Origin of the sequence: Microcoleus sp. S28C3 (genome assembly GCF_036700785.1) — a bacterium.
GTDB lineage: Bacteria > Cyanobacteriota > Cyanobacteriia > Cyanobacteriales > Microcoleaceae > Microcoleus > Microcoleus asticus.
Genome location: NZ_JAUBPO010000027.1, coordinates 1 through 57,671, shown reverse-complemented (window position 1 = coordinate 57,671; position 57,671 = coordinate 1). Strand labels below are relative to the sequence as shown.

The 57,671-nt window shown below is 47.0% G+C and carries 53 protein-coding genes, 1 rRNA gene and 1 pseudogene (1 of these 55 running past the window's edge); 29 read left to right on the top strand and 26 right to left on the bottom strand.

The genetic code is table 11. From position 1 onward, the window contains the following. From QUA13_RS10665 to QUA13_RS10655, 3 genes are all read left to right on the top strand, one after another. Positions 1 to 360 carry the 3' end of an FtsW/RodA/SpoVE family cell cycle protein gene (locus QUA13_RS10665; RefSeq protein ID WP_333184611.1) on the top strand. 861 nt of this gene lie to the left of the window's left edge, so the window shows 360 of its 1,221 coding nt (coding positions 862-1,221); the start codon falls outside the window, past its left edge; the stop codon is at positions 358 to 360. A 442-nt stretch (positions 361 to 802) separates the two neighbouring features. Beyond that, positions 803 to 1,132, top strand: coding sequence for a hypothetical protein (locus QUA13_RS32735; protein WP_445242701.1), 330 nt, complete (start codon positions 803 to 805; stop codon positions 1,130 to 1,132). A 41-nt stretch (positions 1,133 to 1,173) separates the two neighbouring features. Beyond that, on the top strand, positions 1,174 to 3,777 hold the full coding sequence (locus QUA13_RS10655; RefSeq protein WP_333198276.1) for a CHAT domain-containing protein: 2,604 nt from the start codon (positions 1,174 to 1,176) through the stop codon (positions 3,775 to 3,777). An 18-nt stretch (positions 3,778 to 3,795) separates the two neighbouring features. Here the strand turns inward: QUA13_RS10655 and QUA13_RS10650 are convergent, their stop codons facing one another. Further along, positions 3,796 to 4,449, bottom strand: a complete 654-nt coding sequence (locus QUA13_RS10650) for a Crp/Fnr family transcriptional regulator (RefSeq protein WP_333198275.1) — start codon at positions 4,447 to 4,449, stop codon at positions 3,796 to 3,798. Between the two features lie 396 nt (positions 4,450 to 4,845). Between QUA13_RS10650 and hslO the strand changes: the two genes are divergently transcribed. The 3 genes from hslO (at position 4,846) to QUA13_RS10635 (ending at position 8,525) form a co-directional block, all read left to right on the top strand. Then, positions 4,846 to 5,745, top strand: coding sequence for an Hsp33 family molecular chaperone HslO (hslO, locus tag QUA13_RS10645; protein ID WP_333184605.1), 900 nt, complete (start codon positions 4,846 to 4,848; stop codon positions 5,743 to 5,745). Positions 5,746 to 5,991: 246 nt separating this feature from the next. Continuing rightward, complete coding sequence (locus QUA13_RS10640) at positions 5,992 to 8,055, top strand: hypothetical protein (protein WP_333198274.1); 2,064 nt, start codon at positions 5,992 to 5,994, stop codon at positions 8,053 to 8,055. A 59-nt stretch (positions 8,056 to 8,114) separates the two neighbouring features. Continuing rightward, positions 8,115 to 8,525, top strand: a complete 411-nt coding sequence (locus QUA13_RS10635; protein WP_333198273.1) for an ester cyclase — start codon at positions 8,115 to 8,117, stop codon at positions 8,523 to 8,525. A gap of 208 nt (positions 8,526 to 8,733) precedes the next feature. Here the strand turns inward: QUA13_RS10635 and QUA13_RS10630 are convergent, their stop codons facing one another. From QUA13_RS10630 to QUA13_RS10615, 4 genes are all read right to left on the bottom strand, one after another. Beyond that, on the bottom strand, positions 8,734 to 9,489 hold the full coding sequence (locus QUA13_RS10630) for a tRNA(His) guanylyltransferase Thg1 family protein (RefSeq protein ID WP_333198272.1): 756 nt from the start codon (positions 9,487 to 9,489) through the stop codon (positions 8,734 to 8,736). Next, on the bottom strand, positions 9,470 to 9,955 hold the full coding sequence (locus tag QUA13_RS10625) for an AAA family ATPase (RefSeq protein ID WP_333198271.1): 486 nt from the start codon (positions 9,953 to 9,955) through the stop codon (positions 9,470 to 9,472). The genes QUA13_RS10630 and QUA13_RS10625 overlap by 20 nt, the downstream gene beginning before the upstream one ends. 6 nt (positions 9,956 to 9,961) lie before the next feature. Continuing rightward, a complete protein-coding gene (locus QUA13_RS10620) occupies positions 9,962 to 10,435 on the bottom strand; it encodes a TspO/MBR family protein (protein ID WP_333198270.1) in 474 nt (157 codons plus the stop codon). Between the two features lie 450 nt (positions 10,436 to 10,885). Further along, on the bottom strand, positions 10,886 to 11,467 hold the full coding sequence (locus QUA13_RS10615) for a hypothetical protein (RefSeq protein WP_333198269.1): 582 nt from the start codon (positions 11,465 to 11,467) through the stop codon (positions 10,886 to 10,888). A gap of 364 nt (positions 11,468 to 11,831) precedes the next feature. Between QUA13_RS10615 and QUA13_RS10610 the strand changes: the two genes are divergently transcribed. Continuing rightward, a complete protein-coding gene (locus QUA13_RS10610) occupies positions 11,832 to 12,146 on the top strand; it encodes a zinc ribbon domain-containing protein (RefSeq protein ID WP_172189370.1) in 315 nt (104 codons plus the stop codon). Positions 12,147 to 12,309: 163 nt separating this feature from the next. Here QUA13_RS10610 and QUA13_RS10605 read toward each other — a convergent pair whose 3' ends face one another. Next, positions 12,310 to 13,161: a DUF1232 domain-containing protein gene (locus tag QUA13_RS10605; protein WP_333198268.1), complete on the bottom strand. Its 852-nt coding sequence runs from the start codon at positions 13,159 to 13,161 to the stop codon at positions 12,310 to 12,312. 134 nt (positions 13,162 to 13,295) lie between these two features. Between QUA13_RS10605 and QUA13_RS10600 the strand changes: the two genes are divergently transcribed. Next, complete coding sequence (locus tag QUA13_RS10600) at positions 13,296 to 14,120, top strand: NAD-dependent epimerase/dehydratase family protein (RefSeq protein ID WP_333198267.1); 825 nt, start codon at positions 13,296 to 13,298, stop codon at positions 14,118 to 14,120. 171 nt (positions 14,121 to 14,291) lie between these two features. Here QUA13_RS10600 and QUA13_RS10595 read toward each other — a convergent pair. Beyond that, positions 14,292 to 14,720, bottom strand: a pseudogene (locus tag QUA13_RS10595) (aminotransferase class V-fold PLP-dependent enzyme); the annotation flags it as partial. A 250-nt stretch (positions 14,721 to 14,970) separates the two neighbouring features. On the opposite strand from QUA13_RS10595, the gene QUA13_RS10590 reads away from it, so the two are divergent. After that, the gene (locus tag QUA13_RS10590) at positions 14,971 to 15,192 is read left to right on the top strand and encodes a hypothetical protein (RefSeq protein ID WP_333122793.1); all 222 of its coding nucleotides are present in this window, start codon (positions 14,971 to 14,973) and stop codon (positions 15,190 to 15,192) included. Between the two features lie 125 nt (positions 15,193 to 15,317). Here the strand turns inward: QUA13_RS10590 and QUA13_RS10585 are convergent, their stop codons facing one another. From QUA13_RS10585 to sufB, 4 genes are all read right to left on the bottom strand, one after another. After that, on the bottom strand, positions 15,318 to 16,580 hold the full coding sequence (locus QUA13_RS10585) for a SufS family cysteine desulfurase (RefSeq protein WP_333198266.1): 1,263 nt from the start codon (positions 16,578 to 16,580) through the stop codon (positions 15,318 to 15,320). Positions 16,581 to 16,746: 166 nt separating this feature from the next. After that, positions 16,747 to 18,090: a Fe-S cluster assembly protein SufD gene (gene sufD, locus QUA13_RS10580; RefSeq protein ID WP_333198265.1), complete on the bottom strand. Its 1,344-nt coding sequence runs from the start codon at positions 18,088 to 18,090 to the stop codon at positions 16,747 to 16,749. Continuing rightward, positions 18,087 to 18,878, bottom strand: a complete 792-nt coding sequence (gene sufC / locus QUA13_RS10575) for a Fe-S cluster assembly ATPase SufC (protein ID WP_172190153.1) — start codon at positions 18,876 to 18,878, stop codon at positions 18,087 to 18,089. The genes sufD and sufC overlap by 4 nt, the downstream gene beginning before the upstream one ends. Before the next feature lie 232 nt (positions 18,879 to 19,110). Next, positions 19,111 to 20,553, bottom strand: a complete 1,443-nt coding sequence (gene sufB / locus QUA13_RS10570) for a Fe-S cluster assembly protein SufB (RefSeq protein WP_172190154.1) — start codon at positions 20,551 to 20,553, stop codon at positions 19,111 to 19,113. A 188-nt stretch (positions 20,554 to 20,741) separates the two neighbouring features. On the opposite strand from sufB, the gene sufR reads away from it, so the two are divergent. The 4 genes from sufR to rrf all read left to right on the top strand — a co-directional run bounded on the left by sufR (position 20,742) and on the right by rrf (position 22,423). Beyond that, a complete protein-coding gene (sufR, locus tag QUA13_RS10565) occupies positions 20,742 to 21,467 on the top strand; it encodes an iron-sulfur cluster biosynthesis transcriptional regulator SufR (RefSeq protein ID WP_333198264.1) in 726 nt (241 codons plus the stop codon). After that, positions 21,400 to 21,555: a hypothetical protein gene (locus QUA13_RS10560; protein WP_333184574.1), complete on the top strand. Its 156-nt coding sequence runs from the start codon at positions 21,400 to 21,402 to the stop codon at positions 21,553 to 21,555. The genes sufR and QUA13_RS10560 overlap by 68 nt, the downstream gene beginning before the upstream one ends. Before the next feature lie 134 nt (positions 21,556 to 21,689). Next, positions 21,690 to 22,097: a hypothetical protein gene (locus QUA13_RS10555; protein ID WP_333198263.1), complete on the top strand. Its 408-nt coding sequence runs from the start codon at positions 21,690 to 21,692 to the stop codon at positions 22,095 to 22,097. A gap of 209 nt (positions 22,098 to 22,306) precedes the next feature. Further along, positions 22,307 to 22,423 (top strand): 5S ribosomal RNA (gene rrf / locus QUA13_RS10550). Positions 22,424 to 23,039: 616 nt separating this feature from the next. On the opposite strand, the gene QUA13_RS10545 is transcribed toward rrf, so the two are convergent. The 3 genes from QUA13_RS10545 to apcA form a co-directional block, all read right to left on the bottom strand. Continuing rightward, a complete protein-coding gene (locus tag QUA13_RS10545) occupies positions 23,040 to 23,243 on the bottom strand; it encodes a phycobilisome linker polypeptide (RefSeq protein WP_006634929.1) in 204 nt (67 codons plus the stop codon). A gap of 251 nt (positions 23,244 to 23,494) precedes the next feature. Next, the gene (gene apcB / locus QUA13_RS10540) at positions 23,495 to 23,980 is read right to left on the bottom strand and encodes an allophycocyanin subunit beta (RefSeq protein WP_006634930.1); all 486 of its coding nucleotides are present in this window, start codon (positions 23,978 to 23,980) and stop codon (positions 23,495 to 23,497) included. A gap of 176 nt (positions 23,981 to 24,156) precedes the next feature. Then, a complete protein-coding gene (apcA, locus tag QUA13_RS10535; protein WP_172190156.1) occupies positions 24,157 to 24,642 on the bottom strand; it encodes an allophycocyanin subunit alpha in 486 nt (161 codons plus the stop codon). Positions 24,643 to 25,455: 813 nt separating this feature from the next. Here apcA and QUA13_RS10530 point away from each other — a divergent pair. After that, a complete protein-coding gene (locus tag QUA13_RS10530) occupies positions 25,456 to 26,658 on the top strand; it encodes a hypothetical protein (protein WP_333198262.1) in 1,203 nt (400 codons plus the stop codon). 133 nt (positions 26,659 to 26,791) lie between these two features. Here the strand turns inward: QUA13_RS10530 and QUA13_RS10525 are convergent, their stop codons facing one another. Next, positions 26,792 to 27,376 carry an endonuclease dU gene (locus QUA13_RS10525; RefSeq protein WP_333198261.1) on the bottom strand — a complete coding sequence of 195 codons (585 nt, stop codon included), beginning with the start codon at positions 27,374 to 27,376 and terminating at the stop codon, positions 26,792 to 26,794. 100 nt (positions 27,377 to 27,476) lie between these two features. Between QUA13_RS10525 and glpK the strand changes: the two genes are divergently transcribed. The 4 genes from glpK to QUA13_RS10505 all read left to right on the top strand — a co-directional run bounded on the left by glpK (position 27,477) and on the right by QUA13_RS10505 (position 30,661). After that, complete coding sequence (gene glpK, locus QUA13_RS10520; RefSeq protein ID WP_333198260.1) at positions 27,477 to 28,964, top strand: glycerol kinase GlpK; 1,488 nt, start codon at positions 27,477 to 27,479, stop codon at positions 28,962 to 28,964. Between the two features lie 73 nt (positions 28,965 to 29,037). Beyond that, a complete protein-coding gene (locus QUA13_RS10515) occupies positions 29,038 to 29,409 on the top strand; it encodes a c-type cytochrome (protein ID WP_333198259.1) in 372 nt (123 codons plus the stop codon). A gap of 211 nt (positions 29,410 to 29,620) precedes the next feature. Next, positions 29,621 to 30,121 carry a DUF3122 domain-containing protein gene (locus QUA13_RS10510; RefSeq protein WP_333198258.1) on the top strand — a complete coding sequence of 167 codons (501 nt, stop codon included), beginning with the start codon at positions 29,621 to 29,623 and terminating at the stop codon, positions 30,119 to 30,121. A gap of 324 nt (positions 30,122 to 30,445) precedes the next feature. After that, positions 30,446 to 30,661 carry a hypothetical protein gene (locus tag QUA13_RS10505; protein WP_015176895.1) on the top strand — a complete coding sequence of 72 codons (216 nt, stop codon included), beginning with the start codon at positions 30,446 to 30,448 and terminating at the stop codon, positions 30,659 to 30,661. Positions 30,662 to 30,837: 176 nt separating this feature from the next. Here the strand turns inward: QUA13_RS10505 and QUA13_RS10500 are convergent, their stop codons facing one another. From QUA13_RS10500 to QUA13_RS10490, 3 genes are all read right to left on the bottom strand, one after another. Then, positions 30,838 to 31,467: a pyridoxamine 5'-phosphate oxidase family protein gene (locus QUA13_RS10500; RefSeq protein ID WP_333198257.1), complete on the bottom strand. Its 630-nt coding sequence runs from the start codon at positions 31,465 to 31,467 to the stop codon at positions 30,838 to 30,840. A gap of 49 nt (positions 31,468 to 31,516) precedes the next feature. After that, a complete protein-coding gene (locus tag QUA13_RS10495; RefSeq protein WP_333198256.1) occupies positions 31,517 to 31,708 on the bottom strand; it encodes a glutathione S-transferase C-terminal domain-containing protein in 192 nt (63 codons plus the stop codon). Between the two features lie 74 nt (positions 31,709 to 31,782). Next, positions 31,783 to 34,818 (bottom strand): pentapeptide repeat-containing protein, encoded by a 3,036-nt coding sequence (locus QUA13_RS10490; RefSeq protein WP_333198255.1) that lies wholly within the window; start codon positions 34,816 to 34,818, stop codon positions 31,783 to 31,785. Positions 34,819 to 35,115: 297 nt separating this feature from the next. On the opposite strand from QUA13_RS10490, the gene rplU reads away from it, so the two are divergent. Next, positions 35,116 to 35,508, top strand: a complete 393-nt coding sequence (rplU, locus tag QUA13_RS10485) for a 50S ribosomal protein L21 (protein WP_333031963.1) — start codon at positions 35,116 to 35,118, stop codon at positions 35,506 to 35,508. 27 nt (positions 35,509 to 35,535) lie between these two features. Then, positions 35,536 to 35,835 carry a 50S ribosomal protein L27 gene (rpmA, locus tag QUA13_RS10480; protein ID WP_172190165.1) on the top strand — a complete coding sequence of 100 codons (300 nt, stop codon included), beginning with the start codon at positions 35,536 to 35,538 and terminating at the stop codon, positions 35,833 to 35,835. A gap of 186 nt (positions 35,836 to 36,021) precedes the next feature. On the opposite strand, the gene thiS is transcribed toward rpmA, so the two are convergent. Further along, complete coding sequence (gene thiS, locus QUA13_RS10475) at positions 36,022 to 36,234, bottom strand: sulfur carrier protein ThiS (protein WP_333184549.1); 213 nt, start codon at positions 36,232 to 36,234, stop codon at positions 36,022 to 36,024. 93 nt (positions 36,235 to 36,327) lie between these two features. Beyond that, on the bottom strand, positions 36,328 to 37,410 hold the full coding sequence (locus QUA13_RS10470) for a thiamine phosphate synthase (protein ID WP_333198254.1): 1,083 nt from the start codon (positions 37,408 to 37,410) through the stop codon (positions 36,328 to 36,330). A 360-nt stretch (positions 37,411 to 37,770) separates the two neighbouring features. Here QUA13_RS10470 and QUA13_RS10465 point away from each other — a divergent pair, with 360 nt between their 5' ends. Then, positions 37,771 to 39,648 carry a DUF1565 domain-containing protein gene (locus QUA13_RS10465; protein ID WP_333198253.1) on the top strand — a complete coding sequence of 626 codons (1,878 nt, stop codon included), beginning with the start codon at positions 37,771 to 37,773 and terminating at the stop codon, positions 39,646 to 39,648. Positions 39,649 to 40,410: 762 nt separating this feature from the next. Here QUA13_RS10465 and QUA13_RS10460 read toward each other — a convergent pair. Next, complete coding sequence (locus QUA13_RS10460; RefSeq protein ID WP_333198252.1) at positions 40,411 to 41,091, bottom strand: peptidoglycan-binding protein; 681 nt, start codon at positions 41,089 to 41,091, stop codon at positions 40,411 to 40,413. A 196-nt stretch (positions 41,092 to 41,287) separates the two neighbouring features. On the opposite strand from QUA13_RS10460, the gene QUA13_RS10455 reads away from it, so the two are divergent. The 5 genes from QUA13_RS10455 (at position 41,288) to QUA13_RS10435 (ending at position 49,060) form a co-directional block, all read left to right on the top strand. Further along, a complete protein-coding gene (locus QUA13_RS10455; RefSeq protein ID WP_333198251.1) occupies positions 41,288 to 43,303 on the top strand; it encodes an SdrD B-like domain-containing protein in 2,016 nt (671 codons plus the stop codon). Between the two features lie 181 nt (positions 43,304 to 43,484). Then, a complete protein-coding gene (locus QUA13_RS10450; protein ID WP_333198250.1) occupies positions 43,485 to 43,664 on the top strand; it encodes a hypothetical protein in 180 nt (59 codons plus the stop codon). A gap of 297 nt (positions 43,665 to 43,961) precedes the next feature. Then, positions 43,962 to 46,598 (top strand): SdrD B-like domain-containing protein, encoded by a 2,637-nt coding sequence (locus QUA13_RS10445; RefSeq protein ID WP_333198249.1) that lies wholly within the window; start codon positions 43,962 to 43,964, stop codon positions 46,596 to 46,598. Between the two features lie 387 nt (positions 46,599 to 46,985). Next, the gene (locus QUA13_RS10440) at positions 46,986 to 47,846 is read left to right on the top strand and encodes an SDR family oxidoreductase (protein WP_333198248.1); all 861 of its coding nucleotides are present in this window, start codon (positions 46,986 to 46,988) and stop codon (positions 47,844 to 47,846) included. Positions 47,847 to 48,847: 1,001 nt separating this feature from the next. Beyond that, entirely contained in the window at positions 48,848 to 49,060 is a 213-nt protein-coding gene (locus QUA13_RS10435) for a hypothetical protein (protein WP_333198247.1), read from the top strand. Between the two features lie 358 nt (positions 49,061 to 49,418). On the opposite strand, the gene QUA13_RS10430 is transcribed toward QUA13_RS10435, so the two are convergent. From QUA13_RS10430 to QUA13_RS10420, 3 genes are all read right to left on the bottom strand, one after another. Continuing rightward, the gene (locus QUA13_RS10430; protein ID WP_333198246.1) at positions 49,419 to 50,261 is read right to left on the bottom strand and encodes an MBL fold metallo-hydrolase; all 843 of its coding nucleotides are present in this window, start codon (positions 50,259 to 50,261) and stop codon (positions 49,419 to 49,421) included. 105 nt (positions 50,262 to 50,366) lie between these two features. Then, positions 50,367 to 51,170 (bottom strand): SDR family NAD(P)-dependent oxidoreductase, encoded by an 804-nt coding sequence (locus QUA13_RS10425; protein ID WP_333198245.1) that lies wholly within the window; start codon positions 51,168 to 51,170, stop codon positions 50,367 to 50,369. A gap of 579 nt (positions 51,171 to 51,749) precedes the next feature. After that, the gene (locus tag QUA13_RS10420; protein ID WP_333198244.1) at positions 51,750 to 51,959 is read right to left on the bottom strand and encodes a hypothetical protein; all 210 of its coding nucleotides are present in this window, start codon (positions 51,957 to 51,959) and stop codon (positions 51,750 to 51,752) included. Positions 51,960 to 52,040: 81 nt separating this feature from the next. Between QUA13_RS10420 and QUA13_RS10415 the strand changes: the two genes are divergently transcribed. Continuing rightward, positions 52,041 to 52,487 (top strand): BP74-related protein, encoded by a 447-nt coding sequence (locus tag QUA13_RS10415; protein ID WP_333198243.1) that lies wholly within the window; start codon positions 52,041 to 52,043, stop codon positions 52,485 to 52,487. 368 nt (positions 52,488 to 52,855) lie between these two features. On the opposite strand, the gene QUA13_RS10410 is transcribed toward QUA13_RS10415, so the two are convergent. Both QUA13_RS10410 and QUA13_RS10405 read right to left on the bottom strand, forming a co-directional pair. Beyond that, positions 52,856 to 53,125, bottom strand: a complete 270-nt coding sequence (locus QUA13_RS10410; RefSeq protein ID WP_333198242.1) for a hypothetical protein — start codon at positions 53,123 to 53,125, stop codon at positions 52,856 to 52,858. Between the two features lie 246 nt (positions 53,126 to 53,371). Further along, on the bottom strand, positions 53,372 to 54,400 hold the full coding sequence (locus QUA13_RS10405; RefSeq protein ID WP_333198241.1) for a hemerythrin domain-containing protein: 1,029 nt from the start codon (positions 54,398 to 54,400) through the stop codon (positions 53,372 to 53,374). A gap of 436 nt (positions 54,401 to 54,836) precedes the next feature. Here QUA13_RS10405 and QUA13_RS10400 point away from each other — a divergent pair, with 436 nt between their 5' ends. Then, positions 54,837 to 56,102: a pitrilysin family protein gene (locus QUA13_RS10400; RefSeq protein ID WP_333198240.1), complete on the top strand. Its 1,266-nt coding sequence runs from the start codon at positions 54,837 to 54,839 to the stop codon at positions 56,100 to 56,102. 708 nt (positions 56,103 to 56,810) lie between these two features. Then, positions 56,811 to 57,623: a reverse transcriptase N-terminal domain-containing protein gene (locus QUA13_RS10395; protein WP_333198286.1), complete on the top strand. Its 813-nt coding sequence runs from the start codon at positions 56,811 to 56,813 to the stop codon at positions 57,621 to 57,623. Positions 57,624 to 57,671: the final 48 nt, after the last annotated feature.

The window sequence follows — 57,671 nt, the reverse complement described above, 5'->3', positions numbered from 1 at the left end:
GTGGGAGGTTTCTCGCTGTTGCTGATGTTAGCGGCTTACTCTACTGTGGCTTTGAGGGTAGCGATGAAGGCTCGAAATATTGAGTCTCAGTTGGTGGCGATTGGGGTGATGGTGGTGATGGTGGGACAGTCGCTGCTGAATATTGGGGTGGCGACGGGGGTTTTGCCGACTACGGGTTTGCCGCTGCCGTTTTTTAGTTACGGGGGTTCTTCGATGTTGGCGAGTTTGTTGTTGTCGGGGTTGCTGATTCGGGTGGCTAGGGAGAGTTCTGAGGCTGATGTGGTTTCTTTAAACGGCCTCCGTGGAAAGTCTGGAAAGCCGAAGTTGCGATCGAACAACGGCACTGCACAAACCGAATAATTTGTCAATAGCAAACAAACCCGGTTTTTGGCAAAAATCGGGTTTGTTTATTACCTAAAAACTACTGGCAGAATACCAATTTATAGGAACCGGTATTGTAGGGAAGAACACTGATTTTGAGAAAAAAAGAAGTCGGCGATCTTAAGGCAATTCGAGATTTATATCGTCACAGATCAATGTCGATCGACTATTTCCGCCCGTCACCCTTATTTGGCGGTTCTTCTTGTTGTTCTTGAGGTTTAGCTTTGATGTTAGCTAATTCTTTTTTGTCTGGTTGCGGTGTTTCTGGAGTTGAGTTAGCCATGGAGTTTTTTCCTAAATAGATGCACCGCTTCATGATATCTTTTCTGGCTACAAATGTATTGCTGTAGATAGGGGGAGGAAAATCAAGACAGACAATTCGATTTGGGCTTTAATATTAGACAGCATTATGTAGATGCAAATGGCTGTCGCTTGCTATACTGCTGGAGGGTTGCAGCCAAACAAATCGGAGGCGGACGCAAAAACACCTTTGTTAAGAATTAAATGCCGAGAAGGCGAGCTCGAACGATTAACCCTTGCTGCTGCAATTTTCCCAGCATTCGCGTTACTGTTACCAGAAAGAATTGGTTTAAAGCCCCAAGCCCGATCGGGAGAAATTAAAAGAAGACTATTTATTAGTCCAATCCTCTTCCTTCCAGTTAGAGGTCGCTATCTTGCAGTCAACAGTCAACAGTCAACAGTCAACAGTCAACAGAACCGCGTCGTGCAAATCGCATTAGCAATATCTTGATGTGTCAAGCGGATGCTCAAACCAGAGGCCTGTCAAAAGTTATGAAACTGCAAAAAATTGGATTTTCGGCACTGATCTCAATCTTAGCGGGGCTGACTGTAGGCGAGTTTCGGTTTATCCCTAATTCTCAATTTAAAATCATCAATTCTCAGGCCTTGGCTCAAACCCAAGCTCAGCAAGCCGAAGCAGACCGACTGTTAAAGGAAGGGATTCAGCAGTATGATATTAGTCAATTTCAAGCTGCATTGCAGTCTTGGCAACAGGCACTAATAATTTATCTAGAAATTAAAGACCGCCAAGGCGAAGGGTGGGCTCGGGGAAGTCTGGGAATTGCTTACGATTCCCTCGGCGACTACGCCAAAGCCATCGAGTACGCTCAGCATTCGTTGGCGATCGCCCGAGAAATTAAAGACCGCGAAAGCGAGGGGTGGGCTCTGGGAAGTCTGGGAATTGCTTACGATTCCCTCGGCGACTACGCCAAAGCGATCGACTACGCTCAGCAGTGGTTGGCGATCGCCCGAGAAATTAAAGACCGCGAAAGTGAGGGGACAGCTCTGGGAAATCTGGGAAATGCTTACCGCAACCTCGGCGACTACGCCAAAGCCATCGAGTACGCTCAGCAGCAGTTGGCGATCGGCCGAGAAATTAAAGACCGCTACAGCGAGGGGACAGCTCTGGGAAATCTGGGAAATGCTTACCGTAACCTTGGCGACTACGCCAAAGCCATCGAGTACGCTCAGCAGTGGTTGGCGATCGCCCAAGAAATTAAAGACCGCCGAAGCGAGGGGGGGGCTCTGGGAAATCTGGGACTTGCTTACCTTTCCCTCGGCGACTACGCCAAAGTCATCGAGTACGCTCAGCAGCAGTTGGCGATCGCCCGAGAAATTAAAGACCGCCAAAGCGAGGGGGCTGCTCTGGGAATTCTGGGAATTGCTTACTTTTCCCTCGGCGACTACGCCAAAGCGATCGAGTACCAACAGCAGTCGTTGGCGATCGCGCGAGAAATTAAAGACCGCGAAAGCGAGGGGAAAGCTCTCGGAAGTCTGGGAATTGCTTACCTTTCCCTCGGCGACTACCCCAAAGCGATCGACTACGCTCAGCAGTGGTTGGCGATCGCCCGAGAAATTAAAGACCGCCAAAGCGAGGAGACGGCTCTCAACAATCTAGGATTCGCTCTCTCCAAATCTGGCAATCTCCCAGCAGCAGAGAAAACCCTACTTGATAGTATTAAAGTTTCGGAATCTCTCCGTGCTGGATTAGGCGATGTCAATAAAGTGTCAATCTTTGAAACTCAAACTAACCCCTACCTCACTTTACAAGAAGTCTTCATTGCTCAGAAAAAAACTAATGACGCTTTAGAAATTGCCGAACGGGGTAGGGCCCGAGCTTTTGTGGAGTTATTGGCATCTCGCCAAGCCCCATCTGCATCTGTCCCAACTACTATCAACCCCCCCAATATCCAGCAAATTCAACAAATAGCTAAAGAGCAAAACGCTACCCTCGTCGAGTATTCCATTATTAGGAATGAAGCCCTCTATATTTGGGTCATCAAGCCGACTGGTGAAATTACCTTTCGCTCCGTTGACCTCAAATCTCTCGACATCAATCTACCCGAAGCCAGCGAAGAGACAAGAGTGTCTGCTGCTACCGGGAGGAGAGGATTAAACGAGCAAGATACCGCCTTAGCTGAGATGATTCGCGGCACTCGCGATGCTCTCGGTGTATTGGGGGACACTGCCAATACACAAACAGCTAATTCCCCTGCTTCTACCACTGCTAATTCTCGGATAATCTACCCCAAATTACAGCAAAGTTATCAACTACTCATTCAACCCATTGCCGATATTTTACCTACTGACCCGAATGCTCCTATCATCTTCATTCCCCATCAATCCCTGTTTTTAGTTCCCTTTGTCGCTTTACAAGATCCGACAGGTCAATATTTGATTGAAAAACATACCATCCTCACTGCTCCCGCCATTCAAATTTTGCAGTTCACCCGCCACTCACGGCAAAAAAACCGACAACTTTCTCTCCAAAATAACCTCGTCGTCGGCAATCCAATTATGCCCAAAATAGGCATCCCGCCGCGCCAATTAGATCCCTTACCGGGCAGCGAACGGGAAGCAATTACAATTGCCCAACTTCTGAATACTAAACCGATTACAGGCTCTCAAGCGACTAAAGCATCGATTACTCAACAGATGCTAAAAGCCCGGATTATTCATCTGGCAACTCACGGATTACTCAATGAAGTGAAGAGCGGAGATTTACCGGGAGCGATCGCCCTAGCTCCATCAGGAAATGATGACGGATTGCTGACTTCGAGCGAAATCTTGGATTTAAAATTAAATGCTGAATTAGTGGTATTAAGTGCTTGCAATACTGGCAGAGGAAAACTCACAGGCGATGGCGTGGTTGGGTTATCTCGTGCTTTAATTAGTGCTGGAGTTCCTAGTATTCTGGTTTCTCTGTGGTCAGTACCAGATGATTCGACAGCGGAATTAATGGCAGGATTCTATCGCCAGTTACAGCAAAACCCGAATAAAGCTCAAGCTTTGCGGCAAGCAATGCTGATGACAATGAAGATGCACCCAAATCCTCAAGATTGGGGGGCGTTTACGCTGATTGGCGAAGCAGAATAAGATTTTTTTCGGCGCTTGCTACACTGCTTGAGGGTTGCAGCCAAACAAATCAGACGATGTGGCAAAAACATCTTTGTTAAGTATTAAATGCCGATCGCCATCTCGACTGATTAACCCTTGCTGCTGCAATTTTCCCAACATTCGAGTTACTGTTACCCGCGTCGTGCAAATCGCATTAGCAATATCTTGATGTGTCAAGCGGATATTCAAGCGAGTGCCTTCAACTACAGGCTGACCGAAGTCCTGTTGCAATAATAGCAGTAGCTGATACAAACGGTCATCTACTCGCCGCTGTCCGGCGATCGCTAAAATTGCTTCCATTTGCCGCAGCCGCCGTACCATTTGAGGCAGCAACTCGTGAGACAATTGAGGAGAAGCTTCGATTTCCACCATAGAATACCACATCAAATAAACATCTGATGTCGCCGCAGCTCGGTAAGTCTGCAAGTTTGTCAACCACAAACCGAAGCACATCGAAGGCCCAACCCAACCCAAAAGTCCTTCTTCTCCAGTTGGATAAAGGGTACTCAGTTGTACTAAACCTTGACAAACTCGCCATATACCTTGCGACATCATAGGAATGGTTTCGCCCTTGGCATAAAAATGCAAGTTCCGAGTCGCTCCGCTGTCATGCTGGATTTCCGCTAAAAGTGCTTTGGATGTTGGTGGCATATCCCTTATTTCCAGCTAAAAAAACATTGGTCTGAAACCTACATTGCTCACTCTAGCCGACAAAGGTAAAGGTTTGGTAATCGTCTGGTTAGCGGCAAGATAAGCTTTAGTCGTTAGTTGTTAGTTGTTATAAAATGACTGAGAAAAAGCTGGCTTGTGTAAAAAATTGCACTCGTTATTCGGGGCAGATTAAATAAATATTTAAATTAAAAAAGTCCGCAGAATATTAGTTAAGAAATAGTCAGTTAATCGAAGTTAAATAGAAAACAGAGGCGAGTTCTGAAGTTCGATCGCACTTCCAGGCCTGCAGAGTCAACTGCTGCTATCTGCTGCCACAATTTTCAAGAACTTCTAAAATAGTTCAAGAAGGTATCAAAAGACAAAGTAAGGTTTTTCATGGCCGATCAATTAATTCGCGCTACAGCCGCAGAGGGCGGAATTCGCGCTGTAGGCGTCATTTCCACCCGCCTCACCGAAGAAGCAAGACGGCGGCACAAGCTCTCCTACGTGGCTACAGCCGCCCTCGGCCGCACGATGTCGGCGGGGCTGTTACTCGCCTCCAGCATGAAGCGACCCGAATCGAGAGTCAATATTCGCATCAAAGGAGATGGGCCGCTGGGCGGACTTCTGATTGATGCGGGACTGGATGGAACGGTTCGAGGTTATGTGGACAATCCCGGAGTGGAATTGCCGCCGAATGCTAAAGGCAAACTCGATGTCGGCGGGGCAATAGGTGACGGTTATTTGTACGTGGTGCGGGACGTTGGATACGGCTTCCCTTACTCAAGTACGGTAGAATTGGTTTCCGGCGAAATAGGCGACGATCTGACTCACTATTTGGCAACCTCGGAGCAGACGCCTTCGGCTCTGGTTTTGGGGGTGTTTGTGGGGGCGGACGGGGTACAAGCGTCTGGGGGTGTGCTGTTGCAGGTTCTGCCGAAGGCGGCAACGGACGAAAACCTCGTGCAAACTTTAGAATCTAGAGTTGCTGCACTGTCGGGCTTTACGCCGCTGCTGCGATCGGGCAAAACGCTGCACGAGATTCTTGAAGAGTTATTGGGAGATATGGGCCTGGAAATTTTCCCGGAAACTCAAATGGTGCGCTTTCACTGTGGCTGTTCGTTCGATCGAGTTTTGGGAGCTTTGAAAATGTTGGGCGAAGCGGAACTGCAAGACATGATTGAAAAAGATGGCGGGGCTGAGGCTACGTGCCATTTCTGCAACGAGGTTTACCAAGCTAGCAGCGATCAGCTTGCGGAACTGATTGGCGATTTGCGATCGAACTCCGGTTCTTGAGATAATAATTGGTAATTGGCAATCATGAGTGCGAGTTAGGGATAAAGGCCTTGACCAATTGCCAATTACCCCTTATCAATTACCTAATCACAAAATTTTGATTTTTGCGGTTTGGCGATCGCCTCTTGTAGTCTTTCGCCTGCAGGAGTATTGAAAAGTGATGAATACATTCTATAGAGCAGTCAATAGCAGCGATCGCTGTTTTGAAATAATTAAGACAGGCTGGTTGTTGTTTGTGGTGAGGATATGAGTCAAGAGCGCAAAACACCAGGCCGTTGGTCTGCATCAGAATCCTTGGAGTCAACAAAGGATTCTTCGTCGCTGGTGCGGGTACCAGCAAGGAAAAACCGGGCTGAACGACTTAAAGAGCTCCGAGAGTTGGTTACTTCGGGAAAACTGCCGGGAGGGCATTTGGAACTACCGCCGAATTTGTCTGGGGAAAACTCGCAGCCGCTGGGGGAACCCAATCAGTTGTGGCGGAGGTGGTCGAATAAGTGGCAGTTTTGGCTGGCTGTGAGTTCGATCGTGTCGGTGGGTATGGGATTTGTGGCACTTGCGTCTTTGCTCAACCTGACCTCGCAGTCGAATTGCTCAAAGATTTTTTGGCCGACGGCTTCTGCTAACGATCGCTTTTTTTGCGCTCAAGAAGCAGCAAGCAAGCGGACGGCGGATGATTTGCTGTTAGCGATCGAATTAGTGAATGCTTTGCCACAAGACCATCCGCTGCGGCCGAGAATTAACGGTCAAATCGATCGGTGGTCAGAGGATATTGTCAGGCTGGGAAATGTTAGTTTCCAAGAAGGAAAGCTGGAGGAGGCGATTGCGATCGCTCGCAAGGTTCCTAAAGACGTTCCCGCTTACCCGACGGTGGAAAAGCAGATTGAAAAGTGGCAGTCGATATGGAGCGATGCAGAGAAAATTTACGGCACAGCCCAAGACCACTTGCGTAAGGAAGAGTGGGCGCTGGCTTTCCGCCAAGCTACTTTGCTTTTGGATTTGGGAAATACTTTCTGGGAATCAGCTAAGTACGAGGAATTGACTCAGCTAATTCAGACGACTCGGGCTGAGGGCAATAAGCTGGTAAAAGCCCGGAATACAGCCTCGGAGGGAGGTCTCGACAATCTGGTGACGGCGATTAAGCTGGCTCAGGGAATTGGTGAAAACAGTTATTTGTATCAAGCTGCCAATAAGGCGATCGCGGAATTTAGCAAGAAAATTATGGAGATCGCCCAAAAACGCTTGCAGGCAGGCGATTGGCAGCAGGCGACCGCGATCGCTAGCAAGATTCCCGACGCTGCAAATTTAAGGGGACAAGTTGAGGATTTTAACCAGTTGGCGAATGCTACTGCTCAGGCTTCAACTGGCTCTGTTGAGGGTTTCTCAAAGGCGATCGAGATTGCTCAAAATTTGAATTCGGGCCGCCCTTTGCACAAACAAGCTCAAGATTTAGTCGGCCGCTGGCAGCAAGAAATGGCTGATGTGAAAGTTTTGGATTTGGCAAGCAGGCTGGCGGCGCCGGGAGGGGTCAAGGATTTGAGGGCTGCGATCGCGCAATTGCAAACAGTCCCGCAATCAAATCCCCGCTCTGAGGAAGCTCGCAGTCAAATTAGCAGCTTGAGCCGTCAAATCGAGCTGCTGGAAGACAGTCCGTATTTGCAAAGGGCGAACGATTTGGCGAGTACGGGCGATCCGAATGCTCTGGAAGCGGCCGTTGCTCAAGCTTCTCGGATCGCTAGAGGTAGGGCGCTTTACGTGGAAGCTCAAACCAAAATTCAAGCTTGGATCGAGAGGAGACAGCGGCTTGTTGACCAGCCGTTTTTGGATAGAGCTCAGCAGCTAGCGGCGGGCGGCAATTTGGCGGGGGCAATTGAGATGGCCCGCCGGATTCGATCGGGACGGGTGCTTTATGAGGAAGCTCGATCGAACATTCGGACTTGGGAGGCTCAATTTCAGGGCGAGCAAGGTTTGCAGAACGCCCGTCAGGCCGCCCGAGCGGGGACTGCGGAGGCTCTGCAAACGGCTATTGCGCTGGCCCTTGAGGTGCCCGAGTCGAGTTCGCTCCGGTGGCAGGCGAGTGAGGCGATTGATGAGTGGAGCCAGCGGATTTTGGCACTTGGTGTGGAACAGTCGTCGTCGGATCTGGCTGGGGCGATCGCGACTTTGAAGAAAATTCCCTCGGGCACTCGGGCTTTTGAGCAAGCTCGATCGCAAATCGAAGTTTGGGAGGAGTCGCTGAATCCTCCGGATGCTGAATCTCCCCCTCCCGAACCCCCGGAAACCGAGCCTCCGAGCAGCCCTCCGAGTCGGTAAATTTGAGGGTGAGAAGCTGGTAACTAATATCTTTACTTATCTGTATCAGGGAACCAAAAATGAAAACGCCCAAGCAAGTGATCCAAGACTGGGTTTCTGCTTATAACGCTCGTGACCCTCACGCCCTGATCGAGCTTTATCACGACGATGCAGAGAACCATCAAGTTGCCTTTGGCGATCCTCTAAACGGGCGTGAGGCATTGCTTGAGAGTTTTGTTAGCTTCTTCCAAGCTTTTCCAGACAATTACACGCACGTTGAGAATTTGTTTGAGGATGGCGAGTGGGCGATCGTCGAGTGGACTGGTGGTGGCACATTTCTAGGTGAGTTTGGTGGCAACCTACCAACTGGCAAAAGTTTTACGCTGCAAGGCTGTGGCTTCTTTCATGTTGTTGATGGCAAAATCCATTTTCAACGCGGTTACATAGACAAGCACACTTGGTTCATGCAGGTTGGGTTACCGATATCATAAGCTTCCAGTTGTGCAACTGTACAATTATTTCGCATCAAGTCTTTGCTGACTAAAACCTGCGTTGCAGCTAGATACTACCGAAAATAGGCTAACTCGCTTGCTCAACATTGGGCGGGGAGTTTAAACCCCCGTCTCACAGCTTGCATTCGGTTAAAACCGGCTAAGAATTCATCAATTGCCACCGGATTTGACAAGATATCCTTAATGGTTAATCGCCAACATTTAAAAATTGGTAAATAAATTCTTTGTATTCCTCTTTCACGGGCAGCTCTTCATCGACTTTGAGTCGCCGCCGCACTGCCATAACTTCTTTGCCTTCGATCGGGTTATAACCTGGTTTATCGTATTTTTCCCAATACAATCCCGTTCCCCGGCGCTGCCAAGCCGGCAGTTCGTTAAAGTTAATTCCGTTTTGAAACAGCAATTCGTTTTTGAAAGCCACTGATTGTTTCTCTAATATAACTGCTGCATTTTCACCCGTTTCGCCATTTTTTCGCAGCATCCAATAACTCCAGCCATTCAAAGCGCAGCGCGCTGCATCTGCTTGGCGCCATAGAAAATAATCTACTACTTGCGATTTGTTGGCTGCGGAACAAATGCGGCTGTCAAAATTGACTGCTGTTTGGGCGGCGCGAGTGAAAGTTGCACTGGCAATACTGGCAGAAATAGAGACAATTTTTTCTAAGCTGCGGTCAAATAAATCCCAATCTGGAGGAAACAAAACTGAGATTTCGTCACTTTCGGTATAAGCGTAAAGGCCGTCTAGTTCTGACAGGAGTGCTTTGGCAGTTTCCACCATTAATTCGTGGAATTTTAAGTCGAAAGGCTTATCAAAACTTGAGGAAGTAAATTTGGAAAAACTGCGACCGTCGGCGCGAATTACTGTGTGAGTTCCCGGCAATAAACGCAGGCTGTGAAAATATTCAAGCTCGCGCATTTTTTTTTCAAATGTCTGATTGTCCATGAATAACTTCCTCTGCGGGCCAGGTTTTTACTTCAAAGGTAAAGTTTTCTGCTATGCGAGCGGAAAACAGCCGTTCAAACCCTTCGGCGTAACTGGGCAATACCATTTTTTTTAGAGTAGCATAAATTGCTATGTCTGGAACTTGAGATTTGCCTGATCGCTTGTGATTTCGAGCTAAACATTCGCTGACTATTGATTCAAAGTAGTAACCGATGATTTGGGCATTATAGGTGCGACCGATATCAATTAGCGGCCTGCGATCGAGAACTTCGGGATTGGTGTTGTCAACTGCGACTGAATGACCTGCTTGCAGTGCATTTTCAATTAATTGAATTTGTCGGCGCGATTTATTTCTATTGTTTCGCATTAAATCTTTGCTGACCAAAACGTGCGTGGCAGCTAAATAGTCGCGGAAAAATGTGCTTTTTCCCGATGCTTGCAATCCCATTAAAATGACTAATTCCATGAGAGGCTAAACATCCGCCGGATTCAGGTGCATCATTACCCAAGTGGTGTAAGTGCCGATCGGACTCCAAAGTATGTAAGGCAGCAATAACAGGGCTGCAGGCTCCGAAACTTGCAACACACTTAAAGCTAGTATTACGCTTAAAATAGCGCCCGTTCCGCCGATTATTGTGCCGACTTTTAGGCTACGCAATTTGCACATAACGGGCGTGTAAGAAATAGTCACTATTTCTAAAAGCAGGTACAAACCCATTCTCAGCCAAGTCTCCTGAGTTCCGGGTTCTTTTTCCCAAACAATCACTGCTGACCAAGCTGCACAAATAAAAATTACTGTCCAAATTAGGGGAATTGCTTTTTCAAATACTAGCCATCTCGGACGCTGCAAGCGGTTGAACCATTGGATGTCGCTGGGCGCGATTATGTTAGCGGCTAAAGCTACTACAAAGGCGACGCCTCCGATTACCATCCAGGATTTAATCATTTCTTTACCTTGGGCGAGGTTGACAGGTTCAATTCAGCAGATATTATCTCTAATTTGGGCGAGCGCGCCATCTGTCCCTAGTTATATTAAGTTGGGATCAGTCGCGAAACCCAACATCAGTTGAAAAGTAATTTAGACTTCTGGGAAACCTCAATTTATTTTCTTCAATTCCACTTCATAATATAAAAAATGTGACCGAAAGCATCCAGGATACAAGCCCCCGGATTCATCCGTGGAGAAAGAAAAAACCTGTATCCGATAAACAAGCAGCCGAATTTATCCGTGGGGTCAATGCTTCAATTCTTTAATCTAAAATCTAAAATCTAAAATCTAAAATCGATTGACTCTTGCTCCCTCCCCTTGACAAGGGGAGGGTTCGGGCAGGATTTTCAGTAAATTTGACCAGTAATTTTGACAAAAAGTTTCTTAGTCTTTCAAAACAATCGGCTACTAGCCGAGCCGATGATGCTGCTCTAATTCTAAACTAGAGTCATCCTCTTTTTTGGGAACCAAAAGCGTACTTTCGCTGCTCGGTTGCAACACGGCTTTAATCACTTGGAGAAAACGGTTAGGCTTTTTAGTTTGACCGTTGAGAGTGCGGCGGTCTTGCACTTTTTTAGAAAGGTGCCGCATCACAGATAAATCGAGTTCATCTATGAAATGGTCTGCTATACGTTCTCCCATTAAATCAATAGCTTCAGCATACTGCTCGGTCAGGGTTTCTATGGCATCGTATGCTTCGTCAGCAACTTGACTTGCTACTGTTTTATTTTGGTCGCCTGATGTCTGGGAATTGGTGCGGCGCCGGTCTAAAAGACTTTGGTAGTCAGCAATGCTCATTCCCAAATTGTAAATATGGTGGTGAGCGTGATCCATCAAATCTACTTCGCTGGGATAGAAGAAACCGCGAGTGCTGTTGATGCCGTGCAGTTTGGCCCAACGTCGCAGATTTGTTTCATCTTGCAGTTGGTATCGCTCCAACATTTGAGCTGTGTTCAGCTCTACTTCTGGCGTAACTTTGAAATCGCTCATCGGTAAATCCTCGCTGGTGAGTAAATAAATAAAATTGAAACTTAGAATCTGTGATTTGCGTACAGTCTGAAAATGACGATCGATCCTTTGACGGCATTCACGGAAGTCTTGCGGGCATTTGCTAGCCGTCGATCGTGCGATCGTTAGATGGAGTCAGAGGATTTCAGGGTACTTTTGGGCTTTGTCTCGATCGCATCCGGGAGCAAGCACACAGGGTTAATAATATAGCTGATTTAAGGTTTTAACAACCGTTAAAAATAGTAAAGTTTGATTTTTTAGCTGGAAATTTTAGTAATGTTGAGCTATAATATTCTCAATTACCGTGCAATTAGTAATTTTAGTAGTTGCAAACGAGATTCTTAGTATGCCTGTATACGATTATTTTTGTCCCAAAAACAACCAGAAGTTAGAAGTTTCGCACAGCATGAACCTGGAAGTTTCGACTTGGGGTCAACTGTGCGAGTTGGCTAAGTGCGAACCCGGGGAGACTCCCGCAGATGCTCCGGTACGCCGGCTGCTGAGCGCTCCGAGGTTGATGAAGCCGACATCCGACACCGATTATAAAAATTCGGGTTTCAGCAAGTACGTGAAGCGGGATGAAGGGGTTTATGAAAATGTCACGGCTAAGGACGGTGAAAGCCGTATAGTCAATCGAGATGGCAAGCCGATTAAAGACTGAAAATCCACACTAATCGAGTTTTCAGTTGGGTGAATTACAGATATTGGGTAGGGACACGGCACTGCCGTGTCGTGCCTTTTATCCGATTGAAAAGTGCTATATTATTCAAATCGTATTATGCCGATGCAGAGCGAAACAATACCAGCGACCGGACATAATATTATTAGCCAAACCAATCTTTCATTTTGTGTTGGGCTTGTTCTTTAGTCTCAGCATTAATATAGACTGAAACAGTAGCTATTGCCGCCAGCAAAACTCCCAAATCGTCGGTAAATCCGATGCCGGCTAATATATCTGGAATCGCATCGACAGGAGATATAAAATAAGTCAGAGCTCCAACTACAACTCCTTTTGCCCAAGCAGGCACGTTTGGGTTCTGAGCCGTATAGTAGAGAATCAAAGCTTTTTCAACTACTTCTTTTCCTGCGTTTAAAGCAAACTTTTTAAGTTTAACCCAAAAATTTTCATCGGAGTATTTTATATTAGAATCACTGAGGTTGGTCGTGGTTCTTTTTGGGTCAATTAAATCGAGAGGGATGCCCTTATTTTTGAGCTGGGAAACAGCAGAATTGAAAGATGCTGATGCCTGATTTTTATTAGGCGCGCCCTCCCGTATTTGTTTCATGTCTGCGATGAATTCCTGCATGGCTTGGATTTGCAAGTCGGAAACCGCCAGCAGTTTTTTTGCGGATTGGATCGCCTCGCTTTCTGCGGGATGCAGCGTCTTATTTGCCCCAGCAATGTTAATTAAAAAATACATAACTCCCAAACGCAGCGGTTCTTCTGAGTGGCTGAGTGTTTGCAAACAGTCGCTGAGTGAAGGGGGAGTGGCTGTGTAGGATTGGATTTGAGTCTTTGCAGAGTCAGAAAATTTGTCTAAATTTATAGTTTTAAACAACAAATCTAGTTCGTCAATATCAACGGAACCATCGGCGGCTGCGATCGCAAATAAAGAACCATAAAAAGCTAAAAGTTCGCTTTCTGAGGATGTGGCAAAAATATCTCTCTCGGACATGATGCTACTCCGATTGATAACGACGCTTTGCATTTTACCACAAAACTCAGATCGAAATGATTTCGGCACTCGCATTCAAGGGCTGCAAAAACCGGCAATAATTTTAGAGAGGATGACACTATGGAGAATTTTTTATGAAAGTTGCGATCGTCGGCTGCGGCTATGTGGGTACTGCGACAGCCAAACATTTACGCGGCAAATCTGATTGTACTGTGACGGCGACAACTACGACGGCGACGCGAGTAGTTGAATTGGAGGGTGTCGCGCAGCGGGTAGCCGTGCTCAAAGGAAATGACAAAGAGGCAATGACGGCTGTATTGCAAGAACAAGATGCTGTTATGCTGTGCGTAGGTGCTCCCAATTCTCAAGCTTATCGGGAGAGTTATTTAGAGACTGCGACAACTTTAGTATCGGTTTTACAGCAGATACCGACAGTAAAACAGGTTATTTATACGGGTACTTATTCTGTGTATGGCGATCGCCAAGGTGAATTGGTAAATGAAGATTCACCCGTTGCGCCGGCTAATCCAAACAGTGAAATTCTAGCAGAAACGGAACGGATTTTATTAGCAGCATCTAGTCCCAATCTTCACGTCTGCATTCTCCGTTTGGGAGGAATTTATGGGCCGGGGCGAGAATTAGTTAAAATCTTTGGACGTTCGGCTGGGAACACTCGTCCTGGTAGGGGGGAAGATGCTACTAATTGGGTGCATCGCGATGATGTTGTTGGGGGGTTAACATTTGCTTTGGAAAATCGATTACAGGGAATTTATAATTTAGTTGGCGATGTATCGCTATCTAGTGGTGAATTGCTCGATCGCATTTTTGAAACTCACAATCTGCCTAAAGTTTCTTGGGATGGAAGTCCTAGCGTGCGGCCTTATAATGCTAGGGTGTCGAATCTAAAGATTAAGGCGGCTGGTTATCAGTTTGTTCATCCTGAGATTAGGGAGTTTTAGTTGGGCGATTGCTCTTTTTTTGACCGCAGATGCAGGCGGATAGACGCGGATAAATGCGGATGAAGAAAGGGCGATACTGACAGATTTATATTTTTTATTCATCTGCGTTCATCCGTGTTCATCTGCCGACATCTGCGGTTCACAAAAAAGCCATTTCAATCACTAATTAACTTATCCCATAATCCCAGCAAAAAAGTCGATCGTCTCTTTCAACGCTTTCACAAACACATCAATCTCTTCGCGAGTATTGTAAAAATACAAACTCGCCCGCGCCGTAGATGAAACGTTCAAATAGCGGTGCAAAGCTTGCGTGCAGTGATGCCCGGAACGAATCGCGACTCCCTCCTGATCTAACAAGGTAGACAAGTCTTGAGGGTGAATTTCTCCCGCAGTAAATGCCGCTAATGCAGCCCTACCTTCGCCGTTGCTGTCTGGTTGCTGCCCGTAAATTTTGATTTCTGGAATTTGCCGCAATTGTTGGAACATATAAGCAGTCAATTCTGCTTCGCAAGCGTGAATCTTATCCATGCCAATGTTACTAAGATAATCGATTGCTGCACCGAGGGCGATCGCCTCGCCGATCGCACTCACGCCCAAATCTGTGTTTTCCACCCAAAATCTGAGTAAATTATGAGCATAATTGCTGATTGACAAATGCAACCCGCCGCTTAAATTGTCACGGGTGTGCTCGCCCATCAGTGGTGTTGGAGAAGCTAGCCTGAGCGTGGGACTAGAAAACCTACAGTATTCTGGGTGGTAGCTGACGAAGCATAATTTTATTTAAATACACTTGACAATAAGATTATAATTTTCTATGATTTTATTAATTTCAAAAAGGTACTAAATTCTCATGGCTAAGTTTCTGAAACAGTTGCTAGTTTTTAGTTTAGTCATTTTGTTGGCTTCTTCTTTGTTTATAACGTCTGCTGAAGCAGCAAACCGGAAAGGAAGTACCCGGAAGGGTGGTTCAAACAGTCATGGGAAAGGAAGTCATTACGAAGGTGGACATTTTATTGAACAAGTTAGTAGTTCAATTACTACTAACTTAAAAGGTTATCAGGCGAGTAATTAAGTTTTATTCAATTACTTGGTTGCAGCAAGTAGGGTGGCATTATCCACCCTACTTGCTTGGGACATAAAACCCGCAAAAAATGGTTTCGTCTGTGTAGTTCAGATTTCAACCCCCACCTCACAAGCTTACCCCATCATCCCAGCAAAAAAGTCGATTGTCTCTTTCAACGCTTTGACAAACACATCAATCTCCTCGCGAGTATTGTAAAAATACAAACTCGCCCGCGCCGTAGATGAAACGTTCAAATAGCGGTGCAAAGCTTGCGTGCAGTGATGCCCGGAACGAATCGCGACTCCCTCCTGATCTAACAAGGTAGACAAGTCTTGAGGGTGAATTTCTCCCGCAGTAAATGCCGCCAAAGCTGCCCTACCTTCGCCGTTGCTGTCTGGCTGCGGCCCGTAAATTTTGATCTCTGGAATTTGCCGCAATTGTTGGAACATATAAGCAGTCAATTCTGCTTCGCAAGCGTGAATCTTATCCATGCCAATGTTACTAAGATAATCGATTGCTGCACCGAGGGCGATCGCCTCTCCGATTGCCGGCGTCCCCGCCTCAAATTTGTGCGGCAAATCGGCATAGGTGGAATAATCGAGAAACACGTCAGCAATCATCTCGCCGCCGCCGAAAAACGGAGGCATTTCTCTCAGCAAGTCCAGTTTACCGTACAGAAAACCGATGCCAGTCGGAGCGCACATTTTGTGACCGGAAGCAACCAGCCAATCGCAATCTATTGCTTGCACATCTACTATCATGTGCGGCACGCTTTGGCAAGCATCTATTAAAACTCTGGCGCCGAAACTGTGGGCAATTTTGCAGATTTCTTTGACTGGACTGATGCAGCCCAAAGTATTAGAAACGTGAACGGTTGACACCAACTTAGTTTTATGAGAAATCAGCGTTTTAAACTGTTCCAAATCAAACTCGTTAGTTTCCGTTAACTCGACAAACTTCAGCACCGCACCGGTTCTTTGAGCCATCATTTGCCAGGGAACTAGATTGCTGTGGTGTTCCATTACCGACAGGATAATTTCATCTCCGGCTTGCAGATTGCTCAAGCCCCAAGAATAAGCAACCAAATTAATCGCTTCGGTGGCGTTGCGAGTGTAAACAATTTCTTGCCGCGTCGCGGCATTTACAAAGGCTGCAACTTTGTCTCTAGCACCTTCGTAAGCATCAGTCGCTTTGGCACTGAGAGTGTGAGCTCCCCGGTGGACGTTTGCATTATATTTCTCGTAGTAGTCGCGCCAAGCATTGATGACAGCTAGAGGTTTTTGAGAAGTAGCTGCATTGTCTAAATAAACTAGCGGCTTGCCATTTACTTTTTCATTCAAAATAGGGAAGTCGCCGCGAACTTTTGATGCAAGTGTTTTTTCTTGAATAAGTGTCATATTTTTTGAAGTTAGTGATTTGTCGTTGGGTGGGGGCGGGTTTACGAGATTGTTGGTTTTAAGCAATTATTATTCGTGAAACCCGCCCCTACAGGCTGTTAAAAATGGTGCAAAATGTGGTATGGACACAGCACTGCTGTGTCCTCTGTGTCCTCATCTTTATGAGTTATCCTTGGATAGCCACGCAGGTAGAAAGCATTTTCGCCACACCTACAATTGGCAACTGATTGAGAATTTCTGCTGCAAAAGCATCAATTAACAAATAGCGACTTCTTTCTAAATCCAAACCGCGACTTTGCAAGTAGAAAAGTTCATCATCTTCTAATTGACTGACAGTTGCACCGTGGGAACATTTAACGTTGTCGGCGACAATTTCTAACTGCGGTTTGGTATCTACACGAGCTCTCGGCGACAGCAACAAATTCCGGCTCAACTGTCCGGCATCTGTCAATTGTGCGGCTTTGCGAACGAAAACTTTGCCGTTAAATACAGCGCGAGCTTTGTTGCCGACAATGCACTTGTGCAATTGGCGACTTGTACCGTGGGGGTAATTAAAATCGATTAAACTGTGGGTGTCCGCTAACTGTTCCCCAAAGGCTACGCTTAAGCCGTTTAAAGTTGTTTCAGTGGCTTCGCCGCGCTGAAATACTTCTAAATTGTGCCGCGATATTTTGCCTCCCAAGCTGATAGCATGGCAAGTGTAACGGCTATTACGAGATTGTTCGATCGCACTTTTGCCGATATGAACGACTTCCCCACCTTCTCGCTGAAGCCGAACGTGATTCACAGTGGCGTTTTCACCGACAACAACATCCGTTACAGCATTCGTAAATGCAGGGACATTACCGATAGTTGCGTAATCCTCAACCAGCGTGACATTACTTCCAGGCTCAGCTATGACCAAGCAGTGCGGCTGGGACATCGTGGGAGATGCACCTGGTGCTGTCAGGAACAGCAAGTGAATTGGAAGCTCGATCGACATATTGGCCGACACGAACACCACCGCAGAATCCGCCAAACCCGCAGTATTCAGAGCGGTAAACACCTCGGTTTGCTGTCTGTGCTTGCTCAAAACATCGGTGATGCGCCCTTGATATTTTTCGGGCACATTAGATAGATTACCTGCGTAAAAGTCGATCGGCAAATTCGGCAAAACCGACGACTCCACCGTTGACAAATCCGGTGCATAAAAACCGTTGACAAATACCAATCTTAATGGTAAATCATCCCGATTTTTCACTGGCATAATGATATCAGCCAGCTTAACTTTTGACTGATTGCTCTGGGGTATATGAAAAGGAATTTGCAACACCGCCGACAAATCAGTAAAGCGCCATTCTTCATCCCTCACCGTCGGAAAACTCGAAGAAAGCACGTATTCAGTCGCCGCATCCCGCAAATCCTGCAACCCGTAAGCAGAACTTTCGTTATTAGCTGCGCCCAACTTGCCGCACTGATTCACCAAATCAGTCAAAAACATTTCCCTACTAGCAACTTGCGTATTCATCATCGCGCGCCTACTCCTGCTGCTTCCTCTTCCACCACCCAGTCATAACCGCGCTCTTCCAATTCCAGCGCCAACTCTTTCGGGCCAGTCAAGATAATTCTACCGGCTTCCATGACGTGAATAAAATCAGGAATAATGTAATTCAGCAACCGCTGATAGTGAGTAATCACCAACATCGAATTTTCAGCATTTGACAACTGATTCACACCGCCGGCGACAATCTTGAGAGCATCGATATCCAAACCCGAATCAGTCTCATCCAAAATAGCTAACTTCGGTTCTAAAAGCGCCATTTGCAAAATTTCATTCCGCTTTTTCTCGCCACCCGAAAAACCCTCATTAACGCTGCGGCCTAAAAAAGAATCATTCATCTTGACAATATCCAGCTTGTCCTCGATTAAATCTTGGAAATCAAAAGCATCCAATTCTTCCAAACCGCGATGTTTGCGGTGAGAATTGTAAGCCACGCGCAAGAAATCCAGATTGCTAACGCCGGGAATTTCTAAAGGATATTGGAACGCTAGGAAGACGCCAGCCAAAGAACGTTCTTCCGGCGGTAATTCCAGCAAATTTTGACCCAAAAAAGTAACTTCTCCGCCAGTTACCGTATAAGCAGGATGGCCGGCTAATATCTTGGATAAAGTGCTTTTCCCCGAACCGTTCGGCCCCATAATCGCGTGAATTTCACCCGATTTAATTTCCAGATTCAAACCCTTAAGGATTTGGGTATCTTCCACATTCGCAGTTAAATCGCGGACGGATAGCACCACTTGACTATTTTCAACAATCATCTATTTTTTTCCTTTGCCTCAATGCACTTTACAGTTTTTTCTTCTCGTTCTTTTCGTTCCTAGGCTCTGCCTAGGAATGCGTGTCGCGAGGCTCTGCCTCGTTGGAAACGGGAGAGAGAAATGTGAGGCAGAGCCTCTAGATATGCGTTACCAGGCAGAGCCTGGTAACGATGGTTTCTCGCCCGCCAAAATATTTTCTTCCTTCTTCCTTCTTCCTTCTTCCTTCTACCTTCTACCCGACACTTCCTTCCAGCTTCAGACTCAACAGCTTATCAGCTTCCGCCGCAAATTCCATCGGTAACTGATTGAAAACATCTTTACAGAAACCGCTAATCATCATCGAAATAGCATTTTCTGCGGAAATTCCCCGCTGTGCGAAGAAGAACAATTGCTCTTCCCCAATCTTAGAAGTAGAAGCTTCGTGTTCGACTTTAGCAGTGTGGTTCTGCACTTGAATGTAAGGGAAAGTATTCGCTTGAGCATTGTCGCCAATCAGCATGGAATCGCACTGAGAGTAATTGCGAGAGCCTTTAGCATTAGGCCCCATTTTCACCAAACCGCGATAGCTGTTGGATGAATTTCCCGCCGAAATTCCCTTAGAAATAATCGTGCTGCGAGTATTTTTTCCAACGTGAATCATTTTGGTTCCGGTGTCAGCTTGCTGTTGGTTATTTGTCAGCGCTACCGAGTAGAATTCGCCCACAGAGTTGTCGCCGACTAACACGCAACTGGGATATTTCCAAGTAATCGCGGAACCGGTTTCTACTTGTGTCCAAGAAATTTTAGAATTAACTCCCTGACACAAACCCCGTTTCGTCACGAAGTTGTAAATGCCCCCTTTGCCGTTGGCGTCGCCGGCGTACCAGTTTTGCACTGTGGAGTATTTGATATCGGCATTGTCCATTGTTACCAATTCCACTACGGCGGCGTGCAGTTGGTTGGTGTCAAACATTGGCGCGGTGCAGCCTTCCAGGTAAGAAACTGAGCTGTTTTCTTCTGCAACAATTAGGGTGCGCTCGAACTGGCCGGAATCTCCGTTGTTGATGCGGAAATATGTTGACAATTCCATTGGGCATTTGACGCCTTTGGGAATGTAAACAAAGGAACCGTCGCTGAATACGGCGGAGTTGAGGGCTGCGAAAAAGTTATCGCCGACTGGTACGACGCTGCCGAGATATTTTTCTATTAGTTCGGGATAATCTTTGACGGCTTCTGAGATGGAACAGAATATTACGCCGTCTTTGGCTAACTTTTCTCTAAATGTTGTGGCAATTGAAACGCTGTCGAAAACGGCATCGACGGCAACATTTCCGAGCCGCCTTTGTTCGGATAGGGGAATACCGAGTTTCTCGAAGGTTTCTAGCAGTGTCGGATCAACTTCGTCCAAACTGTTGAGCTTTTTGGGCTTTTGTTTGGGCGCGGAATAGTAGATAATTTGTTGGTAGTCGATCGCGGGATAGTTGACGTGGGGCCAAGTGGGCTCGGTCATTTTCAACCACTGCCGATATGCTTTGAGGCGGAATTGCAGCATGAATTCCGGTTCGTTTTTCTTGGCTGAAATCAGGCGGACTACATCTTCGCTCAAGCCGCGGGGGATGGTGTCTGACTCGATGTCGGTGACGAAACCGTATTTGTAGGGCTGGTTGACTAAGGTTTTGACTGTGGTAGAACTCATTATTTTGCGTGTTCAGTGTTCTAGATAATGCTCTCTGGATGGCAGACGGGGCAATGCCTGTCTGGGCTTGAGCGAGTTCTGCTGGACTGCTCTGGGAAGTAAAACAACACTTTTGTTGCTTTACTATATTTTAAGCTACATTAACAATAGTGATATTGTCAAAGTCAAAATAATAATTTTTTGTGAAGATGATGGAGACTACTCAGCAGACTTCAACGAAACAAGACATCCTGGAATATTTGCTCAAGGGGGGGCAGGGGACGGCTCTTGAGTTGGCGGAGTCTTTGGATATCAGCCCGCAGGCAATTCGCCGTCACTTGAAGGATTTGGAAGCGGAGGGGCTGATTCAGTATCAGTCGGTTCAGGCTGGGATGGGGCGGCCGCAGCACATTTATGAGCTTACCAGTCTGGGGCGCGATCGATTCCCCAATCGTTACGGTGATTTTGCAGTCTCTTTCTTGGATACTTTGGCGGAAACCGTCGGCCGCGAGCAAGTAATTACTATTCTGCGAAAACAGTGGCAGCGCAAGGCTACGGACTACCGGCGGTTAGTGGGTACGGGTTCGCTGCAAGAACGGGTGACTAAGTTGGTGGAACTCCGCAGGGCTGAAGGTTATATGGCTGAGTGTTATCCTGTAGAATCTGTAGAGGTGGGGATGTGCGATCGCGCTGGTTTGGGCGATCGATTTGTGTTGATGGAACACAACTGCGCGATTTCTAATGTTGCTGAAACTTTTCCGAGTGTGTGTGGCAATGAGTTGGAAATGTTTGCAGCGGTTTTGCCGGATTGTATTGTGGAGCGGACTCACTGGATTATTAATGGGGAACACCGCTGCGGTTATTTGATTGCAAGAAGGAAGGAAGAAGGAAGAAGGAAGAAGGAAGAAGGAAGAAGGAAGAAGGAAGAAGGATGAGGGAAGGCACTACACGGATTTTGACACGGATACACGGATGGGTGTTTTTACTAATTACCAATTACCGACAGCACTACACGGATTTTGACACGGATACATGGATGGGTGTTTTTTGCTTTTACCGATTACCAACAGCACGATACGGCTTTTGACACGGATACACGGATAGATGTTTTTACCGATTACCAATAACAAATAACAAATAACAAGTAACTAATAACTATGGAACCGCTAGCAGATTTTTTAAAGCCGGAAGAGTGTGCGGAAGTTGATATGGCGCTGCTGTCGTCGAAGGAAAAGTTTTCGGCGCGGGTGGCAATTTATGCTTTGAGGGTGCTGAAGCAAATTTCTGGGGAGACTGGTTTGCCGGTGGCTGAGGTGACTAATGGGCAGGTGATGGATTGGATTAAGAATGATGAAAGTATTAAAGGGTCGATCGAACTTGATGCTAGTTTTGAAAACTTTTTTACAAATTTGGTGGTGGCGTCTTTGCGGCCTTTGAGGCAAATTGCGACAGAAGCCGAGATCCCGATCGAACAATTAACAGTTAAGCAGGTCGTGGCGTGGTTTGTGAAGGACGGGAAGATTCGCAGAGAACAGGGAACCGAGGCGGCTTTTTTGGACTTGTAAGTTAAAGGTCGATCGGCCACACTCGCAAACTCGGCCTAAAACCCCGATAATTGCAGTGGTTTCGGGCTACCTTTAAAAAACTTTTGGCAAAGGGGTTGACAGAGTGGGGAAAACTTGATAAGGTAATTAAGTCGAGCGAAAGAGATGCAGTGCATCAAGCTTAACATTAAGCTGAACGCAGACACAGGATTAAAAGTTTTCAAAGCTTTCCTGGTGCTTATGATGTAATGGAACCACTCCGATCCATCCCGAACTCGGTTGTTAAACGTTGCTATGGCGAAGATACTCGGCGGGTCACTGCCCGGTAAAATAGCTCAGTGCCAGGTTAATAATAAACTAAAGCTCTTTTCCCGCAACAACGGAAAAGGGCTTTAGTTTTTTGGTGAATTATTAGTTATTCGACATTTCCAGAACAGTTCGTCTCGGGCCGGCAGGATGCCTAACCCCTACTCCCCACAAGAATGGTTGGAGATGTCTAATCCCTCTTTTGTCACTTAGGGGGTAGTATAAAGTTAAGCAACAACCAAATCCGTAACTAATCCATCACGAAAAAGAGTACGAAAATCTTTCAGATCGTAGATTAATTGGCACAATCCTCGTCACAATCCAGGAATCTCAAACACCTCTAGCCAAGGTTTGATTAAACAATAAAAAATATAGGGCCCAATTATCAACCTTAAGTTATTGAGCGTACTTTTCCAATTCTGAGAATGATCCCACCAAGGATGCTGTTAATATTTATCCTGGGCAATTAACCGAAATGGGTTCTTTAATTTATTGCTAGGAGAGTAAGTTAACTCATCTGAAAGAGAGCCATCAGATTGAGCGTGAATACTTGCCAAACGCCGTCCTTTGCAATACCGCAACTCTGTTCCGGTGAGCAGTTACAAAAAAAGAGGCCGCCATCGACCTCTTACCCCTCTACTAATCCAGCTTCGGATCTTAAAGTAGACCTGTATTAGCTCCGGGCTTACCGGTAGCCAGTTGCACTTTAATAATTCTGCCGCCCATTTTCATAATTCTTTGCTGTTCCCGGAACCAGTTGTCGTAAGGAACCAGCTTAGTAAAATAGGTATTTTGCAATTCGCGCTGAGTGCGGATGCGGGTTTGACTTGGGACGCAAGCAGTCACCTTAAACATTCTCATGGGAAACGAACTCCTGAGTAGGTTTACAGATTATTAGATGGATTTTTTAAAGATTGAAGGCAGGGAGTTACGAGTCAAAACTAGCTCGTTAAAACTCGTCGGGCTTTCTCGACAAGCCTTTGACGGTCTAGCAATCACTCTCAACTTCCCTGACCTCTTTTCAAAGCCAAAGGTAACAAGTCTAAAGTTAAAAGAGGCAAGAAATAAATGTTATTTCTTCTTCCTTCTTCCTTCTTCCTTCTTCCTGAGTCTTAGCTCAAGCCAGAGCAGATGTAGTCGAAATAGACGCCCATTTCTTTACCAGCGTCAGAACCGACCAAACCAGCGGTGACTTCTTTCATTGCTTGGATTGCTTGTACGGTAGAACCGATGGGCACGCCCAAGGAGTTGTAGGTTTCTTTCAAACCGTTGAGCACGCGCTCGTCGAGGATCGAAGGGTCGCCAGCTAGCATGGCGTAGGTGGCGTAGCGGAGGTAGTAGTCCAAGTCGCGGATGCAAGCTGCATAACGACGAGTGGTGTACATATTGCCACCTGGACGAGTTACGTCAGAGTACAACAGAGACTTAGCAACTGCTTCTTTGACGATTGTGGCTGCATTGGCGCTGATGGCGGTAGCGGCGCGGACGCGCAGTTCACCAGAAGCAAAGTAGTTCTTGAGCTTGTCTAGAGCGCTGATGTCGAGGTACTTACCTTGAACGTCAGAGGAATTGATAACGGCGGTAATTGCGTCTTGCATGGTTGTCTTGTTTCCTTGAAAGTGGCTGAGTCAGTCCAATTTTGGAGCTAGAATTTGGGATTTGGGATTTGGGATTTGAGATTTTTAAGAGGCTGGTTATTTGCAAAAGCTTTTAGCTTGTTACCAGTAACGCCCAATTCTTCAATCTAAAATCGACAATCTAAAATCGAAATTCCTTACTGCATCGCACCGATAACGTAGTCGAAATAAGAGGAAGCTTCGGAAGCGTCTTCTCCAGACAGCAGCGAACTCGCTGCATTTTTCATAGCGCGAACGCCTTCGGCGACGCCTTCAATCGGGGTGCCGAGAGATTTGTACATTTCGCGGACGCCGACAATACCGATTTCTTCGATCGGAGTAATGTCGCCAGCTACGATTCCGTAGGTGATCAAACGCAGGTAGTAATCCAAGTCGCGCAAGCAAGTTGCGGTCATTTCTTCGCCGTAAGCGTTGCCGCCGGGAGAAACAACATCAGGGCGCTTTTGGAAAAGTTGGTCGCCTGCTTGCTTGACGATGCGTTCGCGGGATTCGCTCAAAATTTGGGCGATGCGGACGCGGCGTTCACCAGAGGTGACGAAGCTCTTGATCCGATCTAATTCACCTGGGCTCAAGTAGCGAGCTTCGGCGTCTGCGTTGACGATTGATTTGGTGACGATACTCATCTTGTGTGTACCCGCTGGATATTTTGCTATACGAACTGCTCCGCGCTGAGCGAGCGACGGCGGGCGCTTGCATCCCGTACCTTTCATGCTCAGGCAAGAGCTTTGACAGGGAAGCTCGGACTTTCCACAGCCAGCAACTGTTAAAGTTGTGGGCGGGAGGCGACCTTCGATGTTTGACGGCGCTGGTTCTTCACGCCGGTGCGCTTGTGAGTGCCCGCACTAAGCCTGTCGCTTAGAATACCACAAATGACTGATGCGATCTTTAATTTTTGATCGAGATTGCAGCAGGCCACTAAGTGGCGATCGAGTGACTGTCGGGCAGTTAGTAAGGATATTGCTTCTCTGACACAACTACCTCTCGCAAGTATTTTGAGGCATTATGTTCACATTCTGAGTGTTACTGTAATAGTTTGTAACATTCCTTTTCATATTTGGGCCCTCACTAGGGTGTTCAGCGTTAAAATTTCACAGATTAAAAATTTGCTATAATTCTCTCGCAGCAAGGGTTACAGGCGATAGATTATTAAAGGGGATTTGTGGCGGGCGACGGCGCAACGCTCAAAGACTTTTCCCTGAGAGGGAAGGGAGACAGGCCCAAGACAGGGGAGAGAGGTGCGCTCGTCTCACATCTTGCACAATTCTCAATGAGTCTTGGACGGGCGGGCTCTTGGGCCCACCCCACAAGAAAACTCACTCTTCGCTTCACAGGCCGGAAAGCCTGTTCTCGATCGTGGTGCAAGATATCAGAGCATCGGAAATCGTGACTTTCGAGCTTGTAGCTAGATTTGACTCTCACTTTAAATCTGGTGCGCCGTGAAAAGAAATCTATCAGCCCTTAAAAAAGCTTTACAGTTTGGCATTAGCGGTGCTGTCGGCGGTTTCGCCGGCAATCTAATCACCGAACCTTTCATGCAGGGGCTCACTGGTTCGGAATCTGTTTTTGACAGTGTATTGTCCACAGCTCGATGGTTTGGGCTGGTAGGCGGTGGCATTGCTGCTGCTATCATGTTCGGCTATTATTACTATATCAAAGGCAAGCCTCAAATTAAACAGGCTTTAAAAAATGGCGGATTGTTTGGTTTAATAGCAGGAGCCATTTCTGGGGCGATCGCCGAAGGCATTTACAGCGGGATTGGGGATGGCAACAACGAATTATTGCGAGTAATTTGCTGGGGAATAGCTGGCAGTTTGTTAGGACTTGGACTTGCACAGCGGATTCCTAATTTGGGAGCGCTTCGCGGCACGGGAGGCGGCGGTGTTGGAGGAGTTTTTGGCGGCTGTTTGTTTATTCTGTTTGCTTACAATTTATCCGGTACTGCGGGCCGTTTAGCTGGCTGTGCTGCGATCGGTTTTTGGATTGGCATTATGTTGGTTGTAGCCGAAACTTTGTTCAACAAAGCTTGGCTGGTAATTAGTTACGATACCGGAGCAAATCGCACTCTCACTCTGGGTTCGGAACCTATCACTTTTGGCAGTGATGAAAATTTGTCTATTATCTGCATTCCTAATGTTTCGCCCTTGGCCATGCGGTTTCAATTGGAAGCAGGTCAAATTGTTTGCGAGAATGTGGATAGCGGAGCGGTGAGTTATTTGCGATCGGGCGACCAAAAGAAAATCGGCAACTGTACAATTACAGTAGGAAACTCTGACTTGCCAGCCCCAACACCGACAAATCTTCCGCCTACCTTTATATCAGCTCAGCCGGCAGTAAATTCTTTTACCAGCAGCCAATTTTCCCTGAAATTAGCCAGTCGAGTGATTCCTCTAAGTGCGGGAACTCAACTATTGACCTCTGACATACCGAGTTTAACAGCCGCAGCATCTAACGGTCTTGTAGCTATAGTCACTTCTCGATCGAGAAACGAGCTTTCGTTAGGATTGACAAATTTGTCCGATCGCGCTTGGTGGGCTACAGACATTCAAGGCGATCTAAAAATGGTAGAACCTGAAAGTACCTTAACTTTGGCGTTGGGAACTCAAATCGAATTCGGTGAATTAGACGGCGAAATTGTGTAAGTAAGTAGGTAGGTAAAAACTCATCAAATAACATCATTTACAATAAGCTTTTCATGGGCGGGCAGGATGCCAACCTCACAAAAAAAATTACTCTTTGTGGGACGGGCATCTTGCCCGTTCTATTCGCTCTTATTCAAGCAGAACTGCCGCTAACTCCAGTAATGACCGCCGCACCAATCAAATGAGCTAAACGCAAAGCTTCAGGAACTTTCCCAGTGTCTGTCAAACGCTGAAGCACCAGCGCAATTACTTCTGGTTTTTCGCCGCAAACTTGAAAAAAGAAAGGTTCAAAAGCGTAAATTTTACCTGCGCGGCGCAACAATTCTAAACGGTATTCCAAATTTGGTAAATGGCGGAGGGCTTTTTCAACAGCAGCTAAATCTGGTGGGCGGCGCATGACAGCAACGCACGGAATTTGCAGCCGCGATGCTAACTCGGGAAGGTCAATAATATTAAAGCCGCCGAAAGCAATTCCGTCTAGCAAAACGAGATGCAATTGCGGCAGAAATTTGCCTCCGAGGAGTAGCCCAGAAATAGCATCCGTGGCATCTAATCCGTCTGGGAGGACTTGTCCCCACACCATTCCTTCAAATCGAGTTCCCCCGCAGACTACGCCCGCGATCGACACCAAACTGCCGCTTGTCCGAGAAAACGGAGCGTCGTCAAAGCCAATAACCTTAATTGTGCGATCGAGCCTCAGCAAATCTGCCAGTTTCAACTTGTGGAGTTTCCTAAGCTAAAGTTTTTGACATTAATTTGACTTCTCGATATAGTATCATATACGTTAAAGACTTCATTACTAAACATATTTTAGACAATTGGCAAAAAAATACGTAGCAGCGATCGATCAAGGAACCACCAGCACCCGGTTTATCATATTCGATCGCCGGGGACAGATAATTTGCAGCAACCAACAAGAACACCAGCAAATCTATCCGCAACCAGGATGGGTTGAACACAATCCCGAGGAAATTTGGCAGGGTACCCAAAGCGTGATTAAAAATGCCCTCGAAATCGGCAATATCGACCCGAAAGATATTGCTGCACTCGGTATAGCCAACCAGCGAGAAACTGCAATTGTTTGGAACAAAAATACTGGTAATCATTACGGCAATGCGATTGTTTGGCAAGATACCCGCACTCACAAAATTTGCGAAAACTTAGCTGAAGTTGAGGGCAAAGATCGATTTCAAAAACGATGCGGTTTGCCGCTGGCAACTTATTTCAGCGGGCCGAAAATTAAGTGGATGCTGGACAATATTTCAGGATTGCGGGAAGCTGCAGATCGAGGGGATGCGATTTTTGGCAATGTCGATACTTTTCTGATTTGGCACCTGACTGGCGGCGCGCACATTACCGATGTTACCAACGCCAGCCGCACGATGCTGATGGATTTGCAAACCCTCGATTGGGATGCCGAAACTTTGGAAATAATGGCAATTCCCCGCCAGATGCTGCCAGAAATTCGCCCTTCGAGTCAAGTTTTTGGAACTGCAAAAGGATTGCTTGCAGGTGTTCCGATTGCTGCTGCTTTGGGCGATCAGCAAGCCGCCCTCGTCGGGCAAACTTGTTTCAGTCCCGGGGAGGCGAAAAATACTTACGGTACGGGCTGTTTTATGCTGCTGAATACTGGTGAGGCGATCGTCCCTTCAAAAAACGGGTTGCTGACAACAGTCGCCTACAAGATAGGAGAATCGCCCGCTGTGTATGCTTTGGAAGGCAGTATTGCGATCGCCGGAGCTTTAGTGCAGTGGCTGCGGGACAATTTGGGCATCATCAACACATCTGCGGAAGTAGAAACATTAGCAAATACAGTCAAAGATAGCGGCGGAGTTTACGTTGTCCCGGCTTTTTCTGGACTCTACGCGCCCTATTGGAAAGACAGCGCCCGGGGAGTAATTGCAGGTTTAACTCGCTACGCGACTAAGGCACACATTGCCCGCGCAGTATTGGAAGCGACAGCGTGGCAAACGCGAGAAATATTGGACGCTATGAATCAGGATTCTGCTGTGCAGCTTTTGTCTTTAAAAGTAGACGGAGGTATGGTGGGAAATCACACGCTGATGCAGTTTCAGAGCGATGTTTTGGGAGTGCCTGTGGTGCGGCCTGTGGTAGCAGAAACTACTGCACTCGGCGCGGCTTATGCGGCGGGTTTGGCGGTAGGTTTTTGGAGCCAGCTAGCCGAATTGCGGGACAATTGGGCGGTGGATTTTACTTGGGAACCGAAAATGCCGATCGCACTTCGCGAGCAAAAATATCGCTTTTGGAAGAAAGCAGTTTCCCGCACATTCGATTGGGAAGAATGAATCGCTGAGTTAACCCAAAATGCGTATTTAGTGATATCATTAAATCCAGCACTATTTTTCAGATTGCAAATAGATGATTTCGCTAAATAAATTTAAAAAATTTCTCAGCGCTTTTGTATTGATACTGATACTGGCCTTTGTGGAAATCGCCACTAATTCCCAAATTGCCCTCGCAGATACAGCTACAAATCCCGCAACCGCAGCCGAAGTTTTCAGCGCCAACTGTGCAGGTTGTCACATCAACGGTAGTAACATTATCAGGCGCGGCAAAAACTTGAAACAAAAAGCATTAAAAAAATACGGCATGGATTCCATCGCCAACATTTCCAACTTAGTAACCAACGGCAAAGGTATTATGCCCGCTTACAAAGATCGTTTGTCGGAACAACAAATTATCGATGTTTCAGCTTACGTGCTATCCCAAGCTGAAACCGATTGGAAATAAACCAGACTATGTACATTGTAAGACCAGGTTTAGCGCTTAACTTCACGAAACCAAGACTAGGTATAATGTAGGGGCAGGTTGAGCGCGTAACTCGGTCATCGACGAATAACCTTTATACAAAACCTGCCTGTTTCTATTGTTCATTCCTTAATAATCTCAAGAGAAACCTGTTTTTTTGCTAAAAAGTGTAACTTATCGGAGGTATTGCAAGTTGAAAAAACATTATTGTTGGCGTAGAACTTTAACTGTCATTAGCTTGTGCTTGTATCTAATCTTAGCTGTCAGCCCGCCCGCTTTCGCCTCAATTCACAAATATCCAGAAACTGCTGAGACAGTAATGTTCCGATCCGTACAAAGCCTGCGCGATACTGATGACAAAGCGTGGCAAGTTGTTTTGTACAAGCGAGTAAAGTCGGGAGTAGTAAAGTCTTTAAATCTGAGATTAGTAGGATTTCCGGGAATAGAAATGCAGCACCCTGTTCCGCTGAAAGTTGCGGCGGGAAATCGCGAAATTGGCAAGGCAAATGATATTTGGAGCGAGTCTGATTTGCCAATTAATGTCGGAGAATACGATTTTAAATCAATAGTTACACAATTGGAAAGTAATCGACCTTTGCGGTTGAATTTGCCCGTGAAAAATCAAAAAGAAACAGAATTGCTGGTTCCTCCTTTTGCTGTGAGAGAATGGCGGCTGTTGTTAGATAGAAACTAAATACACCAATTTAAGCGCACTCTACATTTTAAATCTCTACAATTGCCAATGTCACAAATCGCTATGTTTAAATATGCCTTAAGGTAGATGTAAAGTATTTTAAGGATAATGTGGTCTCACATAAACTCAAGATACCAATTTAATCGCACTCTACATTTAAAATCGCTACAGTTTCATCAATGTATCAAAAATAACTTTATTTACATAGACCTTAAGGTAGATTTAACCTATTTGAAGGGTAATTATGAAACAAACTAAAAGCTGAGTTAGTCGTTTGACAAAACTTCAGTGTTTTAACGTAGGTGTATTCAGGGTGAAGCTACTATGACTTTAATCAGTAAAATTGTCCGCAAAGCTTTGGCAACAGGTTACTTAACGGTTGAGGCCGAAGAACAGTTGCGACAGCAGTTGCAGATGACTAAGTACGGTTTAGAAGATTTTGAGGCTTTTATTAATTTGCAAAAAGAGGTGATGGAAGGTCGCGTGAAACAGCAAGCTTTGGAATTGTTACGATCGCGCAAATGTTCTGCGACGGCTTGAGCCCAGTTCGATCGCCCTTTTGAAGATAATTAAGGGCGATCGTTGGCAGTCAGGACTTTACTCCTTATTGATGAGGACTCTTCGTGCTCGCTACAAACCACACGGTAAACCACAGGGTCGATCGTACTTTGGGATAGCATCAGTATCGGCTACTTATTCAATGCTGTTCTTGCTTGTTAATTGATGGGCGCCGGTGGATCGGGAGTATTTACGTTATTAGGGTTTTTAGCTGCTAAAAGTTTCTCCAACTCTCTAATTCTGGTCTGCATTGCTTCTACTTCCGTTTCAGAATAGCGAATCGGAATATGCTGCGGACAGTTCCAATCCCAGCCATCAATTTCAAATACGATCGCTCTTTCGACAGTTGCATCATAGTCTGTATCCCGAACTCGGGCAAGTATTACTGGATCGTCTTCCACAACGCGGGCGCGACCGAGAATCTTGAGGCGCCGGCGATGACGGTAATCCATTAGGAACAAAAATGCTTTATCATTTTCAGCAAGATTTCCCACAGAGATATATTGCACATTGCCACGAAAATCCGCAAATCCCAAAGTTCTCCGATCGAGAATCTTTAAAAATCCTGCTTTCCCGCCGCGAAACTGGATGTAGGGATAGCCATTAGAACTCACAGTGCCTAGATAAAATCCTTCCATACTGGAAATAAATTGCTCTAGATCGGGATTGATGGAATTATTATCTGCACCTTTAGCCACAAAGCGTTCATAGTTCTCGCGGGAACCCATTTTTTCTTGCATGGCTTTCACTGCGGGAGTAAAAGCGATCTTACCAAATTGACGAGGCATAAAATCTAACTCCTTGTCTACTTATTTAACTCGGCGATCTTCAAAATGCCTAGATTCCCAACATGGGAATATAACCAGAGAGTTGCTTCACCCGATCGATCCAATTCAAAACATTGGGATAAGCATCGAGTTCAATCTTGCCATCTCTCGCTAAAGCGATATAGGGATAGATGGCCGCATCTGCGATCGTGGGATGCTCAAACTCTAGCCAAGTGCGCGGACTCTGGCGCCCACCCCACAATAAAATTCACTCTTTGTGGAACAGGCCGAAAAGCCTGTTCATAAAAATGATACGCCAAGCCGGGAAAAACGTTTCTACTGCATTCCTAGCTGTCGCCTTAACGCTTCTGGAACATCAACGGCTGTATCCAAACCTCGAACATTCTCCCAGTTTGTGTTTTCATCCCATTTGACATCGCCAAAAATGCGATCGTTGAGGTTTGCACCGCTGAGGTTTGTGCCGCTGAGGTTTGTGCCGCTGAGATTTGTGCCACTGAGATTTGCGCCGCGGAGGTCTGCGTCGCGGAGGTCTGCGCTACTTAGATTTGCGTCGCTAAGGTATGCGTCGCGGAGGTCTGCATCGTGGAGGTTTGCACCACTTAGATTTGCGTCGCTGAGGTCTGCACCGGTGAAGTCTGCGCCGCTGAGGTTTGCGCCTCTGAAGTCTACGCTACTGAGGTTTGCGTTGCTGAGGTCTGCGTTGCTGAGGTCTGCGTTGCTGAGGTCTGCGCCGCTGAGGTCTGCCTCAGTGAGATATGTACCACTTAGGTGTGCGCCCCTAAGGTTTGCGTCAATGAGGTCTGCGTTGCTGAATTCTGCGCCGTTGAGGTTTGCACCACTAAGGTTTGCGCCATAGAGGTCTGCGCCACAGAGTTCAGTGCCACCTAGGTTTGCGCCGCTGAGGTTTGCGCCGCTGAGAAATAGCCCAACAATTTGGAGAAAGCCAGAATCCCCAACACAATAGCTATAGCTGATGAGACGCAATAACCGATTGGTATCGTCAAGCTTGCCTTCATCATTAGGCTTCCCGCAAGGATAAAACACCATTTTGTTTTTCAATTTATCTCTCTGCTGACCGTAACAATGCAACTCCAACAGCAAAATCATCACATTCAAACCAGCATAAATATCTATTTGTCGCTGTCCCAAATCTTGGGTTTTCAATTGATCTCGCAGTAGGCGCATCTTCTTCTGAGGCAAACTTTCCGGCAGCATATCGATAAATTCGCCCTCGCACCACCGCAGATAAAAATTTTCCAAACGCTGGAATAACTGCACAGGGCGAAACAGATTTTCCTCGCCTGGATCGGCCGGACTTGTTAACAACCCCATCAAATATTCCACAATTTCTTCTGTCAGCGGCCCATAACCCAACAAATCATAAATCTCCCAGTCCATCTGAGAGTCTTGAGTATTAAATCCTCTACCTTTCTTTCCCGGTTCCGTCCACTCTTCCAGACTTTCTTTCAATCGTTCCGCACACAGAAATTCACCAAAACTCTTGTGTACAAACTCCACAGAACCTTCTTTACTGCCTTGCTGAAGATAAAAAACCGCCAAAGCATTTCTCAGAGGATTGTCGCCAATCGGTATTTGTGCTTTTTCAAGTAAGGCTTTAACCGAGTTGTCTTCTCTCAATCGTTTCTCAATCATCGCTACAGGAGCGCATTCCCCTCCCGACTGCACCACGCACAATCCTGCTTCTGTAAGGATGCGCCGCAAATCTTCTGTCTCCAGTTCGGTCAAATTGCGATTGAGCAATTTAGACCGCTGTTCAGTGAGTACCCAATTCACAGCTTGGTTGTAAATCAAAATTTTTGCTTGAGTGCTGTTAGTTCCTTGAAAATCCTCAACTTTCAAGATTTTGTCCCGGTGCATTGCCGCTAACAGATAAAGCAAGAGCGGCTCTCGCGAGAGTTCTGATTTTACATTCTGTGGACAGCATTTATCTTGCAAAAAATTCTGAAAAGCTGAGGTTTTTTCGGCCCCTAGTTGGGCTTCCCACTTGCTCAACCACTGTTGCTGTAGTCCGTCATCCATTATCTGAATTTCGACTCGATCCAAGTTATCTGGCATTTGCCTTTCAATCCCTTGCAAAGCTAAAGTTCTGCCAGTAATCAAAACCCGGTGTCCCATTTCCGAATTCTGATCGCAGTCTCGCTGAAATTGTCCTACTTGCTTGAGAAATTGCTCTAAACCGCCGCTGCTTCTCCCCTCCATCAGCAACTCGTCAAAGCCATCCAAGAAAAACAAATATCGCGTGTTTCTATCTGTCAACCAGCCGTCATCGCTAGCAAAACCAGCATTAACTGCTTCTTTGAGTGTTTCTCGAAAACTCTTTTGCAATATGGGAATATCTCGCAGTCGAATTAACACGGGAGTCCAAACTGGATGCAAATGTTGCCGCACCCAGTCAGCAAACATCCGACAAAAAACGCTCTTGCCGCGTCCGGGTCCAGCTTCGACAAACATTACTTTATTTTCTTTTTTGCCATCCTCAAGCAATTTTTTTGCCCAAGTTGCTAAATCGAAATGTTCTGTATTTTTAACACGATTTGCCTTTTTATCAATTGGCTTTGCCTTCAGAGGCACGTAGATATCTTTGAATGAGAAATTTTCTGCAAATACAGGTTCTAGGGGTAGAGAGGCAATCTGTTCTTGCAGGTATTTGTCAATGCTTTGATATTTCTCTTGTTCCTCCCGCCATTCTCTGATAGAAGGCTGTCCGAGATGTTTCATGGCATCGCTGGAAACAGCCCAAGCTTTGATTAAATAACGGTGAGTATTAGCAGCAACTCTCTTTGTCAAAATTTGAGCTTCATCGGCATTTAGTCCGGCTTGTTGCAGCCGCTGTGACAGCACTAGGTTAAATTCCTCGGCTAATATCGAATCCCGGAAGCAAATAACAGTTTCTGTAGCTGCTGTATCGCTCAATTCCAAATCCGCCAATTTTTTAAGCAACTGCTTGACTTTATCGGAAACCGGAGTTTGCCCGATGCGATTTAACAGAATTGCGTCTTCTTCAAGAAAATCCTTAAAACTTTCCAGATAAGCCGCCTGACTGACGAGGAAAATGCACTCAGCTAAAGTCGGCTGCTGTTGAGTTTTTTCGATAAAAAACGCCAGCATTTTCGCCGCAATCCCGACAAATGGCAATCCAGTTCCCACAACTTGAGCTAAGGGAGAGTTCAAAACCTCTAGCAGCAAGTTGCTATTGTCCAGCCCTTGTTCTTTGAACATTTTTGCCAATTCGGCGGCTGTTTTCCCAGCTTCTCCGATTCCCTCCGCTGCTTCGGCGGAACACAGTTCTTTGATATCAGTATTTAAGAATTTCCAGATGCGATTTGCCATTTTTACCTGCCCTGTTTCAGAATTGAGAATATGAGAAAATCTACATTTAACTCTGTAAGCATTCCGTAGTTCGTCGCCACCAATCTGTTCTCAAACTAACAATTAGAAAAGATCAAGTGCCTTTTCCCTTGACAAAACTACAACAATCCGCAATAATAGTAGATTGTCTGTCTAAATCCGGCTCGGATCAGGTTAAGACATTCCAAAAGCTGGAGAGCAGTCACCAGTCAAAAGTCCACAACGACCAATGACCAATGACTCATCAGCTACCTGTACGGCAATCTCAACAACCACCCCATGACTTACGCAATCATTGAAACCGGCGGCAAACAATTTCGGGTAGAACCAGGCCGCTTCTACGACATCGAACTGCTTCACGTTGAAGCTGAATCCAAAGTCACCATAGACAAAGTATTTCTGATCCAGCACGAAGGCGAGGTTCATATCGGCCAGCCTCTACTAGAAAATGCCAGTGTAGAAGGAACGGTTCTGCGGCATTTCCGGGGCCGCAAAGTCCTCGTCTACAAGATGAAGCCGAAAAAGAAAACTCGGAAGAAAAAAGGGCACCGTCAAGAAACAACTCGCTTTATGATTGACTCGATTAGCGTCAACGGTACAGTCTTAGCAGCCAGAGACTTAACTGAAGCAGTTGTTGAAACTCCCCAAACCGCCGAAACTGATTCAGAATAAAACATAGTAAATACAGTTGAGGATATTATGGCCCACAAGAAAGGTACAGGCAGTACACGTAACGGACGCGACTCTAATTCTCAGCGTCTGGGTGTCAAAAAGTACGGCGGTCAAGTTGTCAAAGCTGGCAACATTTTGATCCGCCAACGCGGCACTAAAGTTCACCCTGGTAATAATGTTGGTATCGGCAGAGATGATACTCTGTTTGCCATGATTGACGGTGTGGTGACTTTTGAAAGAAAAGGCAAAACTCGCAAGAAAGTCAGCATTTATCCTGTTGTAGCAGCACCTGTGGCTGAACCCGCGGCTGAAGCTGTCGCAGTTTAATTCTTCGTTCCTAGGCTATGCCTGGGAACGCATATAATTGAGGCTCTGCCTCCTGATTTTCTATGTTATTAGAAAGTTACAGGAGGCAGAGCTTTTTGCAATTTGTTTCCCTGGAGAAATGACTCTGGGTGCTTACGAAGAACCAGAGAAGCAGGAAAAACTCTCGTTTTTACTCCTAAAAATTGCCTAGCCTCCCCCGACAATTGTGACAACTTCTAAGATGTCGCCCTCTTTGATGTGTGTAGCTTCCCAAAATTGTTTGTGCAGAATTTCGCCGTTGTACTCCACAGCCACCAAGCGCGGGTTTAATCCCAATTGTTTTAGTAATTCTGGTAACGGTGTGTCGATCGCACAATTGCGGGTTTCTCCGTTAACTTGCAGCGCAATTTGATTTATCATTAGTTATTAGTTATTAGTTATATCAAATCCGGCGGCGGCATCGGTATTAATATTACCCACAGTCAGGACACGGCAGTGCCGTGTCCTCGGTTACTAGGTTTTCCCGTGCAAAGCTTTCTGAGCTTTCAGATTCTGCATCCGAATCAACTGCGAGATGAAAAACTGCGTCACTAAAGTAGGCTGTTCTGCTTCCATAATCGCGCGTACCGCGGCAACCCTTTGAGCTCCGGCATTCAATATTTCATCGAGGTTGTTGATATCAATTCCGCCGATCGCAAACCACGGAATCCGCGACTTATCAGCAGCATACCGCACATAATCCAAACCCGCCGCCTGTTTATCAGGTTTAGTAGGAGTGTGGTAAACAGGGCCAACTCCAATATAATCTGCTCCCTCTTCAATAGCTCGCTGCATTTCCTCGCCATTCGTAGTAGAACGACCGATGATCCGTCCCGGGCCGAGCAACTTGCGCGCTTCCGCCACAGGCCAATCTCCCTGGCCTAAGTGTACGCCGTCGGCATCCGCTGCGATCGCCAAATCCACGCGATCGTTCACAATCAGCAAAGCATCGTAGCGGTGACAAAGTTCGCAAAGCTGGCGCGCATTGGCCAACTTTGCGCCGTCGTCTGAGCTTTTGTCGCGGTACTGCACCAAAGTCAGTCCGCCTTGCAAAGCAGCTTCCACAACTCCCATTAAGTTGTCTCTCGGCGAAGTTACAAGGTATAACTGCGATCGAAGTAACTGCTGGTAGCGCCGGTAAGCCAGCAAATTGCTTTCGAGAGTATAAACCCGATAGCGCATCTGCTTAAAAGCCGCGCCCATATTCCGATCGTAAATTTTGCCATACTCTTCGAGTACCCGCAGAGCTTCTTCCACCCTACAGAAATTCGCCTCCAGTAGCTGCTGGATGCTCGAACGCTGCTCTTCCTGCGGGTGAGTTAACTCCGTACCCGGATCGGCCGGCGTATCCCTAGCACTGCGAAGTTCTGCGACGTGCCAAGCAGCCAATTCTTGACGCAGTTGCTTGCACTCGCCAGCCAAATCGGCGTTGTTGAGACCAAACCTGCACCATTCTTCAATAATTCTCAACCCTTCGCGCGATCGATCTAAATTTGCATCTAAGATCCGGCAGAGTGCTGGCTGTGCCGGTAAAGTTCTGTTTTGTTTGTCGGTCATTCAGAACCACCCTAATTATAATTAATCCTACCAGTCAAACCGCTATATTCTCCCACGCCGTCATTCGATTTTAGATTTTAGATTTTGGATTTTGGATAGACCCCACGGATAAATTCGGGGGCTTGAGGATTTTAGATTTGAGATGCTTTCGATTGATTCCACGGATAAATCACGTGGCGGGTACCATCAAGAAATTCTTGGTCAAGATCGTAGCAAAGCGATCGGCCTAATTTTTACCTCAACCGATTTAATTTAGACAAATTTTTAAGTTTTATTGAATTTGAGAAAAACGAAGCATAATAGATCAAACTTGATGAGAGTGAAATCGTTAAGCTGCATACCACACTTGGGAGGAGAGCCGTGAGGTTAGCAGAACAACACAAAAGATTAAGGGAGAACAACCCAAACAGGCGGGCGTATTTAAAGTTCGATCGCGAAAACCCGACACGAAACACCGGAGGCGAAACTCGACTCACAGATAAGTTGCGTTTTTTTATGCTGATTTACTCACAACAGACCTGGTGCAAAGAAAATCGATCGCAAAAACCTTGTTTGAGTTCTTGCCTTTTGCTCGTTTTTGCCAGCACCGCCCTTTGCAACCATCAACCGTCAGTTATCGCTGCCGGGATACCGGGAGTGCAGCTACTTTCTCAGACGCCGCAGAGCGAGATCAACATACTGTACGTCAGCTCGACCGGGGGCAGCGACACGGGGGGCAACGGCAGCGATCGATCTCCGTTTAAAACCCTTACCTACGCCTTAAGCGTGGCTCCGCCCAAGACAGCGATTTTGCTAGCGCCCGGTACTTACAGCGCTCAATCCGGCGAAAAATTTCCATTAATGCTCAGGTCCAGCGTGACAGTTCAGGGAAATCCCAACACTCGCGGTCAGAATATTGTCATCAAAGGCGGAGGATACTTTATCAGTCCGACTTCGGCGGGTCAAAATATCGCGATTTTGGCCGCAGACGGGGCGGGACTCAGCGGGGTGACGGTGACGAATACCAACTCTCGCGGTTACGCTTTGTGGATCGAATCGAGTTCTCCGACGGTTGTCAACAATACTTTTTCTGGCAGCACTCACGACGGAATTTCGGTAGTGGGTACTTCCAGGCCGACGATTGGCGGGAATGTTTTCTCGAAAAATGGAGCTAACGGCATCACGATTTTTGGCAGTTCTCAGCCGGAAGTTCGAGATAATGTGTTTGAAAACACTGGATTTGGGGTGAATGTAGCGCAGAACGCTTCGCCTCTGCTGATCGGCAACAAAATTACTCGCAATAAGGACGGCGTAGTAGTGCAAGCTGATGCTAGACCGGTGCTGCGCAACAATTATATCGAGAGTAACCGGCGGGACGGAATTGTGGCGATCGCCAGAGCTCTGCCGGATTTGGGAACTGCGACCGAACCGGGGGGGAATGTCATTCGCAACAACGGCCAGTACGATGTCAACAATGCGGCCAAAGGTCAAGTAATCCCAGCTTACGGCAATCAATTGTCGAGCAGCCGGACGACGGGATCGGTTGATGTGGCGGGAACTTTTAGCCCTCCTGCGCCAATTGGGGGAAGTGCTTTTGAGCTAAGGGCCGATCGACCTCCCAGCATCGGCGGCCCAGAAACTTCTCTCCCTGCTTACACTCCCGGGCGGCTAAGCCCCAGAGTAGAAATACCGCCAATTTCTCCACCTGCGCCCGTTTCCAGGCGACCGGTGCAAAATCGACCCGCACCGCGAAGCCCTGAGTTGCGGCAAGAGCTTTCTCCGAGGAATGCCGCTGCTTCAGCGGTAGTCCCAGGGGCGATCGCAATTCCCGTGCCCGAGCCTAATTCTCGATCGGTTTCGGAAATTTCGGTACAGCAATCAATTATTCCTCCCAATTTTGATAGTTCGACTGCGGTTTCTTCCGAAGGTAGATTGCCGGTTCCGGGCCGCAACATTCCTCTAGGAAGGGGCGGTTATGTACCTGCTGCTTTAGGGGGAAATTCTTTGCCCGATTCCGACAATTCGCCGTCATTCGATCGACCGTCTGCTTTGGGTTTGCGGTATCGAGTTGTGGTGGATACCAACAGTTCGGGCGAGCTACAAAAAATGAAATCTCTCGTTCCCGGTGCTTTTCGCTCTTTTTCCAGCGGGCGATCGGTGATGCAAGCCGGTGCTTTTCGGGAACGCGAAAAAGCTGAGGAATTGCTACAAATGCTCAGCGCTAACGGTTTGAATGCTCGAATTGAGGACATTAAATGAAATGGTCATTAGTCATTAGTCATTAGTTAACAGTTGACTGTTGACTGTTGACTGTTGACTGTTAACAGTCAAAAACTACTGATATCGTTTCCGGTTGCACCGGAATTATATAGAGGAAACGGCAGTGCCGTTTCCCTACTGCGATTAATTGTAGGGAAACGGCAGTGCCGTTTCCAGGCTGTGGGTAATATTAATTCCGATGTTACGGATTTGATATGACTACTTCAAAATTACAAAATTTTAGGGCCTAGCATATCGGATGCCAGACCCTAAAACATTTGTAAATTAAGTTGATTCAAGTGGGTTTTTAGCTCTGCTGAGTTTCAGCAAACTACAACTAAGGTGGACTTTTTTGCAACTACTCTGCGGACGAGCTAGCTACTAGCGGAGTCTATTCAGACTTCTGTGTTTGACTGTTGTGCGATCGCAACTTTTGATTCATGCAATAGCTTCAAGCCATTTAACAAATCTCGATCGCAATATCAACCTTTCTTTGCTAATAAGCTACACGGTTCAGGCGTTGCCTGCGAACTAGAGCCGAGCGGGACAAATACTCTAATTCCAATTTTTTTATCCAAGTTTTTGTGCTTCTTGGTTTTGCCCCTCATGTTTTTAAGTTAACACCAACTGCGCGCATGACAACACTTTGTTTACCAAACTTGACACTTTTTGACGTGCAGAAATACTCCCGAAACCAATTATTAACAATTTGTACGATCGCCAGATCGCGCAACGTGCATAGCCGGCACTTTTCGCTTGCTGTCAACGCAGCAGAGCTTCCCAAGTTGCGCGGCCGACAATGCCATCGGCGGGTAATTGATATTGTCGCTGAGCCGCCTTGACAGCAGCTTGAGTTGCCGGGCCGAACACGCCGTCAGCACTCACGCGCAAAAATCCCTTGGCCTGCAGCCGCTCTTGCAAATCTCTGACTGCCGGCCCCCGCATTCGTCTTCTCAAAACTGGAAAATTGGTTGGCTGCGCTTCGGGACTAATCTCTGAGTTGTCGGCAGTTACAGGATCGTTGGCTATGGGGTTTTCGACGATCGCGCTCGGAGCCGCAGGAAACAGCCTGTTCCAAGTATCTTGACCGACTATTGCGTCTGGAGCTATGCCTGCTGCTTCTTGGAACTCAGATACAGCTCTAGCCGTGCTTTGCGAGAAAACCCCGTCTACAGTGTCAGTGTAAAAGCCCAACAATTTAAGAGCAGCTTGGAGTTCGATCACTTCCGATCCGCGGCTGCCCAATTTGATTGCGGGGCGGACGATCGCACCTGTTTGAGCGATCTGGCTGTTGCTGTTACTCTGTTCGGAGGTAGGTAGCTGTGCGACAGCAGGAGTAGAGGCGATCGATCCCATTAGCAATAAACCGCACAAACTCCAGCCTCCGAGCCAACTCGGAACCTCGCGGGCGTCATTCCAGCTTGCTGTCAAGTTTTGGGACATTGGGAATTCGACCTCTGCAAAACTGGTAGCGATCGTACATCAAATCTGGAAAAAAGTGGGAAGTTCGGCATTGAGAATTGGGCATGGGGCATTAACTGTTTCCCAGGAAGAGCCTCGGAACCAGTTAACTCAAAACTCACAACTTTTCCCCCCTTCCCTTTCCTAAAAAAAATTTATGCCTCTCAAATAGCTGCAATTGGCAAAAAAACTGCTAGATTGCCCTACAGAAAACATTGAATCGCGTTCCTTGGGCCCCAGCAACACCATGTCCGAATCCAGCAGCAATCCCACCAGAACCGCCCGCCAAATAGACATCGGCAACGTCAACATCGGGAACTTCCAAGTCGGCAGCATCAGCGGCACCAAATACAACGACCTTAACGCCAACGGTCGCCCCGATCCCGGAGAAGTCCCAATTCCCAACTGGCAAATCTACCTCGACCTCAACAACAACAGCCAGCCAGAGTTTAACGAACCTTCCACCCTCACAAACCCGCAAGGCAACTACATCTTCGCCAACCTGCCGCCGGGAACTTACCAAGTTAGGGAAGTCCAGCAGCCGAACTTTCGCCAAACTACCCCAAATCCCGCACCCATCACGATTACCAGCGGGACAAACGCTGGCAATATCAATTTTGGCAACAACTTCAACGCAGGGACGATCGCAGGCACAAAATTCAACGACATCAATAACAACAGCAGCCGAGATCTCGGGGAACAAGGGCTAGCTAACTGGCAAATTTACCTCGACCTCAACCGCAACAACAGGCTTGATGGCGTCGAACCTGTTACTTTGACAAACGTTGAGGGCAATTACGCTTTTGTCAATATTCCCGCAGATACATATTTGGTGAGAGAAGTCCAGCAACCGGGTTTTCGCCAAACCACGCCTGACCCCGGCCCGGTTAATGTTACTTCCAACGCCACTGTCAACAACATCAATTTTGGCAATGTCTTTTTTGTCGGCAGCATCAGCGGCTTCAAGTTCAACGACCTCAATGCCAACAGCGTCCGAGATGCGACAGACCCGCCTCTGACCAACTGGCCAATTTACCTCGACCTCAACGCCAACAGCAGCTTTGATCCGGGCGAACCCAACACCATCACAAACCCGCAAGGCAACTACACTTTTGCGAATGTTTCCCCGGGCCGGTATTTGGTGAGGGAAGTCCAGCAACCGGGATGGGTACAGACTACGGCAAATCCAGGCCCGATCGACATTACCGGCAATACCAACGCAGTCGGCGTCAATTTCGGCAACAATTTTCCCACCGGCAGCATCAGCGGCTTCAAGTTCAACGACCTCAACGCTAACGGTATCAACGAACCGACGGAACCGAGAGTTGCCAACTGGCCGATTTACCTCGACCTCAACAACAACGGCGGCCTAGACCCCAACGAACCTTCGACTTTAACCAACCCGCAAGGTAATTTCTCTTTTATCAATTTATCTCAAGGCACCTATTTGGTGAGGGAAGTCCCGCAGCCGGGTTTTCGACAAACCACGCCAAATCCGACTCCGATCGCCGTGGGCAACGGCACAAATGCCACTAATCTCAGCTTTGGCAACGTGTTGGTAACGGGCACGATCAGCGGTGTGAAATTTAACGATTTTAACGCTAACGGCCGCCTAGATCCCGGGGAACCGCCGATCGCCAACACTCAAATTTACATCGACCTCAACAACAACAGCAGTTTAGATCCGGGTGAAGCGAGTACCTTAAGCGACGTTCAAGGCAATTACAGTTTCCGCAACGTTCCGGTAGGTAGTTATGTTGTCCGCGAAGTTCCACCGCCCGGTTTCATTCTAACGACCCCGCCTGCGGTGGTTGTTGTTTCGGCAGAGATTCGGGCCAGCAGCATCGATTTGCTGACGGGAGATTTGGTGACGGGAGATACTGAGGATAGGTCGGCTAAATCCTTGAATGGCGGCCCGCGGACGGATGCCAGCAACTACGCGGGCGAACCTGCGGGCAATATTGGGGCGGATAGCTTGCTTTTGAGTTCGGGTCGTGATATTGATCGAATTAGTAATTTTTTGGTCGATCAACCTCTGACGAATTTAGGCAATAGTCCTAACTTTGGACAACAGAATGTCGGTCTGAATCATAATGCACAAATCGGTGAATTTGTCAATAGAAATGAATTAATTAATGGGACGCTCGGGAACTCGGTCAGCACTGTGGGCGCAAGAGATTTCTCCGTTATGTAGGGTGAGACAAAGCTCGATCGCCCAGAATCGCCAACCGCAGATCAAAATCAGGAAGAGGTTAAAGGGCGATCGCGTGATACCCTATTGTTGGCAACCTCCAACACTCAAGCCTAAGTTCCGGCAACTCCGAAACTGGCTTGTATATTGGGTGCAATATTCAGAGGCAGTAGCATCTCTGTGAGTGAGAAACTATCAGGCAATTCCCCCAAACCCGATCGGCGTATTTCCAGGCAAAGCAAGTCATATCAAGTCCGGTAGCTCGATCGGTGCTGGTTCGCTGTACTTGGCAATCCCAGACAATGCGATCGCCAAGCACAGCGAACCAGGACAAACAAGAACGATGCCGCCGGACTTGATATGAAGGGGGAGAAGTCAGTCTTAGGCTTTTTAAAGCTCGAAACAGCAAGTATGTACGGACAGAGAAGGCGTGCAAATCTTGAAGATGTTGCCCTCAAATTGCCAGGGTTCTTCAAAACCTGATATACTTGCCAGCGACAAAGCTTGAGGCATTGTTGTGTGAGATGGGAACATTACCTCAAGTGCAGACGTATGTAAAATCGAGTAGCGGTTGTCAGCTATTAGTAAAAACTACTCAGCAACTTACAACCCATACAGTAGTCTGTAATTTACGTGGATTTAGGTGTGAAGGAGAGAAATCATGACAGATTTAACTAAAACTAACGAAGAGCTAGAGCGCATTGCCCTGCAACTACAGCCTGTTGTGGTTGGGAATGCTGGCCCGGCAATTTTAGGAATCAAGTTCAATGACCTGAACGCAGATGGCGTCAGACAGCCAAATGAACCAGGCCTGGCAAACATCCCGATTCTCCTCGAACCTGCGGCCGGCAGCGACGGCGTATTAAATCGTCCGACAGAAAGAACAACCACGACGGACGCTAACGGCGCGTTCTCATTCATAAATCTTGTCCCCAGCAATTACCTACTCACCGAAACAGCAATACCTGCAGGTTTCAGTAGTACGACTCCCAATCCCCTCGCTGTCACTGTCGGCAACACAAATGCCAACGTTTTCTTTGGCAACACCATAATTCCCGGGAGCCGGATTGTAGGATGCAAATACCTAGACATAGATGCCGACGGCTTTCGAGATGGGAATGAACCGGGCATTAAAAACGTCAGGATATATATTGATGCCAATGGCAACGGTCAACGCGATCCAGGGGAACTGAACACCTTAACAGACAAAAATGGTAAGTGGTCGTTCGACGTACCAGCCGGAACCTACAAGATTCGGGAAGAACGGATCGCACGACAAATTAGTTCTGTTACCGGACTAGAAGTTAATTCTCCGACCGCAGAACCCTTAGAAACACAAGATTTTCCCCAAAGCACTCCGCCCAACAACATTCCCGTACTGGACGTGACGGTAGCAACCGGTCAAACCTTTGCCTGCGCTCAAGTTGGCGACACTCCGCTCTATCAAATTGAAGTTAACAAGTTTCGAGACATAGACCGCAGCGGCACGCGAAATATTGTTAATGGAGTCTTGGAACCCGCCATTGCCCGAGTACCGTTCATTTTAGATTTGAACAAAAACGGTGTCTGGGATGCAGCATCCGAACCGATCGCAATCACTGATGCAAACGGAGTGGTTACCTTCAAGGATTTGCGAGCTAACAATTATTCAGTGTTGGAAATTTTTCCATCTGTACTGCCGGCAGTAGTAGGTGGCGGTACTCCTGGCAACCTCGATGCTCCAGTTTCAACTACTGCCAACCCCACTGTGGTTTCGGCACCAGGGCCGCAGGCGCGATTCCAGGGCACGATCAGCAGAGAGCAACCGCTGCTCGTAGCAGACTCAACCTACACGCTGAGACCAAACGACCCTAAATTTGTAGACAACAACCGCGACGGCGTTCAACAGGCAGGGGAAAGATCGATTGCTGCAACTGGTGAGCGACCGATTTTTGCAGCGCCAACATACACTTTGCCAGCAACCAACCCCTCCCCAGCACTTACCTTTTCTCCTGTTGGAGCTACTCAGGGTGTGGGAAATAATGCCGGTGTGGGCAACACTCGACCGAACATCACTGTCTTCAAATACAATGACTTGAATGCCAACGGTCGCTACGAACCTACTCAGGGTGAAGCGCCTCTGAGCGGTGTCACCGTCTTCCTCGACACCAACAATAATGGCACTCCCGACACTGGAGAACAGCAAATCCAGACAAATAGCGTTGGGACAGGAGCCTTTACCAACTTGGAAGCGGGCAACTATGTCGTCCGGGAAGTCGTACCCTCTGGTTTCTCGCCTTCGACTGTCGCTGCAGTCAATGTGACCCTCAGCACTCAGGACGCCAACGTTACCTTTGCCAACACACCCAACAGCACCATCACCGGTTGCAAGTTTGAGGACTACAACCAGAACGGTTATCGAGATGGCAACGAACCAGGTATTGCTGGTGTCACCATTGCGATCGATAATGGTAACGGTGTGTTGGATGCAGGTGAGAAGACGGCTACTACCAATCAGTTTGGTATCTTTTCATTCACCGATTTGACCCCCGGCACTTACAAGATTCGGGAAGTCGAACCTTCTGGCTACTTCAAAACGACTCAACCGGTGGATGTTGTTCTCGGTGCGAATCAAATTTTTACTTGCGCTTTGGTGGGCAACTCTCGGCGCTATGACCTGCTGGTTCCTAAATTCCGAGATGACAACCGCGACGGTATACAGAATGCAAACGAACCGCCCCTTGCCAATATCCCATTTACTTTAGATTTGAACGGGAACGGCAGCTACGATCCTGCTACCGAACCGCTGGTAAGAACTAATGCTGAGGGTATTGCTCGGTTTGATAATTTGGACCCACGCACCTACTCGGTTTTGGAAGTCTTCGATCCCAGCGTTAACAACCCGTTCCCGATCCCAACTGGGCCAAACCCTGTTAACTTTAGCGTGCCTGGTCCTAACACAGCGCCTACGACAACTGTGACGCCCCCAGACCCATCGGGAATAATAAGACTAAAGAGCCTCGATCTAGACGATCCGGTGACTGGCGGCACGGGTGTGGTAACTGCTTCTAGCATCGCCAATGATGAGAAAGATCCGCTGAATGACTTCGACCGTTCAGGGGCAACTCTGGAACAGGCCAGCAGCACCGAGATATTGTTCCCAGATAAGAGTCCAGGTTTTAGCTCCTTTGTTGACTTGCAGCAGTTGCCAGGCTTGGTGAGTAACCAGATTGATTTGTGGCTAGCACAGCAGGGTCTCGATAAACATCCATTAGACTTCGGCACTCCTGCTCCACTACCTGATTTTAATGTTAGGTAGGATTTATAGTTCGAGACTCAGCAATTAGCAACTACCTTGTTTAAACTGCACGTCAAATCATATTTTGGCGTGCTTTTTGCTGTTTAGACAATAATTAGAGGCTCGCGCGGCGGCTTTATGGTTTTTTTAATTACCGGAAATATTGTTCGTGAAACCCGCCTCTACAACAAATATATCCCGATGCTCGTAGGCGCTGGTTTTACCGACAATCTTTGAGGAAAACTCACAATTTATATAAACCAGCGCGCCACAATCATGGGCTCGGCTGACGGGTTTATTTATCTCTTTAATTACTGTCTTTAGTCATAGAGCGCGATCGGCAAAAAGAATGATTCCCTGCCCCAAGAAAACCTTTATTTATAGAGGTAGAACATAGAGGAATATTTTATGCCAACTCAACAACAAACCAATCCGGCTCAACATCAAGAACAGCAACCGGGCATCGAATCCCAAATGACTCCACAACCTCAATCCTTCGCGGAGGGATATCGCGGTAGCGACAAATTGCGGGACAAAGTAGCCTTAATTACCGGCGGAGACAGCGGTATCGGGCGTGCTGTGGCGATCGCTTTTGCGAAGGAAGGGGCAGACGTGGTTATCAGCTATCTCAACGAAAATGAAGATGCTAACAAGACCAAAGAGGCGATCGAACAACAAGGCCGCCGCTGTATTGCGATCGCCGGCGACATAGGCGATGAAAGCGTCTGCCAAAATCTTGTAGAACAAACAGTTAAAGAATTTGGTCATCTCGACATCCTCGTCAACAATGCCGGCGAACAGCATCCCCAAGAAAGCATCGAAGACATCACCGCCGAACAATTAGAGCGCACCTTCCGCACCAACATTTTCTCAATGTTTTACCTCACAAAAGCCGCTCTAAAACACCTAAAAGAAGGAAGTGCAATTATCAACACTACCTCTATCACCGCTTACAAAGGCAACCAACAATTGCTAGATTACTCCTCCACAAAAGGAGCAATTGTTGCTTTTACCCGCTCTTTGTCTCAAAGTCTAGCTGAGAAAGAAATTCGCGTCAACGGAGTAGCTCCCGGCCCGATTTGGACGCCTCTAATTCCTGCAACTTTCCCTGAAGAAAAAGTTGAAAAATTTGGTGCAGACACGCCCTTGGGACGCCCCGGTCAACCCGATGAACTTGCTCCCAGTTACGTGTTTTTAGCTTCAAAAGATTCGTCTTACATGACGGGTCAAATTTTGCATCCCAATGGCGGCTCTGTGGTTAACGGATAGAAAGGAGTTGCGGAGAAATAAAGTACCAGTCAAATAGGGATAATCGTCATATCCCATTTGGGTAAGGTTTCAGAAAGTTGCCATTCCGGTCGATACTCTTGTAATTGCTTTAGTAAGTAGGTCATTGCAAAAAACAATAGTATTTTATAGGGCTGGGTTTTGCTAACAATCACTCCTATAGCGCGTCTGAATGGTTTGTGTAAATAAAACAAAAGTGGTCAGCTCAAATTCAAGAAAAAAAGGGGGTATAGAAGTAGTTAGTGCCAGTAGCGGGCGCTCAGACTCGCGACAGCAGGGGATAGAACACGGAAGCTGCGGGCGCCGGATCGCGCCCGCAGTCGCGAGTCTGAACAAAAAAACGATAGGATAGAGGCACAATTAGAAGAGTTACAATATTTTATTTAGCCTACAAAAAATATTACTTTCTGAATAGAACCCAGGCTATTAAGCTTAGATTAAAAGCATTTAATTGTCGAAAAATACAAAAACGATTAGAAGTTTCAACTTTTGTTTTGCACAAAATTACTGAAAATATTTAGCCCGGGTAATTCCAGGATGAAAGTAAAAATATCCAGGTTCAAAAAGCTATTTAACTAAAGAACAGCTATCCGCAACTATCCAGTGCCTATCTCCAGCCAAAAACCGGAATCTATTAGAACTATAAAGATACTTCATCTCAATTTATGATGTAATATTTAAATCGCGGTAAAGTTACTGTCGAATATTAAAAACTGGTTAATTAAGCTGTCAGAAAGCTAACATATAAAAATCGAGGAAACAGCCCGTAGTTATTAAGAAAAACGCTATAATTACTGAGGTATTATCAAAGCAAAAGCCAGAAATAGCACCAATAGAACTGGTAGTGTATGCCTGAGATGAGCGTCACTTACAAGGCGATGATATCTTTAACCACTTATGGGGCGATCGTCAATAAAGAACGGTAGTCAAGCTGGACAATCAACGAGATAAGCTAACTTATTATAGTGCATTAAATCTAGCTAGTGAGTAAAGAATTTATGGTGAAGCCATATAAAGCGGGAAATGGAGAAAACACAGGGAAATTGGTTGAAGGACTAAAGAAAATGAATCCACATCAAGAAATGTTGTTAATCGGGGATGGTGCTAGCTACCATAGAGGTCAAGCAATGCAGCAGCTATTAATGAGGGAAAACGACTGTAAATCACAATCAGAATGGTCAATAATTTGTTGTTAATTTTGCTCTTATTGCCCTGAATAAAATCCAGTAGAAAGTATTTGGTTACAAGGTAAAAACTTTATTACAGGTTTTTATGCTATATGTAAAAATTTTAGCAGAGTTAAGAAACTATTTCAATTTTTTGCACTTAAAAAATTTTATTGCTCCTAACTTTAAAAAATATGATGCTTTTGCACAAAGGATTTGGACTTGCTATATAAGCTCATGAATACAAAAGCACTAACGCCAAGCATTTAAAAGACATAAAGGTCTCTAGGAAATCAGAGCAAGGATTTGTCTGAAAGGTCGGTAACATCGATAAGTTCGGATTCAAGAATCGGTCTTACTGGCACAGGTTTTGTCAATGATGAAAAGTCTAGTTGTGAGAACTGCTGGACTTGCCAGTGAACGCTTTCAACTCAAGGGCGTCGTGACTACAGAAGAGGCGCACGCTGCTACTTTGATCGACTGATAATGCGCGCAGCCGGTCTTGATTTAGCAACCTAGCCTTGCGGTCTACCTCCATCATCCACTGGTAGGCGCGTAGTCCGGGCGTGCAGCGTCGTTTGGAGGAACCCATCTCCTCTCGGTAAAAGTAGGCATCGCCTGCGTGTAGCAGCCAACCCTCCGGGGTGTCGATCGCGATGCCCGCATGACCCCGCGTGTGACCCGTAAGCGGGATGAGCAGAATCTCTGGTGGCAGCCCGTCCAGATCGCGGACTGCCTCAAAACCGAACCAAGGTTCGCCCCCCGCCGAATAGTATTTCCAGCGTTTGACTTCATCCCACTGCCCTGGACGATAGCGCCTTTTTGTGATGAAACCGTGCAGATCGTGCGCAGCATCGATTTCCGACTGCATAACGTGTACCGTTGCTTCAGGAAAATCCTCTAGACCACCAGCATGATCGAAATCGAGGTGGGTCAGGACAATATGGCGCACATCGCTTGCAGAAAATCCAAGCTGCTCGATTTGAGCGATCGCCGTGTACTTGCGATCGAACTGGATGTTATTAAAGTGGACAAAGAATGCGCTCAGCCGGGAATAAGGCGCCTTGATATCGCGCAGTCCGAAGCCGGTATCAATGAGAACAAGTCCCTGATTCGTTTCAACGAGCAGACAGTGGCAGACGAGGTTCGCCGTCAGCCCGCGACTGAAGCCATCAAAGAGCGTCCCGCCAATCGGGCACATACAGCCACAATTGAGATGGTGAATTTGCATAAATCCTCTGTTACGATGCCTCCGAGGAGCCATCCTAAATGTGTAAGTTCCGGCCTAGTTGAAAGAGTGTCAACTGAGCATATTCGATCGATCTGTAGGCGCAGATTACTTATTAGCCGACCCCGGTTCAGTAAGTTGACGGTGCTGTTCGGCATTAGCGGTATCAGGCAAAACCTTGCTCGCGGTGCCCTGAAGCTTCGTCTTGAGCGATCCTGCAACAATGCTGTCTTTGCCTGACATCAGCGCCTCGAAACCTTGCTTGGCAACCATAGCCGGGTCATCTTTCCGATCGGCACCGGCCTTAGTATCATCCATTCCGGCCCGATGGAAGAAGTTGGTATCGGTTGGCCCGGGCATCAGTGAGGTGACGGTGACACCCGTATCCTTCAACTCGTTACGCAGCGCCTCCGAGAACGAGTGCAGAAACGCTTTGGACGCCGCGTAGACTGCCTCGAACGGCCCCGGCATCAGGGCGGCGATCGACGAAGTGAAGAGGATGCGACCCTGGCGGCGATCGACCATATCCTTTACTACCCGTTTGGCGAGATGTACGGACGAGACGACGTTGAGGTTGATCAGATTGAGTTCGTCCTTCAGGTCAGTTTCGCGGGCAAAGTCGCCACCGACACCGACACCTGCGTTAATCGCGATCGCATCCACCGATCGACCAGTCGCCTTAATCTTGCTGTAGAGCGTTTCAACACCGTCGTATGTAGCGAGGTCTGCCTCCACCGTCTCGACTTGGACACCGAGCTTCTCGAAGGCAAGAGCGGCTTCATTGAGACTTGGGCCCGTGGAGGTGATGAGAAGATCGAAGCCGTTTTGAGCGAACTGTTTGGCGAGTTCGTAGCCGATGCCGTTAGAGGCACCCGTCACGACGGCCAAGGGGCGGGTCAAGGAACTGTTCATAACTTCCAAACTCCTGTTTAACTGCTCCGTAGTAGTTTGTCTGGGCTTGCTTCTCTTTCTAGCAGACAACCTGTGGGGACTGTGGGCTTCCAACTTTTATAATCCTAGGAAGGCAGCAGTGCGATCGCATCTTTCCAAGGACGTATCGCTATTGTGTTTTAGATATCTCCAATAACTCCCAAAGTCTATCCCCGCTTCAGCTTGTTTTCTAACTGCCTGCTTCCCTGTTCCGGCCAGCCAGAAACCAACGCTTAAATCAGAGTTTGAAAATTTTTTAATTAATAATATTGTCCTAATCAGGGATTGAAACTAGAACTTCAAACTCGGGGTTTTCAGGATATGCTTCGGCACGGCTGCGGCTACTATTTGACGGCCAAAGGGATAGACACTAGGGCAATTCTGAATTATTTTGGACACGCTAACATTCACCACAAATTCCGCTACAGTAAGATACTTTGCCAATTCTGGAATTTCACCGACGGGCTGCCTGTCAGATTTTCCCCGTCTAACTTTTGTGCGATCGGTAATTTTCTGAACTTCCCAGAGTTGCTATTTGCTATAGGGTTCCTCGGCTTTATCCTATCGAAACACGTACCAGTCAGAAACTTCGGGGGCTGCTTGTTTGGCAGGTTTCACCCGCGGCTCTACTGGGCTTGGAGTTGGTGAGGTGGAATTCTGCGATCGGCTTTCTTGCTTGGCCGCCCGTCGCTGACGCGCCCAAAGATCGTATTGATAGAGGTAGGCGGTTGCCACAGGCAAGCAGGAGAGGGCGATAGTTAGTTTCCACATTGAAGACTCTCGATTGGATGGTGCAGTAATAATAAGTGCACCAGAGTGGTAAAATTTTTTTGGCAAGTAGAGGTCTTTACCATGAATCTCTTTCACAAACTAACTTATCTGACACGCCGAGTAATAATTGTATTGGCTCTTGTTGGTATGCTTGGTATCAGCTTTAGTGCTCCAGCATACGCGGCTGCACCTGCTAGATTTGTCTTGGAAACCCCACCCGCCCCCGATCAATTCGTTATTGAACTCACTGATGAGAGTAAGATCCAACAAGCCCGGAATATACTCAATGGAACCCAGAAAGATGAAACCCATGTAGTCGGAAGAATCATAAAAAGACCAGCTCCCTACAATCCAAAATGGAGCTATCAATTAGATCCAGCGTCTATCAGCTTCTTTAGCTTTGCGATAGAAGTTTGTGATGCTCAAATGGGCTACGTAGAAGACCACCTTGATGAAGCGGGTGGAGCCTTTTTACCAGGTCTTTACTGGTGTCCTTGGAGTTCACGGCTAGTCAAGGAAATTAAGTAACCCGAAAACTTTCATTCAAAAAGCGATCGCATTTTTCTGGAGTTAATACCTTTTGTCGAAGAGCCTGGTTTTGCTGATGTAGGTCGGCAATCACTTTTTGTGTCGCATCCAGTTCCTCTTTAAGTCGAGAAACTTCTGCCTTCAGTTGTGCTACTTCAGAATTTTTGAAGGATGTACGTATCTTCTCAACAGCCGGGTTGTATTTGTATAACCGATCGCCTTTGGTGTTCCCTTAATTACCTGGCATCATCTTTCCCTGCTTACAAGCTAGTGTGCCAGTTGAAAGGCGATCGCCTAAAACTGGCGCACCTTTAGAGGGGTATGGGGGCGGTGCGACCGCAGCCGCTGCAAGTGTTCGCGTCTCCTCTTCATCTCGTTTCCGGTTGCATGGGAATGATAAAGTTAAGCTCAATAATTCCACATTCCCCGACTCCCGACTCCCCACTCCCCATCATTCCGGTGTTACCGGAATTGATATCACTCGTCCCCTGCTTTCTCACAGCATTTATTATTTTTGTCGATTCGCGACGCGAGGGTTGTTCTCTGGGGGTATCCCCCAGAACCCCGTGGCAGCCAGAGCGAAAACCAACTGATGCTTCGTTGCGGTCGTTACGGGCGTCGCACAAGAGCCACCGCACGCCCTCCACTGTCTCCCTGATAGTGAATAATTTTTAACACAAACAATAGAATCTCTCACCGGATGGGATTACATTTTATCACACCTGGTTGCTGTTGCATAAGTTTTGAGAATTGCTCGGTAGAATTTGAAGATTTGTGTGTTTATAAAAAACAATAATCCCGCCACCAGGTTGGGAGCGGGATTGATAGGTTGCAGTTTAGCTATTCTCTAGTTTTGCTAGAGTTAAAATTAGCCGAATGCTGAATTAGCTCAGGTTAGCCATTTCTTGCTGGATCGTGCTTTTTGCTGCTTTAAATTGAGTAGCCATTTGTTCCATTTGTGCTTCGCTCAGGTTGCGGCGAATTTGAGGGAACATATCGTTTTCTTCTTGTCGAACGTGATCTTGAACCGCTGTTTGGAGCTGTTTGATTTGGGCTTTGAAATCAGAAGAAGTGGGGTTGAGAGACTTAATTTGGGCGAGCATCTGCTTCATTTCTGCTTGCTCGTCGTACAGTTCTTGAGTATTGCCGTAGTAGCTGCGAACTGCGGGATAAACAATTTGTTCTTCTGCTTCGGCGTGAACGCTGAGGTCTTTGTAAAGTTGACCGAAGAATTCTTGCAGTTTTTGAGTATCGTCGGTGCTTGCGATTTCCATAAATAGGGTATCGACTTTGCGGTGATCCATTGAGATGATTTCGGTGATGTTCATCTCATCTTTGCTGCGGGTAACTGCACCGCCGATGATGCCGGTCATGGCTGCCATAGCATCTTGCACGCGCGCCCAAACGCCTTGGTCGGGGTCTTTGCCGGTCAGTTCGCGCACTCCTAAAATTTCGAGAACTCCTTTGAGTTGTTCTTGGTGAGCGCGGTTCTCAAAGTTAACTGTGTTGAGGGGAGTAATGGCTGCTTCGATGTCGGCGCCGACTATTTGAGCGGCTTTGTGAATTAACAAGCCGGCCATTGTTTGTTTGTGTTTGAGCAGTTCGTGCTGACCTACTTTTTCAAACAATGTGAGTTCAGAACCTTGCATGAGTTTCTGAACTTCTTCAATCATTTTTGTGCTGGTTTCTTTGGGTTCGGCTTGAATGCCGTATTGTACGATCGTGGTTTCTAATACGCCCAAGTTTTTGCGATCGTCATCGAGCATATCCCGGAAGCGCTGGGCCAGTTCGGAGTCGTTGCAGGAATTGATGAACAATTGCTCGTTGGCGATCAAAAGGTTTTGCAGCGCTTTCATGTCTGCTAATTTAGTTGCGATCGCTTGGCGCTTGGTATCTTCTAAGGTAGCTACCATCTGTCGTTTCTCCTCTCAAGGTCTTTAGTGTTCTTACATCTTTTAATTTATTGAAATATTCTGATAACACCCTCTTTCTCGCGACTGATTCATTAATATCCCGCAGAAGCTATTGACTTTTGAGCGAAAAAATGGTAAGTATTTGAGACTGCTTGAAAAAAAGCAAAAAGCAAAAAATAACTGATGAGTAAGGATTAATGGCAGAAGACTCCGCCCAAAAACGGATACCGTGCCACGTACTCCTGTCGCGATCGGCTCAAAATTTTAGACTCTTGTTCAAGCCCCCAGATTCATCTGTGCAGTAAATCTCAAATCTCAAATCTCAAATCTCAAATCGACTGAGTGATAATTTCTGTATAAATTAATCCCGATCGCAGAGCTGTAAAGCGCTACCATAGTTGCAGCCGAAGTTAACTAAAGTTTAAGAATAACTAGCTTGTCTCAACTGCTCACTGCTTTAGAGTTCCCAGCCAATGTCTGGAAGCTCAACAACGGGTTAACGGTCATTCACCAGCGGATTTCGGCCACACCGGTGGTCGCGCTAGACGTGTGGGTGAGGGCTGGCGCTACGCTGGAGCCGGATTCTTGGTCGGGAATGGCTCATTTTCTAGAACACATGATATTTAAAGGGACGGATTCGATCCCCCCTGGAGAATTTGACCAAGTAATAGAAAATCGCGGCGGTGTCGCCAACGCAGCTACAAGTCACGACTACGCCCATTTTTTCGTCAACGCTGCGGCCGATTATTTAGCAGAAACAGCGCAGCCCCTGGCAGAATTGCTGCTGCGCGCTTCGATTCCCGATGGGGAATTCGATCGCGAGCGAGATGTGGTACTAGAAGAAATCCGCCAAGCTCAAGACAATCCCGATTGGGTGGGTTTCCAAGCCATGATGGAAACAGTTTACCAGCGACATCCCTACAGGCGATCGGTATTGGGGACGGAAGAGTTGCTGATGTCGCGAACTCCCCACGAAATGCGGTGTTTCCACCGATCGCACTATCAGCCGGAAAATATGACTGTGGTGATAGTCGGGGGCATTGATGAACAACAGGCTAGAGATGTGACGGGGAAAGCATTCGAGCAGTTTTCAGATCGGTGGGATTGTCCCAAATTAACCGCAGAGGCCGAACCGCCACTTATAGAAATTCGCCGTCAGGAACTCGGCCTCCCCCGATTGGAACAAGCGCGGCTGATGATGGCTTGGACGGGCCCAGGAGTTGAACAGTTGCAAAGTGCTTGCGGCTTGGATTTGCTTTCGGTGTTGCTTGCAAACGGGCGGACTTCGCGTTTAGTCAGGGAACTGCGGGAAGAATTACAATTGGTAGAGGCGATCGACAGCACTTTCTCGCTGCAACGGGAATCGAGTTTATTTACTATCAGTGCAGTCTTGGACGCGAAGGATGTCGAACAGGTGGAATCTCGGATTTGCGATCGGCTTTGGGAATTGCAGTCTGAGCCGGTTTCCGAGGTAGAACTACTTCGCTGTAAGCGTTTGCTGTGCAACGATTTTGCTTTCTCCATCGAAACGCCGGGACAGCTAGCCGGTCTTTACGGATATTACAATACGATCGCCACTGCCGAATTAGCGCTCAGCTATCCCACCAGGATTAAAGCATTTGGGCCATTAGACCTCCAGCGCCTAGCTCAACAATATCTCTCTCCCCGGCGCTATACAGCCGTGGTACTCAAACCAATCTAATCGTTAAGCTTGTGAATATAAATATATTTTGTACCGGATAGATGTTCGGCATTTGTCCGGGCTTCTTTGTGCTTGGGGCGCACCCTAGGGGATAGATGTTGTTACATTTAGATGTTGTGGGTCAGGCCCGGCCCGGTATGACATCATACAAGATGCACATGGAAAATAGAAGTGCGATTCGTTGAAGCGTAAATCACGGTGAAAACCCGTACATAGCGTTTCCAGTCACAAGACTGAACTCTCGGTCTGATAAGGGTGCAAGTCCCTTCTGCCAGACTCAGGTATGACTCCCTACCTGCCCACACCGACCGAGCTCGATTCTCGGAGAGTGAAGCTGGGAACAGGGCGCAACCAGACACCCAATGTGGGGTGACACTTGGCGCTAATGGGGGGTTTCCAATGGTAAAACAGAGCCTAGAAAAATAACTTATTCCAGAGCGGGACACAGACCAAAACTCCCGACTCCACTGGAGTTCATTCCCGCCGAATATATCTATATTATCGGCAAGAGTCTAGGGAATCCAGTAGTTAAATTGGCTACACCTAAAGGAACAATAAATCTAACCAAGGGAACGAAGAAAAACGAGCTGAGGGTCAAGGGGAAGTCGAACCCCAAGTAGGCTAGACGAGCAGCGGAAGCCCCTTAGTTCGGGTAGGACAGACCGTAATTGGTCTGAGGTGTTCAGAAAACATAAGTTAGAGCAGCGCATGATTAGACACAACAGTAATGTTAGTGAATCTTGGAAGACGTTACCTTGGAAGAAATTCCGAAGGGACTTATTTCGCCTACAAAAACGAGTGTTTAAAGCGATTCAGGTTGGAGACAAGCCGAAAGCAAAGTCCCTTCAAAAGCTAATTCTGAAATCTCGGGCTGCAAGAATGTTGGCAATACGTCAAGTAACTCAACTAAACGCTGGCAAAAAGACTGCGGGAATCGATGTCCAAGCCTCACTCACATTTGAGGAAAGGTTTGCCTTGAGTGAAGAACTCAGAGCCAAAAGTAACAACTGGAAACATCAGAAGTTACGTTCAATACCAATCCCTAAAAAGGATGGGAGTACCCGCCTCCTTAAGATACCGACTATCGCCGATAGAGCGTGGCAATGCCTCGCAAAATACGCGCTAGAGCCAGCTCACGAAGCAACTTTCCACGCCCGGAGTTATGGGTTTAGAACAGGAAGGTCTGCGCATGACGCGCAGAAAAATCTGTTCGACAACCTACGCTCTCAGAGCAACGGAATAGAGAAACGGGTTATCGAGCTTGATATCGAAAAATGTTTCGACAGGATAAGCCACACCAGCATAATGGAACGACTCATCGCCCCAAAAGGCATCAAGACCGGAATATTCCGCTGTCTAAAATCAGGAGTCAATCCAGGATTTCCAGAACAAGGAACCCCGCAAGGGGGCGTGGTAAGTCCATTACTAGCCAATATTGCTCTCAATGGGATTGAGGAAATACATCAATCAGTTCGTTACGCGGATGACATGATAAGTGCGACACGATGTTGCATATTTTGAGTGAGGAGTTTACTTCTCTAAGTTAGTGTCCAAACTTATCCTCAATCT

What these genes read in the sequence shown, in the direction of transcription:
- QUA13_RS10620 (WP_333198270.1), bottom strand. Translation starts at nt 10,435, where the DNA reads ATGATTAAATCCTGGATGGTAATCGGAGGCGTCGCCTTTGTAGTAGCT.
- QUA13_RS10395 (WP_333198286.1), top strand. Translation starts at nt 56,811, where the DNA reads ATGATTAGACACAACAGTAATGTTAGTGAATCTTGGAAGACGTTACCT.
- QUA13_RS10445 (WP_333198249.1), top strand. Translation starts at nt 43,962, where the DNA reads ATGACAGATTTAACTAAAACTAACGAAGAGCTAGAGCGCATTGCCCTG.
- QUA13_RS10440 (WP_333198248.1), top strand. Translation starts at nt 46,986, where the DNA reads ATGCCAACTCAACAACAAACCAATCCGGCTCAACATCAAGAACAGCAA.
- thiS (WP_333184549.1), bottom strand. Translation starts at nt 36,234, where the DNA reads ATGATAAATCAAATTGCGCTGCAAGTTAACGGAGAAACCCGCAATTGT.
- QUA13_RS10600 (WP_333198267.1), top strand. Translation starts at nt 13,296, where the DNA reads ATGAAAGTTGCGATCGTCGGCTGCGGCTATGTGGGTACTGCGACAGCC.
- sufB (WP_172190154.1), bottom strand. Translation starts at nt 20,553, where the DNA reads ATGAGTTCTACCACAGTCAAAACCTTAGTCAACCAGCCCTACAAATAC.
- QUA13_RS10610 (WP_172189370.1), top strand. Translation starts at nt 11,832, where the DNA reads ATGCCTGTATACGATTATTTTTGTCCCAAAAACAACCAGAAGTTAGAA.
- QUA13_RS32735 (WP_445242701.1), top strand. Translation starts at nt 803, where the DNA reads ATGGCTGTCGCTTGCTATACTGCTGGAGGGTTGCAGCCAAACAAATCG.
- QUA13_RS10605 (WP_333198268.1), bottom strand. Translation starts at nt 13,161, where the DNA reads ATGTCCGAGAGAGATATTTTTGCCACATCCTCAGAAAGCGAACTTTTA.
- QUA13_RS10635 (WP_333198273.1), top strand. Translation starts at nt 8,115, where the DNA reads ATGAAAACGCCCAAGCAAGTGATCCAAGACTGGGTTTCTGCTTATAAC.
- QUA13_RS10420 (WP_333198244.1), bottom strand. Translation starts at nt 51,959, where the DNA reads ATGTGGAAACTAACTATCGCCCTCTCCTGCTTGCCTGTGGCAACCGCC.
- QUA13_RS10515 (WP_333198259.1), top strand. Translation starts at nt 29,038, where the DNA reads ATGATTTCGCTAAATAAATTTAAAAAATTTCTCAGCGCTTTTGTATTG.
- QUA13_RS10555 (WP_333198263.1), top strand. Translation starts at nt 21,690, where the DNA reads ATGGAACCGCTAGCAGATTTTTTAAAGCCGGAAGAGTGTGCGGAAGTT.
- sufD (WP_333198265.1), bottom strand. Translation starts at nt 18,090, where the DNA reads ATGATGAATACGCAAGTTGCTAGTAGGGAAATGTTTTTGACTGATTTG.
- hslO (WP_333184605.1), top strand. Translation starts at nt 4,846, where the DNA reads ATGGCCGATCAATTAATTCGCGCTACAGCCGCAGAGGGCGGAATTCGC.
- QUA13_RS10430 (WP_333198246.1), bottom strand. Translation starts at nt 50,261, where the DNA reads ATGCAAATTCACCATCTCAATTGTGGCTGTATGTGCCCGATTGGCGGG.
- QUA13_RS10470 (WP_333198254.1), bottom strand. Translation starts at nt 37,410, where the DNA reads ATGACCGACAAACAAAACAGAACTTTACCGGCACAGCCAGCACTCTGC.
- QUA13_RS10590 (WP_333122793.1), top strand. Translation starts at nt 14,971, where the DNA reads ATGGCTAAGTTTCTGAAACAGTTGCTAGTTTTTAGTTTAGTCATTTTG.
- QUA13_RS10500 (WP_333198257.1), bottom strand. Translation starts at nt 31,467, where the DNA reads ATGCCTCGTCAATTTGGTAAGATCGCTTTTACTCCCGCAGTGAAAGCC.
- QUA13_RS10505 (WP_015176895.1), top strand. Translation starts at nt 30,446, where the DNA reads ATGACTTTAATCAGTAAAATTGTCCGCAAAGCTTTGGCAACAGGTTAC.
- sufC (WP_172190153.1), bottom strand. Translation starts at nt 18,878, where the DNA reads ATGATTGTTGAAAATAGTCAAGTGGTGCTATCCGTCCGCGATTTAACT.
- QUA13_RS10405 (WP_333198241.1), bottom strand. Translation starts at nt 54,400, where the DNA reads ATGGTAGCTACCTTAGAAGATACCAAGCGCCAAGCGATCGCAACTAAA.
- rpmA (WP_172190165.1), top strand. Translation starts at nt 35,536, where the DNA reads ATGGCCCACAAGAAAGGTACAGGCAGTACACGTAACGGACGCGACTCT.
- QUA13_RS10640 (WP_333198274.1), top strand. Translation starts at nt 5,992, where the DNA reads ATGAGTCAAGAGCGCAAAACACCAGGCCGTTGGTCTGCATCAGAATCC.
- apcA (WP_172190156.1), bottom strand. Translation starts at nt 24,642, where the DNA reads ATGAGTATCGTCACCAAATCAATCGTCAACGCAGACGCCGAAGCTCGC.
- QUA13_RS10415 (WP_333198243.1), top strand. Translation starts at nt 52,041, where the DNA reads ATGAATCTCTTTCACAAACTAACTTATCTGACACGCCGAGTAATAATT.
- sufR (WP_333198264.1), top strand. Translation starts at nt 20,742, where the DNA reads ATGATGGAGACTACTCAGCAGACTTCAACGAAACAAGACATCCTGGAA.
- QUA13_RS10615 (WP_333198269.1), bottom strand. Translation starts at nt 11,467, where the DNA reads ATGAGCGATTTCAAAGTTACGCCAGAAGTAGAGCTGAACACAGCTCAA.
- rplU (WP_333031963.1), top strand. Translation starts at nt 35,116, where the DNA reads ATGACTTACGCAATCATTGAAACCGGCGGCAAACAATTTCGGGTAGAA.
- apcB (WP_006634930.1), bottom strand. Translation starts at nt 23,980, where the DNA reads ATGCAAGACGCAATTACCGCCGTTATCAATTCCTCTGACGTTCAAGGT.
- QUA13_RS10585 (WP_333198266.1), bottom strand. Translation starts at nt 16,580, where the DNA reads ATGACACTTATTCAAGAAAAAACACTTGCATCAAAAGTTCGCGGCGAC.
- QUA13_RS10425 (WP_333198245.1), bottom strand. Translation starts at nt 51,170, where the DNA reads ATGAACAGTTCCTTGACCCGCCCCTTGGCCGTCGTGACGGGTGCCTCT.
- QUA13_RS10650 (WP_333198275.1), bottom strand. Translation starts at nt 4,449, where the DNA reads ATGCCACCAACATCCAAAGCACTTTTAGCGGAAATCCAGCATGACAGC.
- QUA13_RS10625 (WP_333198271.1), bottom strand. Translation starts at nt 9,955, where the DNA reads ATGGAATTAGTCATTTTAATGGGATTGCAAGCATCGGGAAAAAGCACA.
- QUA13_RS10490 (WP_333198255.1), bottom strand. Translation starts at nt 34,818, where the DNA reads ATGGCAAATCGCATCTGGAAATTCTTAAATACTGATATCAAAGAACTG.
- QUA13_RS10545 (WP_006634929.1), bottom strand. Translation starts at nt 23,243, where the DNA reads ATGAGAATGTTTAAGGTGACTGCTTGCGTCCCAAGTCAAACCCGCATC.
- QUA13_RS10460 (WP_333198252.1), bottom strand. Translation starts at nt 41,091, where the DNA reads ATGTCCCAAAACTTGACAGCAAGCTGGAATGACGCCCGCGAGGTTCCG.
- QUA13_RS10655 (WP_333198276.1), top strand. Translation starts at nt 1,174, where the DNA reads ATGAAACTGCAAAAAATTGGATTTTCGGCACTGATCTCAATCTTAGCG.
- QUA13_RS10630 (WP_333198272.1), bottom strand. Translation starts at nt 9,489, where the DNA reads ATGGACAATCAGACATTTGAAAAAAAAATGCGCGAGCTTGAATATTTT.